This window comes from Thalassolituus maritimus (assembly GCF_900156675.1).
GTDB classification, from domain to species: Bacteria; Pseudomonadota; Gammaproteobacteria; order Pseudomonadales; family Oceanobacteraceae; genus Thalassolituus; species Thalassolituus maritimus.
In genome coordinates, this window is record NZ_FTOH01000008.1 from 113,512 (window position 1) to 171,182 (window position 57,671).

38 protein-coding genes (2 of these 38 only partly in view) are annotated in these 57,671 nt (G+C 50.8%); 20 read left to right on the forward strand and 18 right to left on the reverse strand.

The annotated features are described in order from the left end of the window. From BW941_RS13455 to slmA, 3 genes are all read left to right on the forward strand, one after another. On the forward strand, positions 1 to 1,527 hold the 3' portion of the coding sequence (locus tag BW941_RS13455; protein WP_076516884.1) for a phosphomannomutase/phosphoglucomutase. 972 nt of this gene lie to the left of the window's left edge; 1,527 of the gene's 2,499 nt are visible here — the last part of the coding sequence; its start codon lies beyond the left edge, outside the window; its stop codon occupies positions 1,525 to 1,527. An 83-nt stretch (positions 1,528 to 1,610) separates the two neighbouring features. Beyond that, positions 1,611 to 2,513, forward strand: a complete 903-nt coding sequence (argB, locus tag BW941_RS13460) for an acetylglutamate kinase (RefSeq protein WP_076516887.1) — start codon at positions 1,611 to 1,613, stop codon at positions 2,511 to 2,513. 9 nt (positions 2,514 to 2,522) lie between these two features. Next, a complete protein-coding gene (slmA, locus tag BW941_RS13465; protein WP_068439735.1) occupies positions 2,523 to 3,137 on the forward strand; it encodes a nucleoid occlusion factor SlmA in 615 nt (204 codons plus the stop codon). 23 nt (positions 3,138 to 3,160) lie between these two features. Here slmA and BW941_RS13470 read toward each other — a convergent pair whose 3' ends face one another. Next, on the reverse strand, positions 3,161 to 3,826 hold the full coding sequence (locus BW941_RS13470) for a hypothetical protein (protein WP_076516890.1): 666 nt from the start codon (positions 3,824 to 3,826) through the stop codon (positions 3,161 to 3,163). A gap of 12 nt (positions 3,827 to 3,838) precedes the next feature. Beyond that, the gene (gene pyrE / locus BW941_RS13475) at positions 3,839 to 4,486 is read right to left on the reverse strand and encodes an orotate phosphoribosyltransferase (RefSeq protein WP_068439737.1); all 648 of its coding nucleotides are present in this window, start codon (positions 4,484 to 4,486) and stop codon (positions 3,839 to 3,841) included. Between the two features lie 172 nt (positions 4,487 to 4,658). Between pyrE and BW941_RS13480 the strand changes: the two genes are divergently transcribed. Further along, a complete protein-coding gene (locus BW941_RS13480) occupies positions 4,659 to 5,435 on the forward strand; it encodes an exodeoxyribonuclease III (RefSeq protein WP_076516892.1) in 777 nt (258 codons plus the stop codon). Between the two features lie 77 nt (positions 5,436 to 5,512). Here the strand turns inward: BW941_RS13480 and rph are convergent, their stop codons facing one another. After that, positions 5,513 to 6,229 (reverse strand): ribonuclease PH, encoded by a 717-nt coding sequence (rph, locus tag BW941_RS13485; RefSeq protein ID WP_076516895.1) that lies wholly within the window; start codon positions 6,227 to 6,229, stop codon positions 5,513 to 5,515. A gap of 446 nt (positions 6,230 to 6,675) precedes the next feature. Between rph and BW941_RS13490 the strand changes: the two genes are divergently transcribed. The 3 genes from BW941_RS13490 to BW941_RS13500 all read left to right on the forward strand — a co-directional run bounded on the left by BW941_RS13490 (position 6,676) and on the right by BW941_RS13500 (position 10,827). Further along, entirely contained in the window at positions 6,676 to 7,827 is a 1,152-nt protein-coding gene (locus tag BW941_RS13490) for an OmpA family protein (protein WP_084188968.1), read from the forward strand. A gap of 14 nt (positions 7,828 to 7,841) precedes the next feature. After that, positions 7,842 to 9,773: an Ig-like domain-containing domain gene (locus BW941_RS13495; protein WP_076516897.1), complete on the forward strand. Its 1,932-nt coding sequence runs from the start codon at positions 7,842 to 7,844 to the stop codon at positions 9,771 to 9,773. A gap of 190 nt (positions 9,774 to 9,963) precedes the next feature. Beyond that, entirely contained in the window at positions 9,964 to 10,827 is an 864-nt protein-coding gene (locus BW941_RS13500; protein WP_084188970.1) for a YicC/YloC family endoribonuclease, read from the forward strand. A gap of 24 nt (positions 10,828 to 10,851) precedes the next feature. Here the strand turns inward: BW941_RS13500 and BW941_RS13505 are convergent, their stop codons facing one another. Further along, the gene (locus tag BW941_RS13505; protein ID WP_076516901.1) at positions 10,852 to 11,736 is read right to left on the reverse strand and encodes a LysR family transcriptional regulator; all 885 of its coding nucleotides are present in this window, start codon (positions 11,734 to 11,736) and stop codon (positions 10,852 to 10,854) included. 151 nt (positions 11,737 to 11,887) lie between these two features. On the opposite strand from BW941_RS13505, the gene BW941_RS13510 reads away from it, so the two are divergent. The 6 genes from BW941_RS13510 (at position 11,888) to BW941_RS13535 (ending at position 16,785) form a co-directional block, all read left to right on the forward strand. After that, entirely contained in the window at positions 11,888 to 12,352 is a 465-nt protein-coding gene (locus tag BW941_RS13510; RefSeq protein ID WP_076516903.1) for a DoxX family protein, read from the forward strand. Positions 12,353 to 12,398: 46 nt separating this feature from the next. Continuing rightward, complete coding sequence (locus BW941_RS13515) at positions 12,399 to 13,199, forward strand: DODA-type extradiol aromatic ring-opening family dioxygenase (protein WP_076516905.1); 801 nt, start codon at positions 12,399 to 12,401, stop codon at positions 13,197 to 13,199. A gap of 40 nt (positions 13,200 to 13,239) precedes the next feature. Continuing rightward, positions 13,240 to 13,869, forward strand: coding sequence for a guanylate kinase (gene gmk / locus BW941_RS13520; protein WP_068436678.1), 630 nt, complete (start codon positions 13,240 to 13,242; stop codon positions 13,867 to 13,869). 85 nt (positions 13,870 to 13,954) lie between these two features. Beyond that, positions 13,955 to 14,215: a DNA-directed RNA polymerase subunit omega gene (rpoZ, locus tag BW941_RS13525; RefSeq protein ID WP_068436292.1), complete on the forward strand. Its 261-nt coding sequence runs from the start codon at positions 13,955 to 13,957 to the stop codon at positions 14,213 to 14,215. A 24-nt stretch (positions 14,216 to 14,239) separates the two neighbouring features. Further along, on the forward strand, positions 14,240 to 16,372 hold the full coding sequence (gene spoT, locus BW941_RS13530) for a bifunctional GTP diphosphokinase/guanosine-3',5'-bis pyrophosphate 3'-pyrophosphohydrolase (RefSeq protein WP_068436675.1): 2,133 nt from the start codon (positions 14,240 to 14,242) through the stop codon (positions 16,370 to 16,372). Between the two features lie 29 nt (positions 16,373 to 16,401). Further along, positions 16,402 to 16,785, forward strand: a complete 384-nt coding sequence (locus BW941_RS13535; RefSeq protein ID WP_076516908.1) for a RidA family protein — start codon at positions 16,402 to 16,404, stop codon at positions 16,783 to 16,785. Between the two features lie 135 nt (positions 16,786 to 16,920). On the opposite strand, the gene BW941_RS13540 is transcribed toward BW941_RS13535, so the two are convergent. From BW941_RS13540 to BW941_RS13550, 3 genes are all read right to left on the reverse strand, one after another. Next, positions 16,921 to 32,022, reverse strand: coding sequence for a filamentous hemagglutinin N-terminal domain-containing protein (locus BW941_RS13540; protein WP_076516910.1), 15,102 nt, complete (start codon positions 32,020 to 32,022; stop codon positions 16,921 to 16,923). A 92-nt stretch (positions 32,023 to 32,114) separates the two neighbouring features. Next, the gene (locus BW941_RS13545) at positions 32,115 to 34,175 is read right to left on the reverse strand and encodes a ShlB/FhaC/HecB family hemolysin secretion/activation protein (RefSeq protein WP_076516913.1); all 2,061 of its coding nucleotides are present in this window, start codon (positions 34,173 to 34,175) and stop codon (positions 32,115 to 32,117) included. Positions 34,176 to 34,574: 399 nt separating this feature from the next. Continuing rightward, entirely contained in the window at positions 34,575 to 35,447 is an 873-nt protein-coding gene (locus BW941_RS13550; protein WP_139325850.1) for a Stp1/IreP family PP2C-type Ser/Thr phosphatase, read from the reverse strand. A 233-nt stretch (positions 35,448 to 35,680) separates the two neighbouring features. Between BW941_RS13550 and BW941_RS13555 the strand changes: the two genes are divergently transcribed. From BW941_RS13555 to BW941_RS13585, 7 genes are all read left to right on the forward strand, one after another. After that, the gene (locus BW941_RS13555) at positions 35,681 to 36,385 is read left to right on the forward strand and encodes a transposase (RefSeq protein WP_076516915.1); all 705 of its coding nucleotides are present in this window, start codon (positions 35,681 to 35,683) and stop codon (positions 36,383 to 36,385) included. 345 nt (positions 36,386 to 36,730) lie between these two features. After that, on the forward strand, positions 36,731 to 37,219 hold the full coding sequence (locus tag BW941_RS13560) for an Hcp family type VI secretion system effector (RefSeq protein ID WP_068436237.1): 489 nt from the start codon (positions 36,731 to 36,733) through the stop codon (positions 37,217 to 37,219). 130 nt (positions 37,220 to 37,349) lie between these two features. Then, positions 37,350 to 39,260 (forward strand): type VI secretion system Vgr family protein, encoded by a 1,911-nt coding sequence (locus BW941_RS13565; RefSeq protein ID WP_076516917.1) that lies wholly within the window; start codon positions 37,350 to 37,352, stop codon positions 39,258 to 39,260. Between the two features lie 11 nt (positions 39,261 to 39,271). After that, entirely contained in the window at positions 39,272 to 39,856 is a 585-nt protein-coding gene (locus tag BW941_RS13570) for a DUF6931 family protein (RefSeq protein WP_068436241.1), read from the forward strand. Between the two features lie 2 nt (positions 39,857 to 39,858). Beyond that, positions 39,859 to 40,152, forward strand: coding sequence for a PAAR domain-containing protein (locus tag BW941_RS13575; RefSeq protein WP_076516919.1), 294 nt, complete (start codon positions 39,859 to 39,861; stop codon positions 40,150 to 40,152). Then, positions 40,153 to 40,650, forward strand: a complete 498-nt coding sequence (locus BW941_RS13580) for a DUF6795 domain-containing protein (protein WP_076516921.1) — start codon at positions 40,153 to 40,155, stop codon at positions 40,648 to 40,650. Between the two features lie 31 nt (positions 40,651 to 40,681). Next, positions 40,682 to 41,917 (forward strand): lipase family protein, encoded by a 1,236-nt coding sequence (locus BW941_RS13585; protein ID WP_084188976.1) that lies wholly within the window; start codon positions 40,682 to 40,684, stop codon positions 41,915 to 41,917. A 40-nt stretch (positions 41,918 to 41,957) separates the two neighbouring features. Here BW941_RS13585 and tssH read toward each other — a convergent pair whose 3' ends face one another. From tssH to icmH, 11 genes are all read right to left on the reverse strand, one after another. Beyond that, positions 41,958 to 44,618: a type VI secretion system ATPase TssH gene (gene tssH, locus BW941_RS13590; protein WP_084188978.1), complete on the reverse strand. Its 2,661-nt coding sequence runs from the start codon at positions 44,616 to 44,618 to the stop codon at positions 41,958 to 41,960. A gap of 53 nt (positions 44,619 to 44,671) precedes the next feature. Continuing rightward, positions 44,672 to 45,811 (reverse strand): type VI secretion system baseplate subunit TssG, encoded by a 1,140-nt coding sequence (gene tssG / locus BW941_RS13595; RefSeq protein ID WP_068436251.1) that lies wholly within the window; start codon positions 45,809 to 45,811, stop codon positions 44,672 to 44,674. After that, positions 45,775 to 47,604 carry a type VI secretion system baseplate subunit TssF gene (tssF, locus tag BW941_RS13600; protein ID WP_076516925.1) on the reverse strand — a complete coding sequence of 610 codons (1,830 nt, stop codon included), beginning with the start codon at positions 47,602 to 47,604 and terminating at the stop codon, positions 45,775 to 45,777. The genes tssG and tssF overlap by 37 nt, the downstream gene beginning before the upstream one ends. A gap of 2 nt (positions 47,605 to 47,606) precedes the next feature. Beyond that, positions 47,607 to 48,086, reverse strand: coding sequence for a type VI secretion system baseplate subunit TssE (gene tssE, locus BW941_RS13605; protein ID WP_068439116.1), 480 nt, complete (start codon positions 48,084 to 48,086; stop codon positions 47,607 to 47,609). A gap of 3 nt (positions 48,087 to 48,089) precedes the next feature. Further along, positions 48,090 to 49,601, reverse strand: coding sequence for a type VI secretion system contractile sheath large subunit (tssC, locus tag BW941_RS13610; RefSeq protein WP_245820108.1), 1,512 nt, complete (start codon positions 49,599 to 49,601; stop codon positions 48,090 to 48,092). Positions 49,602 to 49,655: 54 nt separating this feature from the next. Beyond that, positions 49,656 to 51,140, reverse strand: a complete 1,485-nt coding sequence (gene tssC, locus BW941_RS13615; protein WP_068439115.1) for a type VI secretion system contractile sheath large subunit — start codon at positions 51,138 to 51,140, stop codon at positions 49,656 to 49,658. Further along, entirely contained in the window at positions 51,140 to 51,658 is a 519-nt protein-coding gene (gene tssB / locus BW941_RS13620) for a type VI secretion system contractile sheath small subunit (RefSeq protein WP_076516927.1), read from the reverse strand. Before tssB ends, tssC (BW941_RS13615) begins: the two co-directional genes overlap by 1 nt. A gap of 52 nt (positions 51,659 to 51,710) precedes the next feature. Further along, positions 51,711 to 52,976: a type VI secretion system protein TssA gene (tssA, locus tag BW941_RS13625; RefSeq protein ID WP_076516929.1), complete on the reverse strand. Its 1,266-nt coding sequence runs from the start codon at positions 52,974 to 52,976 to the stop codon at positions 51,711 to 51,713. 83 nt (positions 52,977 to 53,059) lie between these two features. After that, positions 53,060 to 53,707: a type VI secretion system-associated protein TagF gene (gene tagF / locus BW941_RS13630; protein WP_076516931.1), complete on the reverse strand. Its 648-nt coding sequence runs from the start codon at positions 53,705 to 53,707 to the stop codon at positions 53,060 to 53,062. A 9-nt stretch (positions 53,708 to 53,716) separates the two neighbouring features. Then, positions 53,717 to 57,223 carry a type VI secretion system membrane subunit TssM gene (gene tssM / locus BW941_RS13635; protein ID WP_076516933.1) on the reverse strand — a complete coding sequence of 1,169 codons (3,507 nt, stop codon included), beginning with the start codon at positions 57,221 to 57,223 and terminating at the stop codon, positions 53,717 to 53,719. A gap of 88 nt (positions 57,224 to 57,311) precedes the next feature. Beyond that, positions 57,312 to 57,671, reverse strand: the 3' portion of a protein-coding gene (icmH, locus tag BW941_RS13640; RefSeq protein WP_076516935.1) for a type IVB secretion system protein IcmH/DotU. It continues 534 nt past the right edge of the window; the window shows 360 of its 894 coding nt (coding positions 535-894); its start codon lies off the right edge, out of view; it ends in the stop codon at positions 57,312 to 57,314.

Sequence of the window (57,671 nt, forward strand, 5' to 3'; positions counted from 1 at the left end):
ACCAGCCTGAAAACCGCCAGCGTTAAAGCCACACCGAAAGCCCGTACCCGTGACGATCTGCCCGAAATTGATGAAGAGCCGGAGCGCCCCGAAGTTCGCGAACCATCCGCGACCTATGACGGTAAACCCCTTGATTTTCCGTCGCAGGAAAACAGCTTCCCCGATCACATTTTCCGCGCTTACGATATTCGCGGCATTGTCGAAAAAGAGCTCGATGACGACATCGTGCGCAATATTGGTAAAGCACTCGGTAGTGAAGTCCGCCAGCGTGGTTTCGAGCGTATAAATCTTGCCTGGGATGGCCGTCTCTCCAGCAAGCATCTGGCTAAAGTCCTTCAGGACGGCCTGTTAAGTGCCGGTTGCAGCGTAAACCGCCTCGGCATGTTGCCTACCGGCGCGCTCTATTTCGCATGCTTTGAATCTGACACGCCTTGCGGCGTGATGGTCACCGGCAGCCATAATCCAGCCGAGTACAACGGCTTTAAGGCTGTGATTGATCAACAACCGCTGTCCGAGCAGGAAATACAGAAACTGGCCCAACGGATTCGCGACGAAGACTACAGTCAGGGCTACGCCGGTGCTCGGGAAGACGCCATAAAAGATAAGTATATTGAACGCATTACCGACGACGTTCAGGTCGCTCGCGAAATGAAGATCGTCATTGATGCCGGCAATGGTGTCAGCGGCCCACTGGCGGCCGAACTCTTCCGTGAACTGGGCGCGGACGTCACCGAGCTTTACTGTGACGTTGATGGGCATTTCCCGAACCATCATCCTGATCCGGGCGAGCCAGAAAATCTCGAAGATCTAAAAAACGCCGTGCTGATCCATGGCGCCGACCTTGGTTTTGCCTTCGATGGCGACGGTGACCGGGTCCTGATGATTGATAACGAAGGTAATATCATCTGGCCAGATCGCATGATGATGTTACTACTCGAAGATATTCTGCCTCGTCGCCCGGGTGCGGATGTTCTCTTTGATGTGAAGTCTTCTCGCCACCTCGCACCATTAATTAATCGCCTCGGTGGCCGCCCGACCATGTGGAAAACCGGCCACTCCTTGATGAAGCGTAAGCTCAAAGAAGTGAATGCGGTCATCGGTGGTGAATTCAGCGGTCACTTTTATATCGCCGAGCGCTGGTACGGATTCGATGACGGGCTCTACACCGGCGCCCGTATGCTGGAAATTCTGTCCACACGCAATGACTCTGTCGCCAATGTCTGCAAGACGCTCCCTGAAGATGTCAGCACTCCAGAGCTAACTATAACAACGACAGAAGCGGATAAATTCTCAATCATCGAAGCACTGAGCTCCGATGCCGAACTGACCGCCGAAGGGCGGGTCTTTACAGTGGACGGCTTACGTATCGAATTCAGTGACGGCTGGGGGTTGGTGCGTGCGTCGAATACAACACCACGACTGACACTCCGCTTTGCCGGCGAGTCTGAACAAACCGTGGCTCGTATTCAGGCACTTCTGAAGCAGGCACTTACCCGTCACGCCCCGGAAATACAGACCCCGTTCTGAACAATCATAGCAACCGGGAAGTGAATAGAGGTATAATCGCGCCTCGAAAATAACCCGGTTTGCCGATTAACAGGAGCCAGCCAATGCCTCTGACGCGAGACAGCGCCATGAATACCGCCAACGTTCTGAGCGAAGCTCTGCCGTATCTGCAGCGCTTTGTTGGCAAAACTATTGTCGTTAAATACGGCGGTAACGCCATGATCGACGAAGAGCTGAAGAACAGCTTCGCCCGCGACATGGTAATGCTGAAGCTGGTCGGTATTAACCCGATTGTTGTGCATGGTGGCGGCCCTCAGATTGGCGATCTGCTCGAAAAGCTCAACATTGAAAGCCGCTTCGTTAATGGCATGCGCGTGACTACCAGCGAAACCATGGACGTGGTTGAGATGGTTCTGGGCGGCCTGGTGAATAAAGATATTGTTAATCTGATTAACCAGAACGGCGGTAATGCCATCGGCCTGACCGGTAAAGACGGTCAGTTGCTGCACGCACGTAAGCTGCACGTTACGCACAAATCGCCAGAGCTGGAGAAACCAGAAATTATCGACATCGGTCATGTTGGTGAGGTTTCGCACATCAATACCTCGCTGCTGAATATGTTGACCAACAGTGATTTTATTCCTGTGATCGCGCCTATCGGTGTGGATGAAGAAGGTCACTCATACAACATCAATGCTGATCTGGTGGCTGGCAAAGTGGCAGAGGCACTGCAGGCCGAAAAACTGATCCTGCTGACCAATATCGCTGGTCTGATGGATAAAGAAGGCAAGATCCTGACGGGTCTGACCACGCAGCAGGTCGACTCTCTGATTGAAGATGGCACGATTTACGGTGGCATGTTGCCAAAAATTCAGTGTGCACTGGATGCCGTACATGGCGGCGTGAACAGCGCTCACATCATCGACGGTCGTGTTGCTCACTCGACATTGCTTGAGCTCTTCACCGATGAAGGTGTAGGTACTCTGATCACCAATCGACGCCGCTAAGGAATACGGATGACAGACGCAACGGAAAAGATGTCTCGCCGCGACCAGATCCTTCAGGCTCTGGCGCATATGCTGGAGTCCAATCCTGGCGGGCGGATCACAACCGCAAGCCTTGCGAAAGAAGTTGGCGTCTCGGAAGCGGCGCTCTATCGCCACTTTCCGTCGAAGGCGAAAATGTTTGAAGGCCTGATCACCTTCATCGAGGATACGCTGTTTTCGCGCATCAATATGATCCTCAAGGACATCGATGGTGCACAACAACGTTGTGAAAAAACATTAGGCCTGCTGCTGACATTCGCCGAAAAGAACCCTGGCATGTGCCGTCTGCTCTCAGGGGATGCGCTTGCGGGTGAAACTGAACGTCTGCGTCAGCGGATTGATCAGGTCTTTGACCGCTTCGAACTTCAGTTCAAGCAGATCCTGCGGGAAGCAGAAGTGAGGGAAGGTCTGGTACCGCAGCAGTCGCCGACAGCATTGGCGAATCTTCTGACGGCTGTAATTGAAGGCCGTATACGTCAGTATGTGCGTACAGAGTTCTCGGTTCGTCCAACAGAGCACTGGCCTGCTCAATGGGCCTCTCTGAGCCAGATACTGTTGCAGGAAAAAGACCTGCAGATGCCTTAAATCAGTAAGGCACTAACTGGCTCTCACGGATTGAGAGCCGGTAAGCGACTGTTGTCGACGTCTTCAGGTAACGTACCCGCAGGGTACACAGACAATACTCTTAACCGCTGACGAATCACTCCATAATCGTGGTTCAGCGTTTCTAATTTTTCTTCCAGCTCCCGAATGGCAACCTCAGCTCCCTGAATGGCGCTTTGGTAGTGGCGAATCTCGTCCACCAGCGACTCAGGCACCGCAGCTCCCCGTCGTTCTGTATTCGCAGCAGCCTGCTGCGCCTGCTCTAGCTTCTCGGTAAGGTCAGTGATGCGGCGGGCCTGCAGGTCTTTTTGAGTAATGACTTCTTCCGACTTTCTATGCAATGCCCGGTCAACATCGGCAACCGTCGAGTAGATACGCATCAGGTCTTTATCTTTTTGCTTGCGCTGCTCGATACGGACATTCCGGGCTTCCTGCTCGGCTTTCAGGCGATCCCGTTCAGCAATCTCTTCTGGTGTCAGCTCACGCGGCACGCGCTTGACCAGCATGCCACGGGAGTTCAGAACATCGTAGCCCAGAGGTGCCAGATCTGCCGGCACCGAGTCTTTAATCACGACCTGCCCATCAACATTGAACCGATAAACATTGCCTGCCGCCAGGGATGCGCATGCTAATGCGCTTAACGTAGCACCAACCAACAGCCGCCTGAACATAGATCTCCCGGATTACTTAACGCCGTATTGATCCCGATATGCAGCAATCGCGTCTGCGTATTGCGCCAGCTCAGGATTTCCAGAGACATAATCTAGCACCTGATTCAGGCCTACGATACTGGCAACAGTGATACCGAAGTCACGTTCTACCTCTTGAATGGCAGATAATTCGCCCTGACCGCGCTCCTGACGGTCAAGAGCAATCAACGCCGCGGCTGGCGTCGCACCGTCAGCTGCGTTGATCATTGTCATCACTTCACGGATGGCCGTGCCAGCGGTGATAACGTCGTCTACAATCAGAACACGGCCTTCAAGCGGAGCACCCACCAGATTTCCACCCTCACCATGCGTCTTTGCCTCTTTGCGGTTAAAGACGTACGGAAGGTCTTTCTGGTATTGATCTGCAAGCGCGATGGATAAAGCAGCAGACAAAGGGATACCCTTGTATGCAGGGCCAAAGACAACGTCGTACTCAATACCGGAGTCTTCTAACGCTGCCGCATAAAAACGACCCAGGCGAGCAAGAGCAGAACCCGTGTTAAACAAACCGGCATTAAAGAAGTAAGGACTGATGCGTCCGGATTTAAGAGTGAACTCACCAAAACGTAGTACACCCTGCTGGATAGCAAATTCGATAAACTCTTTCTGATAGGTTTGCATAAGGAATCCTGAATTGTCGTCGTGGGCCAGCAATGAAAATTAAGAAGAACAGGCGATCCAGCCGGGTTATCTCCTGTTTTCGCAAGACCCGTAGCCATATTGGTGCCACAGAAGAGTGCAGCGGCCTAATTGGATGCGGTATGATACACCCATCGATAACCGGGAACCATGTATGAGGATAATCACACTTCACGTTGACGGACTGGAACAGGCAGTAAAAAACGGCCTGTATCAGTGGCTGAGCAGTGCCGATGTTGACGTCGTTGCCATACAGAACCTCAAGGCAAAAGAGTATCAGCTGTCTGATGACGTGCTCTACCCGGAAGGATTCAACGCGTACTTTTTCGATGCTGCTGAAGACAACTACAGTGGTGTCGCGATCCTGACCCGCGATGTTCCCAAGGCCATCATGACGGGATTAGCCCACGCCGAGTGGGATATGCAGGGCCGTTTTATCCAGGCGGACTTCGACCACGTCAGCGTGGCTTCTGTTCTGTTCCCAACGATTGATGAGCACAACACACTCGAAGACAAGCTGGAGTTCCAGCAGGTATTTCTTGAACACCTGCAGAAGACCCGACGCAAACGCCGCGAGTTTATTTTCTGTGGCAATTTCGAAGCGGCTCATAAAACCGTCGATATTCAGGACTGGAAAAACGCTCAGGATACCCCGGGATTTATGCCCGAAGAGCGTGCGTGGTTTGATCAGATATTCGGACCAGTCGAGTTTACCGATGCCTTCCGTGAAGCGAATTTTGGCGAGAATCAGTTTACCTGGTGGCCAGATGAAGAAAGTCAGCGGCGCGATCAGAGTGGCTGGCGTATCGACTATCAGATCTGCACGCCCGGAGTGCGCCAGTATGTCGTTGAAGCCCGCATCGAGAAAGCACCTCAGTTTGGTAAACATGCTGCTGTGATGATCGAATACGAGTTTGACGAAGAGATATGAGCGCTCTGATTCTCAGGTGCAGAGTGATCGTTTGAGCGATAGTGAAAAGGCCAGCGGATCTGCTGGCCTTTTTCATATCAGGATGACAGAGCCGCCTTCTGTAGCTCGGACAATTCACCGATAGCCTTCTGAGCATGAGCCAGCATGGCATTCAGCTCTTCTGCAGAGAAAGCTTCCCCTTCCGCAGTGCCCTGAATCTCTACGTAACCGCCTTTCTCGGTCATGATGACGTTCAGGTCCGTTTCAGCCGTTGAGTCTTCGGCGTAATCCAGATCTAACACGGCCTCACCGTTATAGATACCAACCGACACAGCAGCGATCATCTGCTTCAGTGGCTCACCTTTTACCTTGCCGTTTTCTTTCAGCCAGTTAATGGCATCGGCAAGAGCCACACAGGCACCCGTGATCGATGCGGTACGGGTGCCACCGTCGGCCTGAATGACATCACAGTCGATGGTGATGGTGTTTTCGCCCAGAGCTTCAAGGTCGACTGCTGCGCGCAGGCTACGGCCAATCAGGCGGGAAATCTCAACAGTACGCCCCTGCTGCTTACCTTTGGCGGCTTCACGGATCATGCGCGAACCGGTAGAGCGTGGCAGCATACCGTATTCAGCGGTGACCCAACCCTGGCCCTGACCACGCAGGAAAGGTGGCACTTTGGTTTCCGCACTGGCAGTACAGATGACTTTGGTGTCGCCAAACTCCACCAGCACGGAGCCCTCGGCATGCTTAGTGTAGTTCCGGGTGATGCGTACTTCTCTTAACTGATCCAGTGCGCGGCCGCTTGGTCTCATAGTTTGTCCTCTGTATTTATAGCTTGTGTATCTGTGGCTTCTGTCACAGCGCGCAGTATACAGAGAATCCATTCAGTTATTCAGTGTTGTGAAATTGAAAAAACGTTTTTCCTACAGAGCCAGCTGACTACAAAACACACCTTAAACATCCGCATGGAGTAACAATAGGTTTTATTTTGTTTCGCTATGTATTTATGTTTCCAAATGTAACTGTAATTAGTGCAATGAATTCAGCAACTACTAATAAATCTCTCAATTTTTAAATAACAATCTCTCACCTTCGATAACACAAACAAACATATCGCCATAGTTCGCAACGATATATTCCACTCAGAACACCTCCTTCAGCAGGAGTGTTACAAACAACGTGAAACGTCGACATCGCCATATCTGAGTTTTCTATGCCATCGACAGCACGCAACTTATGAACAATTTGAGTTCTGACTATGGATATACAAAAAACAGCACTTATTTGCGCCATCACTCTGATGCCCTCAATGGCAATAGCGGATGACCACGAACATGAATGGCCAGAGAGCTACACCAGCTTGGGCCTCGAGTACAACTACACCCTCATCGCTGAGGGTCGTACTGAGGATACCGACGATAACATCACGGATTTCCACGGCTACGGAATCAACCTCGCACACCAGTACAACTCTCTACTGAGCCTGTATGCCCAGGCAGCTATGGCAGAGAGCGAAACCACCGAATCAGATGCTGACATTGATGTGGAATCTTACTCCGTCGGCCTCAGGGTTCACCCGACTGCGTTTCATTATGGTGATTGGCGGGCATTCGCTGGCGGCGGCTATAAATACAGTAATTACGACATCGCATCGAATACCTTAATTGGCAGCAACGAAGTCAGCGAAAACGCCCTCTTCGCTGAAGCTGGCTTGCAGAAACTGATATTCGATCAACGCTTTATTGCTGAAGCAGGCATACGTGCGATTGGTGAACTTCAGGATACTTATCTCGATTTCCAACCGTTTCTGGGTGTATCGGTCCTTTTCGGTCGCAGCTACCCCAAATCAATGGAGCCAGTGGTTCTCGATAGTGACAACGATGGCGTCGTTGACGGTGACGATCAATGCCCCAATACGCCAGCAGGTGCTGTCGTTGACGCGACCGGATGTGAAGAAAAAGACTCTGATATGGACGGCGTCCTCGACAAAGATGATGCCTGTCCTGATACACCACAGGGCGCAAAAGTAGACGCTCAGGGTTGTGCAGAAAAACTGACTGTCGAAGTACGGGAAAATCTCTATATCGCCTTTCCGAGCAATAGCTCTGCCGTGCCACAGGAATCCGTCAAAGAACTTAAGAATATTGCACGCTTGATGAAGGAATACCCTTCAACAGAACTCCAGGTGTTCGGCCATACGGACAGCCGCGGTTCAGCAAGCTACAACATGCAACTTTCAGATGCCCGCGCCAGTGCTGTAAGAAAAGTGCTTTCAGCGGAATACGACATCTCGTTAACCCGAATTAACTCTCAGGGTATGGGCGAAACTGCACCCGTCGCCACTAACGACACGCCCGAAGGGCGCGCTGAGAACCGCCGAGTGGAACTGGTTCTGCGCCAGCCTGAATAAAACCGGAGATACTTATGAAAAAGCCTGATTTTAAAACCTCACTAACCTTGCTGGCTGCAGTCGTTCTGACCGCGTGTGGCGGCAACGGTTCAGATTCGGAAGGCCGACTGGGAAGTAACGAATCCGCCATTACCGATCCGGTGGGTTCAGACCAGACCGACGGAGCCGTAGGCAACGGTGATGACAACGGCGCACCTGGTACTGTAGATCCAGTGTGCTCAGGGGAGAGCCAGTTCGCGGTTACAGAATTCATCCCGGCCAATGCAGCTGAAAATGTTTCTATCGCAACGAGTATCCGGGTGACCTTTAACACGGACCTGGACGAAGACTCTGTTGATGCAACGTCTGCTTTCCTCTCTGGTGGCAGCGCAGGCTCGATTGATGCCAGCCTGTCTGTCAACGGCAACGCATTGCTCATCAATCCTGTCACCGGCCTGGAAGAGGATACTCTTTACACCGTAAATATCGGTGCGGGCATCTCAGCAGCGTGCAGTGAAAATATCGCGCTAGGGACAGATGCATCCTCTGACTTCACTACCGGTGGGCAGGAAGATGAGGATACAACGTCCCCTGAAGTATTAGTTTCCACACCAGATTTAATGGGATTATTACCTGTCGATATTACCCTGGTTATTGATTTCTCAGAGCCTCTCGACAGTAGCACCGTAAACTTCGACAGCATTTATGTTATTCCTGTCGACAGTGAAGGTTCGCCAATTCCAGGTAGCGGAAAAATTGAAGGTGAGTTCTCATTCGATGGGAGCCGCGTCCTCTTTACTCCGAGTGAACCGCTGAATGGTGAAAGCTTTTACCTGTTGGAAATTAATACCAATATTGAAGATCTTAGCGGTAATCCACTCGCAGTAATCAGCACAAATATCTTCCGTACTGAGAGCCTGACTGCGGTTATTGAAGGAATACTCGGGGGTGGATCTGGCGACAATCCATTAGCTGACCTGCAAGCTGCACTCGAAGATCTGGCCGGAAACCTTCTTACTATTGTTGAAAATGGTACAGAAGAGCCCGGTGATGAGGGCGGCAATGAAGGAGGAGACGGCGGTGTGCCAACCGATCCTCAGGCTCTGTTCGAGCTGCCATTAACCCTGGCTGCATTGATTGCTGCAGGCTCAGAAGAACTGCTCGCCCTGACTGGTTTGTCTGAAGAAGATCTTGGCGACCTCGACAACTTTGCGGACCTCCTCGACCCGTCGATATTGGCGCAGCTACAGGATCTGCTTACCCAGTTTGCAGATGACCCTCAGAACTTCGATCTGCTCGAAGCCTTTAATTCGGGTGACTACGACCTCGTTATTCTGGAGATCTTCCCATTATTGGTAGATGGCGAGCTGACGCCAGAACGACTGACCGAATTCAGCTCAGTACTGATCGCTGTTTGTGATCCAAAGGGCAACGCTACAGGTACAGAAGCAGCATGTACTCTGTCAGTAAACATAGGCTTCGGTAGCTTCAGCGAAGGCGTTCAGCAAGCTTTTGCCGACGCACTGACTAACGGCGACCCGGCGGCACTGGCTCAGTCCTTCCTGACGATTGGTGAGCTTGTCTTCAGCGAAGGGGGACTGGTTGATATTCAAGTTCTGGATGACAGTGGCCTGCCTCTGCCAGAAGCACTCGAAGAGCCGCTCGTTGACCTGCTGGATCAAATCGGTCAGCTACCTGTTCTGGGTTCACTGACCAATCAGGAGGATATTACCCGGTTAGTTGATGTTGAAGTTCTCAAGACGTCACTGGCTACGGTTGAAGCAGGTAAATTGCTCTCTCTGACTGTGATTTCAGAAGATTTGCTGAAAGCTGGCGCACTGACCGATCCGAATCTCGATCTCGGATTATTACAGGTGGGCGGTGAACTTATTGATGCACTTTCAGACGCAGGTCTTGAGCCATTATTTGACGGCTTATGCAGCATTCGTCTGTTGTGCACAGACTGAATTGGGCGAAGCCCAGCACCTCGGGGCCAGGGAAGCCCCACTCCACACTCGGGGGCTTCGGCCCCCTTTTTTATGTGCATTCGTTTTGTACGCTTTAGTTTTTTTACTCGAGCAGACCAGGCACCATCCCCTCGTGTATTTGGCAGTGAACTACTAAACTAACGGCCTGACCATCCGTATCGAGGTTTGTATGGCCCTTAGCATGACAGCGTTTTCCAGAAGTAACGTAGACACAGATTCTGGCCGGATCACCTGGGAAATCCGCTCAGTAAACAGTCGCTATCTGGAGCTTCATTTTCGTCTGCCTGATGAATTTCGCGATATGGAACCAGCTCTTCGTGAGTGCATTAAGTCCAGATTAAACCGCGGTAAAGTTGAAGTATTCCTGCGCTTTCAGCCATCCCAGAAACAGCAGAACTTACAGGTTAATCAGGACCTCGTTGCTTCACTGAATGATGCAGCGGATAAAGTTCATGAAGTGATCGGCCCGGGAAATGCGTTAGATGCGCTGAAAATTCTGCAGTGGCCAGGCGTATTAGAAAGCACAACAACTGATATCAAAGCGCTTCAGAAAAACGCGTTAGGTTCATTCGACGAATGTCTCGAGTCGTTAATTATTGCGCGTAAGCGTGAAGGTGATTCCCTCAAAGAACTGATACAACAACGCTGTGACGCAGCACGTAATCTTTCTGAGCAAGCTGATAAAATTATACCTGAAGCCCTTGCCGCTCAACGCACTCACCTGTTGAGCAAACTCAATGAGTTGATCGAAAATCCGGATACCGAACGCCTCGAGCAGGAAATGGTGTTACTCGCACAAAAAGCCGACATTGCAGAAGAAACCGATCGGCTGCGCACCCATATCGATGAAGTTCTCAATATTCTGCAACGTGAAGAGCCCATTGGCCGACGTCTGGACTTTATGATGCAGGAGTTAAATCGTGAGGCGAATACGCTTTCATCTAAGGCAATGCGCACCGAACTGACACGCATTGCAGTTGACCTTAAAGTGTTGATCGAGCAGATGCGTGAACAGGTTCAGAATATTGAGTAATTACTGTCGGGTTTTAACTGCTTTTTACGATTTATCCCAGGAAGGCACACCCGAAAAGTAATCACTCAGGGAATCGATAAATGCCCGCACTTTGCTGGATAACAAAGTGCGGTGTGCATACACAGCGTACAGGGCAATGGGCTCCGGTGCTTCTTGTTTGAGTATTTCCACCAGGCGTCCATCAGCCAGTGCAGCCCCTGAGATAAAAGTCGGCTGCATCACAATGCCCGCGCCCACAATTGCGGCATTGTTCAGAACTTCACCGTTATTACAGCTGAACTGATTACCACGCTGAATCCCGGCCTGGCGCAACTGCTCATCTTCTACATAGCTGTAATGAAGAAAACAATGTTGGGGCAACTCTGCTACCGATGTCGGCTCGCCGTATTTTTTCAGATACTCAGGTGATGCGCAGTATGCCAGACGGATCTCTGTGAGTTTCCGAGCCACCAGGGACGAGTCTTTCAGGTGTCCGATACGCAAGGCAACATCAAAGCCTTCGTCGATGATGTCCACCTTACGGTCGTTTAACTGAAGATCGATAGCCACTTCCGGGTTCTCCCGTTGGAACAACACCAGCGGCTCGGCCAGGTGCAGGCTCGCGAACGACACGGGGGCTGCAATTCTCAGCAGGCCCCGTGCCTGAGCCTGAAGGTCACCAGCCTGACTCTCCATATCGTCAATATCCGACAGAATCTGCTGGGCCTGCTGGACGTAGCGTTCTCCCGCCTCGGTCAGGTGAATACGCCGCGTGGTGCGGTTAAGAAGCCGCACGCCAAGGTGCTCTTCCAATTGCGCAACGTATTTACTGACTAGCTGCGGCGACATCGCCAGACGCTCCGCAGCCCGGGTAAAGCTACCCTCATGCACCACGCTGACCAGCGTGCGCATCGCTTCTATTCGATCCATATGCGATCCAGACCTCTCCGACACAGTTAATGCAGCCCAATTATTATCAACGAATCATTGATAATAAGACAACCAAAACCCCATTAATCAACAAAGAAACAAGCAGTAAAGTACACACATCACTTAAGCAAAACTCCATAGGAGACTTACTATGAACATTCAAAAAATCTTCGAATCCAATGCCGGCTTCGCTCCTTTTATCCTTCGTATCCCGGTTGGCCTTATTCTGGCAGCGCACGGCTCACAAAAACTGTTCGGCTGGTTTGGTGGCTACGGACTGGAAGGCACCGGTCAGTGGATGGCCAGTATTGGTCTTGAGCCCGGCGTACTAATGGCATTCCTTGCCGGTAGCGCAGAATTCTTCGGCGGCCTCGCTCTGGTAGTGGGTGTGCTGACACGCCCTGCGGCACTGCTGACCGCTTTTACTATGCTGATTGCCATCTTCAGCGTGCACATCAGTAACGGACTCTTCATGGCGAATAACGGTTACGAATATGCTCTTACACTCTTCGTCGTCAGTATTGCTCTGGTGGTTCAGGGTGCGGGCAGCCTGTCAGTTGACGAGCTGATTTCTGAAAAGCTACGCCAGCAGAAAACTCAGGCCTCGTTCGCCTGAACAAAATTAAAAACCAGCTTAATCCCGATCTGAGAAAAGAGGTGTTATGAGTACTTTAAATACCATTTTTATTTCCCACGGCGGCGGCCCTCTACCCGTTCTTGGTGACCCCGGCCATGCGGAAATGGTAAGCAATTTAAAGCAGCTGGCTAAAGAATTGCCCCGGCCCAAGGCGATCCTGGTAATCAGTGCGCACTGGGAAGCCAGTCACCCTACGGTGACCTCAGCCAGTCAGCCGGGCATGATGTATGACTATGGTGGTTTTCCGGATGAAGCTTACCAACTTCAATACCCCTCTCCGGGAGAACCTGCTCTGGCAGAAAAGGTAGTTTCTGCCCTGCAAAGTGCTGGTATTCATGCTGAAAGCAGCCCGGACCGCCCATACGACCACGGCCTGTATATTCCGCTGATGCTGATGTATCCGGAGGCCGATATTCCAGCCATACAATTATCACTGGTGAAAGGTCTCGATCCGGATGAACACCTGCGCATCGGTGAAGCATTGCAGGGGCTGGATTACGATGATCTGCTCATCATAGGTTCCGGCTTTTCTTTCCATAATATGCGCGCCTTTTTTATTCCCGAGAGCGACGACATGCACGCGGCTAACGCGGCATTTCAGGGGTGGTTGGAAGAAACCTGCATGAGTACAGCGCTGACAGAAGACGACAGACGGCAACGCCTTCAGCATTGGGCTGAGGCACCGAGTGCCCGCTACTGCCATCCACGCGAAGAGCATTTGCTGCCCCTGCATGTCTGCTACGGCATTGCCGGTCGCCCTGCTGACGAACATATCGCGACTAAGATTCTCGGCAAGGCTTCCGGCATGTACGCATGGACAGCCTGAGGTATACTGTTAGGCCAAACACTTAAACGACTGGATCAGCATGGCTAAATCATTTACCGGAACCCTGTTTATCTTCTCCGCCCCTTCGGGCGCAGGTAAAACCAGCCTGGTAAAGGCCCTGCTCGACAGTACGGGATACATAGGCGTCTCTGTGTCGCATACCACCCGCGCCCCCCGTCCGGGAGAGGTCGATGGCAAGGACTATCACTTCGTCAGTAAAGAAGATTTTCAGCAACTGATCGGAGAGAGTGCCTTCCTCGAGCACGCTCAGGTATTCGACAACTACTACGGTACGTCTCAGCGTTGGGTCGAGTCAGAGCTTGAAGCGGGCCGTGATGTCATTCTGGAGATCGACTGGCAGGGTGCCGAACAGGTGCGCCGTCTGATGCCAGAGGCGATCTCAGTGTTTATTGCCCCACCCTCCATTGAGGCGCTGGAGCAGCGCCTGCAGAATCGTGGCCAGGACAGCGACGAAACCATCCAGCGCCGTATGCGCGATGCCCGCAGCGAGATGAGCCATTACGGCGAATACGACTATCTGATCATCAATGATGATTTCAACAACACCCTTGAGGAACTGCGCGCCATCATCATCGCGCGCCGTCACCGCCTCGAGGCTCAGCAGGCCAGACATGCCCAGACTCTCAAAGATCTGCTGGGTAATGACTGAGACTTTTGTCTGACCTCTTCCTTTATCGCTGGAATCGAATACAATAGAAGGTTCCACTGAATTTAATTCGCTTACAGGAAAAACCATGGCTCGCGTAACCGTTGAAGATTGCCTGACAAACGTTGATAACCGCTTTGAACTCGTCATGCTGGCTGCCAAGCGTGCCCGCCAGATGCAAGTTGATGGCGCGGAACCTATGGTTGCCGAAGAAAACGACAAGCCTACTGTACTGGCTCTGCGTGAAATTGCTGACGACCTCGTGACTCCTGCGACTATGGCAGCACAGGAAGAAGCGGCTCGTGCAAACGCTGAGTTTGAAGCACAGACCCGTCATCAGGAATTCTGATAGACCTTTCTTACAGAGCATATAGTGCCTACGATTGATGCGTTATCTGAGCGACTTACCCAGTATCTGAGCCATAGTCAGATCAAGCAGGTATGTCGTGCCTACTTTTACGCGGAACAGGCACATGAAGGGCAACGCCGCCGCAGCGGCGAGCCCTACATTGTTCATCCTCTGGCAGTCGCCAATATTCTCACTGAAATGCACCTCGACCATCAGAGCCTGATGGCTGCGATGCTGCACGACGTTATTGAAGATACCGGCGTACCCAAAGCGGCGCTCGCTGCTCAGTTCGGGGACGTGGTCACGGACCTTGTGGATGGTGTGTCTAAACTCACGCACATTCACTTCGAAAGCAAAGAAGAACAACAGGCTGAAAACTTCCAGAAGATGGCGATGGCGATGGCCAAAGACATCCGCGTTATTCTGGTTAAGCTCGCCGACCGACTGCACAACCTTCGGACACTGGGATCTCTCAAGCCTGAAAAGCGCCGCCGCATTGCCCGCGAAACACTCGATATCTACTCCCCAATCGCCAACCGACTTGGTCTGAACAGCGTACGGGTTGAGATGGAAGAGCTGTGTTTCGAAGCCATCTACCCCATGCGTTCAGAGATGATCCGCAAAGCGGTGAAAGCCGCTCGCGGTCATCGCGTTGAGGTGGTAGAGAATATTACCGCCAGCATTCGTAACCGTCTGAGCGAGTGCGGTGTGTCTGCACGGGTGTTTGGCCGCGAGAAGCACCTGTACAGCATCTACAGCAAGATGCGCGACCAGCGGAAATCACTCAGCGACATCATGGATGTCTACGGATTCCGTATCGTCACCGATTCAGTCGACGACTGTTATCGCATTCTTGGTGCCATGCACGGTCTTTATAAGCCTGTGCCAGGGCGATTTAAAGATTACATCGCTATTCCGAAGACCAACGGTTATCAGTCTCTGCATACCACACTGATCGGTCAGAACGGCGTGCCCATCGAGATCCAGATCCGCACCGAAGACATGGAGGCCATGGCGAACCATGGTATTGCGGCGCACTGGCTCTATAAGAGTGAAAGCGACCAGACCAGCGGCACGCAGCGTGCACGCCAGTGGGTTCAGAGCCTGCTCGAACTGCAAAAAAATGCGGGTTCGCCAATCGAATTTGTTGAACACGTTAAAGTCGACCTCTTTCCCGAAGAGATTTACGTGTTTACGCCGAAAGGCAAAATTATGGAATTGCCCGCAGGCTCTACCGCAGTCGATTTTGCTTATGCGGTACATACTGATGTCGGCAATCACTGTATTGCCTGTCGTATCGACAAGCAGCTGGCGCCTTTGAGTGCCCGCCTACAGAACGGCCAGACCATTCAGGTGGTCACAGCGCCGAACGCGCAGCCCAATCCGGCATGGCTCAATTTTGTTGTTACCGGTAAAGCCCGCTCGAATATCCGCAACTATCTGAAAACTCAGCGCCGCTCTGAATCTGTTGAGCTTGGTAAGCGCCTGCTCAATAAAGCGCTCAGCGCGCTGGGTAAGACCATGGAAGATATCGACGCAGCGCATGTCGAACTGGTTCTGAAAGAGACTGAAAAAGAGACCCTCGAAGATCTCTTTGAAGATATTGGTGCAGGCAACCGCATGGCACCACTGATGGCTCGCCGCCTACTCGTTGCCAATCGCGATACCGATATTGATCTGAATTCGATTCAGGACAACTCTCGCCTGGCGATTAAAGGCACCGAAGGTCTGGTCGTCAGCTTCGCCAAATGCTGCAGCCCGATTCCGGGAGACCCGATTTTGGGGCATGTCAGCTCCGGTCGAGGCCTGGTTATTCACACCGAAAACTGCCGCAACGTCGAAGAATACCGCGACAACCCGGAGAAGTGTGTATTCCTGAGCTGGGATAAAGAGATCAGCAGCGAATTTACGGTGGACCTCAAAGTCTATATGGAAAACCGCCGGGGTATCATTGTCGATGTTGCCGCGGCAGTAAATCAGGCAGAAGCCAACATTGAGAAAATCAGCGTTGAAGAGCAGGATGCCCGCCTCAGCGTTACCTACCTGTCGCTGAGTGTTCAGGGGCGTAAACACCTCGCACGTACGATACGCCGCCTGAGAACGATTCGGGGTGTGTCAAAAATCGTCCGTATTAAATATCCTAAAGCTAATCAGTAACCCAACTCTAACCTGTACAAAGGATTCCCATGAGTCGCGAAATTATTTCTACCGACAAAGCACCTCAAGCCATCGGTACTTACTCTCAGGCCGTTAAAGTAGGCAGCACGGTCTATTTGTCTGGTCAGATTGCTCTGGTCCCAGAAACCATGGAAATCGTTGAAGGCGGTATTGAAGCTCAGATTCATCAGGTGTTTAAAAACCTGAGGGCCGTTTGCGAAGCGGCCGGCGGCTCACTGCAGCAGATCGCCAAGCTGAATATTTTCCTCACTGACCTGAGCAACTTCGCCACCGTTAACGCCATCATGGCCGAGTACTTTGAGCAGCCTTACCCTGCACGTGCAGCCATTGGCGTTAAAGAATTACCCAAAGCGGTTGGCGTAGAAATGGACGGTGTACTAGAAATCGATTAAACCATTTTCAGTCACGATACACCTCCAATAAAAAAGCCCCGCTCCATAAAGAGCGGGGCTTTTTATTGCCTGCCTTTTACTGCCTGATCAGTCTGCCGCAAACAATCTGCAGCAGACTGATCAGGCGATACAGAGTCACATATTAAGCTGTGATCTTGCATCGACCGGGAAGGTCACTGTGTTGCCCTTCTTCACACCCAGGCCAGAGTCCAGGGCATTCTGAATGGCTTGAGCAACCTCATCGCTGACCGACTTGATAACCCGGATCACAGTACCGTTCTTGATGCTCGATGGGCTTTCAATCTCTGGGTTCTGCTCCATGATTGAGTTCCATGCGTAACCGGTTCCGAGGAAGCGTTCAGAAAGTTTCCACAGCGAGTCACCCGCCTTGAAGACATAGTTCTGAACCACACCCAGTACCTCTCCGGTATCCGAATAAGCAATACGGATTTCCTGATCGGTGTTAATATCAGAGCCCGACGCCTGAGCGTCTTCGTCTTCTTCCTCATCACCGACCTGATAACCTTCCGGTGAACCCGATGCAGTTGGTTCATACGAAGCCAACAGCGACGCCAGCAATTCAGTATCCAGCGTCGAAGGTACATCGCTGCTAGCGTAGTATCCGCTTGAGCCTGCTACCGCGTTAGCATCAGCAATGAACGGAGACAGTGCCTCGAAGACCGCAGGGTTCAGCTGAGAGACATCACCAACGCTATCAACAATAACCAGTGCTGGTGATTGCGAGCTGATCAGAGAGTCAGTCTCTGTACCTTCAGTGTTGTACACCAGAGGCGCACCGTTCGGGAAGAACGGACTTACGAACGTAATTGCCTCAAGGTCGAGTCTGAGCGCGACTTCAAATGTAAGCTGGTTATTGGTTTCACCGATACTTGCCCACTCACCGGCGCCGTCGACACCCGATTCACCCGTACCGATATAAGCATTCAATGCCGACACATCGGTCGTGTTAATCGTTTCAGAGGTCAGGCTACCCGTGCCTGCTACCAGGCTATCCAGTACCAGTGTGCCACCCTCAATATCGATACTGCGAATCACGAGGTCACCATTCTGAATCATAGTGACATCAATAGACTGGCCGTTCAGCGTCTGAATAGAGATCAGGTTAATGTCAGTACGAAGTTCGATATCACCGTAGCTCAGAATCAGAAGTTCATCTGCCGTCACAGAACCTGTGATCGCAATAGGGTCACCCTCTGCCTGAACAGAAACGCCCGAACCGTACGTGGACAGTAACTCTACATTTTCAGAGCCATCAAAATTCAGCGTCATGGTGTTATCACCAAAGGAAACACTCTCACCGTTAAAGTCGGCCTGCATTGAGGTCGCCAGATCAAGCGCACCCACATTATTAAACAGTGATTCAAACTGACTGAAAGTGAATTTGCCCACCTGGTTAATACCGTTGCCAACCGCATTAATCAGCCAGCGTACACCGTCAATTTCATTAACCAGGGTGTCGTCGCCGTCAGACCCCAGCAGAGTCAGCGGGCCATCGAACAGGATGTCATTAGCCGCAACCTGCTCATCACTGCGGATCGTGAAGGTATCATCGCCAGTAGACCCCTGAATCTGATCATCGGTACCCGCAGAAACCTGACTCACTGATGTGAACAGAATCTCTTTAGTGCTTACAGAAGCAGATTCGTCACCCAGCGTGAAAATCTCAGTCTGAGCAGCAACATCATTTAATGTACCGCCAGACAGATCGGCAGATTCAATCGCGTCGAAGCGGATAGACTGTGCCACCAGTGCATTATCGGTAACCGTCAGCTCGGCCGAGGTTGCCGCAGATGTAGTGATGCTGTCCGTGCCTGTACCGCCATCAACATTCGCGACATCACTGAACAGGATGCCATTGCTGAAGAACTGATTCGCACCGACCAGCGCAAACTCATCGTTGGCTGCGGTGCCATTCAATGTTCCTGAAGACAGGCCTGCAGCTTCGAGGTTGCTGAACACGATGTCAGATGCGATCAAGCCAAGCTCAGTGCCATTCAGGGCAACCACAGCATCATTGGCAGCGACCAGAGAGTCATTACCGTCACCAGCATCAATGGTTGCTACCGAAGTAATCGTCATATCATTCACTTCGACCTGACCAGACGTTGCACCGGTGTTGAAGGTCTCTGCTGCATCAGTAGCCGTCAGAGCACCATTAGCAAGATCTACAGAGTCCACATTCGTGAATGCGATACCCTGAGTCTCCAGAGCGTTATCGCTCGCGGTACCTGTGTCGCTCACCAAAGTAGCACCATCAGTATTCACCTGGTCATTTCCACCCGCAGCATCGACAGATGCGAGATCGGTGAAATTAATGCCAGCAGAGGTCAGCGCATTGCTACCCGTCACATCGAAGGTATCTGCACCTGAAGTACCGGTCAGGGCATTACCTTGCAGGTCAGCCGTTTCGACAGATGTGAACTCATAGCTCGCAGTATCCAGCGCATTATCTGCACCGGTTAACGTTGAGTTGGCATCGTTAACTGTCAGTGCGTCGGTGCCGTTACCAGCATTGATTGCTGATGCAGCATTCGTCACGTTAATCGCATTTGCACTCAGCGTTGCTCCAGTGACTTCAAAGCTATCCGCCGCATCACTGCCTGTCAGCGTACCGTTCGCCAGATCGAGGTTCTCTACCGAGGTAAATGCGATCTGTTGAGTCGTCAGAGCGTTATCAACTGCAATGCCTGTTTCACTCGTCAGTGTCGCGCCATTGGTATTGACCTGGTCATCGCCAATACCGGCATCCACAGATGCAACATTAGTGAAGTCGATATCCGCAGAGATCAGAGCATTAGCACCAGTCACATCGAAGGTATCTGCGCCAGCGGTGCCCGTCAGCACATTGCTCTGCAGGTCTGCCGTCTCAATCGAGGTGAACTGATAATTCGCTGTGTTCAATGCATTGTCTGCACCAGTTAACGTTGCGTTCGTATCGTTAACCGTCACAGCATCATCACCAGTACCAGCATCGATTGCTGACGCTGCATTCGTAACAGTAATTGCGTTAGCGGTCAGAGCAGCGCCTGTGACTTCAAAGCTATCCGCTTCAGAGCTGCCGGCGAGTGTGCCGCCATTCAGGTCTGCATTCTCTGTCTCGCGGAAAATGATGCCCAGAGTTTCGAGCGCGTAATCAATCGCATTTCCTACCTCTGCAAACAGAGACGCATCGGCACCCTCGGTATTCACCTGGTCAGCACCATCATCCGCATTGACTGCTGCAACGTTACTGAAGTTAATTCCTGCAGAGGTCAGCGCGTTAGCACCCGTTACATCGAAGGTATCCGCCCCTGAAGTACCGGTCAGAGCATTGTCTGCAAGGTTTACTGTTTCAACCGATGAGAACTCGTAGTTAGCGGTATCGAGTTCATTATCGGTACCCGTCAATGTTGAGCTGGCATCATTTACAGTCAGAGTATCGGCACCGTCGCCTGCGTTAATGGCAGACGCTGCATTGGTCACAGAGATGGCGTTGGCCGTCAGAGCAGCCCCTGCGACTTCAAAGCTATCTGCAGCATCACTGCCTGCCAGTGCACCATTGGCCAGATCAAGGTTCTCTACCGAGGTAAAGGCGATCTGTTGAGTCGTCAGGGCATTATTAACGGCGACAGTCCCCGCAACATTGGTCTCACTGACTAGAGTCGCAGCATTTGTATTAACCTGGTCATCCCCATTGCCGGCGTCGACAGAGGCAACGTTAGTGAAATCGATATCCGCAGAGGTCAGAGCGTTAGGCGCTGAGACATCAAAAATATCATCACCTGCCGTACCCGTAAGAGCATTACCGGCGAGGTCAGCTGTTTCAACCGAAGTGAACTGGTAGTTCGCAGTGTCCAACGCGTTGTCTGCGCCAGTTAACGTTGAGTTGGCATCGTTAACAATGACTGAGTCATCACCGTTGCCAGCATCAATGGCTGACGCAGCATTAGTAACACTAATTTCGTTAGCGGTCAGTGTTGTGCCTGTTACTGCGAAGGTGTCAGCTGCGTCGCTGCCTGTCAGTGCGCCGCTCGCCAGATCCAGATTTTCTACCGAAGTAAATGCAATCTGCTGAGTCGTAAGAGCATTATCAACTGCATTGCCTGTTTCACTCGTCAGCGTTGCGCCATTGGTATTGACCTGGTCATCACCGTCGTTGGCATCCACCGAAGCAACATTAGTGAAATCGATATCCGCAGACGTCAGTGCGTTAGCACCCGTGACGTCGAAGGTATCCGCATTCGCCGTACCGGTCAGTGCATTATCAGCCAGGTCGGCACTATCAATTGAGGTGAACTGATAATTTGCTGTGTTCAGCGCGTTGTCAGAACCAGTGAGTGTTGAGTTGGCATCGTTAACAGTGACTGAGTCATCACCGTTACCTGCATTTATGGCAGACGCAGCATTAGTAACACTAATTTCGTTGGCGGTCAGAGTTGTGCCTGTGACTTCAAAGCTGTCTGCTTCTGAGCTACCCGCAAGCGTGCCGCCATTCAGGTCCAGATTTTCTGTTTCACGGAAGGTGATACCCAGAGTTTCGAGTGCGTAATCAACCGCATTCCCTAACTCTGCAAACAGAGACGCATCGGCACCATCGGTATTCACCTGGTCAGCATCGTCACCTGCATTGACGACTTCAACGTTAGAGAAGTCGATCCCAGCAGAAGTCAGCGCATTAGCACCAGTAACATCAAACGTATCGACACCAGAAGTACCAGTCAGAGCGTTTGTTGTCAGGTCAGCATTTTCAATAGAGGTGAACTGATAATTCGCTGTGTTCAGTGCGTTGTCAGTGCCAGTGAGCGTTGAGTTCGCATCGTTAACAATGACTGAGTCATTACCGTTGCCAGCATTAATTGCTGAGGCTGCGTTAGTAATATTAATTTCGTTAGCGGTCAGGGCTGTGCCTGTAACTTCGAAACTATCTGCTTCAGAGCTACCCACAAGTGTGCCGCCATTCAGGTTTGCATTCTCTGTCTCACGGAAGGTGATGCCCAGAGTCTCGAGTGCGTAATCAACCACATTTCCTAGCTCTGCGAACAGAGACGCGTCGGCACCACCGGTATTTACCTGGTCAGCACCATCGCCTGCGTTGACGACTACAACATTATTGAAGTTAATCCCTGCAGAGGTCAGCGCGTTAACACCCGTTACGTCGAAGCTATCTGCATTCGCCGTACCGCTCAGTGCATTATCCGCCAGGTCTACCGTTTCAACCGATGAGAACTCGTAGTTAGCGGTATCGAGTTCATTGTCAGTACCAGTGAGTGTTGAATTCGCATCGTTAACTGTGACTGAGTCATCACCGTTGCCAGCATTAATGCCAGAGGCTGCATTGGTCACAGAGATGGCGTTGGCCGTCAGAGCAGAACCGGCTACTTCGAAGGTGTCAGCCGCATCACTGCCCGCCAGTGTGCCGTTTGCCAGATCCAGATTTTCTACCGAAACAAATGCGATCTGTTGAGTCGTCAGGGCGTTTTCCACTGCAGTGCCTGTTTCACTCGTCAGCGTTGCGCCATTGGTATTGACCTGGTCATCTCCGTCGCTGGCATTAACGGAAGCAACATTAGTGAAATCGATATCCGCAGAGGTCAGCTCATTAGCGCCAGTCACATCAAACGTATCTGCACCAGAGGTACCTGTCAGAGCGCTATCAGTGAGGTCAGCACTATCAATTGAGGTGAACTGATAATTTGCCGTATTAAGCGCGTTGTCAGTGCCAGTCAACGTTGAGTTCGTATCGTTAACCGTCACAGCATCATCGCCAGTACCAGCGTCGATTGCTGACGCTGCATTAGTAACACTAATTTCGTTAGCGGTCAGAGTTGAGCCTGTGACTTCAAAGCTGTCTGCTTCAGTGCTGCCCGCAAGGGTGCCCCCATTCAGATCTGCATTTTCTGTCTCACGGAAGGTGATACCCAGAGTTTCGAGCGCGTAATCCACTGCACTACCCAACTCTGCGAACAGAGACGCATCGGCACCATCGGTGTTCACCTGGTCAGCACCATCATCCGCGTTGACTGCTGCAACGTTACTGAAGTTAATGCCTGCAGACGTCAGCGCGTTAGCACCCGTTACATCGAAGGTATCCGCATTCGCCGTACCAGTCAGTGCATTATTAGCGAGGTCTACCGTTTCAACCGAAGTGAACTGATAGTTCGCAGTGTCCAGCGCGTTGTCTGCGCCAGTTAACGTTGAGTTAGTATCGCTAACGGTCAGAACATCAACACCATCGCCTGCATTAATGCCAGACGCTGCATTGGTGACAGAGATAGCATTAGCAGTCAAAGCAGAACCGGTTACTGCGAAGGTGTCAGCCGCATCACTGCCTGCCAGCGTACCGTTCGCCAGATCCAGATTTTCTACCGAAGTAAATGCAATCTGCTGAGTCGTCAGGGCGTTATCAACTGCAGTGCCTGTTTCACTCGTCAGCGTTGCGCCGTTGGTATTGACCTGGTCATCACCGTCGTTGGCATCCACCGAAGCAACATTAGTAAAATCGATATCCGCAGACGTCAGTGCGTTAGCACCCGTGACGTCGAAGGTATCGGCATTCGCCGTACCGGTCAGTGCATTATCAGCCAGGTCGGCACTATCAATTGAGGTGAACTGATAATTTGCTGTGTTCAGCGCGTTGTCAGAACCAGTGAGTGTTGAGTTGGCATCGTTAACAATGACTGAGTCATCACCGTTGCCAGCATTAATTGCAGTTGCTGCATTCGTAACATTAATTGCGTTAGCGGTCAGAGCAGCGCCTGTGACTTCAAAGCTATCCGCTTCAGAGCTGCCGGCGAGTGTGCCGCCATTCAGGTCTGCATTCTCTGTCTCGCGGAAAGTGATGCCCAGAGTTTCAAGTGCGTAATCAACCGCATTTCCCAACTCTGCGAACAGAGACGCATCGGCACCATCGGTATTCACCTGGTCAGCACCATCGCCGGCATTGACTGCCGCAACGCTAGTGAAGTCGATGCTTGAAACTGTCAGCTCATTTGTACCCGTTACATCGAAGGTGTCCGTATTCGCCGTACCGGTCAGTGTATTATCAGCGAGGTCTACCGTTTCAACCGACGAGAACGCGTAGTTGGCGGTATCGAGCTCATTGTCCGTACCCGTTAATGTTGAGTTAGTATCGTTAACAGTCAGAACATCCGCACCATCGCCTGCATTAATGCCAGACGCTGCACTGGTGACAGAAATAGCGTTAGCCGTCAGAGCAGCGCCGTTTACTTCAAAGCTATCAGCCGCATCACTACCTGCCAGTGTGCCGTTCGCCAGATCGAGATTCTCTACCGAAGTAAATGCAATCTGTTGGGTCGTCAGGGCGTTATCAACAGCCGCGCCTGTATCACTGACAAGAGTCGCACCGTTGGTATTGACCTGGTCATTACCTTCTTTGGCATCCACTGAAGCAACATGAGTGAAGTCGATACCCGCAGAGGTCAGCGCGTTATCACCCGTTACGTCGAAGGTATCTGCACCAGAAGTACCGGTCAGAGCGTTAGTTGTGAGGTCAGCACTATCAATTGAAGTGAACTGATAATTTGCTGTGTTCAGCGCGTTGTCAGTGCCAGTCAACGTTGAGTTGGTATCGTTAACAGTCACGGCATCATTACCAGTGCCTGCATCGATTGCTGACGCAGCATTTGTCACGACAATACCGTTTGCAGTCAGTGTAGTGCCAGTCACTTCAAAGCTGTCTGCTTCAGTGCTGCCCGTCAGTGTACCACCACCGAGATCGGCTTCTAGAACACCCCGAAATACAATTCCCAATGTCTCAAGAGCATTGTCAACCGCGCTGCCCAGTTCAGCGAACAGAGAGGCGTCAGCACCATTGGTGGTTATTGTTTCACTTTCGCCTGCATCGTTTACGGCCTCTACGTTGGTAAAGTCGATGCCTGCTGACGTCAGTGCGTTTTCACCCGTAACATTTAAATTGACAACGCCAGTGGTACTCGTTAGATCATTGCCCTGCAAGTCAGCGGCCTCAATTGAAGTGAACTGATAGTTCGCTGTATTCAACTCATTGTCAGTGCCGGTTAACGCAGAGTTAGTGTCGTTAACCGTTACTGAGTCGTAACCGTTACCTGCATTAATGGCAGACGCTGCCTTGGTGATAGAAATGGCATTAGCAGTCAGAGCAGCGCCGTTTACTCCAAAGCTATCGGCCGCATCACTGCCTGTCAGCGTACCGCCCGCAAGATCCAGATTTTCTACCGAAGTAAATGCAATCTGCTGAGTCGTCAGGGCGTTATCAACAGCCGCGCCTGTATCGCTGACCAAAGCCGCTGCGTTGGTATTAACCTGGTCATTACCTTCTTTGGCATCCACCGAGGTGACATTAGTAAAGTTGATACCTGCAGACGTCAGTGCTTTTGAACCCGTGATATCGAAGGTATCCGCATTCGCCGTACCGGTCAGTGCATTATCAACGAGGTCTACCGTTTCAACCGACGAGAACGCGTAGTTGGCGGTATCGAGCTCATTGTCCGTACCCGTTAATGTTGAGTTAGTATCGTTAACGGTCAGAACATCAACACCATCGCCTGCATTAATACCAGACGCTGCATTGGTAACAGCAATGGCATTAGCAGTCAGAGCAGAACCGGTTACTGCGAAGGTGTCAGCCGCTTCACTACCTGTCAGCGTACCCCCCGCAAGATCCAGATTTTCTACCGAAGTAAATGCAATCTGCTGAGTCGTCAGGGCGTTATCAACAGCAATGCCTGTTTCACTCGTCAATGTCGCACCGTCGGTATTAACCTGGTCATTACCTTCTTTGGCATCCACCGAAGCAACATTAGTGAAATCGATACCCGCAGAGGTCAGCTCATTAGCGCCAGTCACATCAAACGTATCGGCACCAGAGGTACCTGTCAGAACGCTGTCAGTGAGGTCAGCACTATCAATAGAGGTGAACTGATAATTTGCGGTATCCAGCGCGTTGTCTGCACCAGTTAACGTTGAGTTCGTATCGTTAACAGTCACAGCATCATTACCAGTGCCTGCATCGATTGCTGACGCAGCATTAGTAACACTAATTTCGTTAGCGGTCAGTGTTGTGCCTGTTACTGCGAAACTATCTGCTTCAGAGCTGCCGGCGAGTGTGCCGCCATTCAGATCTGCATTCTCTGTTTCACGGAAAATGATGCCCAGAGTTTCGAGTGCGTAATCAATCGCATTTCCTACCTCTGCAAACAGAGACGCATCGGCACCCTCGGTATTCACCTGGTCAGCACCATCATCCGCATTGACTGCTGCAACGCTACTGAAGTTAATGCCTGCAGACGTCAGTGCGTTAGCACCCGTTACGTCGAACGTATCGACATTAGAAGTGCCTGTTAGTATGCCATCACTAAGATCCGCAGATTCAATATCCGTAAAACTGATATTGCTTGAGGTCAACGCTTCGTTAGTGCCCACTACAAGCACGGCGGCGCTAGTATTCAGTTGATCATCGCCGTCGCCGCCATCAACAGAAGCAACATTAGTGAAATCGATATCCGCAGAAGTCAGAGCATTAGCGCCCGTCACATCAAACGTATCTGCACCAGAGGTACCTGTCAGAACGCTATCAGTGAGGTCAGCACTATCAATTGAGGTGAACTGATAATTTGCCGTATTAAGCGCGTTGTCTGCACCAGTTAACGTTGAGTTCGTATCGTTAACCGTCACAGCATCATCACCAGTACCAGCGTCGATTGCTGACGCTGCATTAGTAACACTAATTTCGTTAGCGGTCAGTGTTGTGCCTGTTACTGCGAAGCTATCTGCTTCAGAGCTGCCGGCGAGTGTGCCGCCATTCAGATCTGCGTTCTCTGTTTCACGGAAAGTGATGCCCAGAGTTTCGAGCGCGTAATCAACCGCATTTCCTAGCTCTGCGAACAGAGACGCATCGGCACCATCGGTGTTCACCTGGTCAGCACCATCATCTGCATTGACGACTTCAACGTTACTGAAGTTAATGCCTGCAGACGTCAGCGCGTTAGCCCCCGTAACATCGAAGGTGTCCGCATTCGCCGTACCAGTCAGTGCATTATCAGCGAGGTCTACCGTTTCAACCGACGAGAACGCGTAGTTGGCGGTATCGAGCTCATTGTCCGTACCCGTTAATGTTGAGTTAGTATCGTTAACAGTCAGAACATCCGCACCATCGCCTGCATTAATGCCAGACGCTGCACTGGTGACAGAAATAGCGTTAGCCGTCAGAGCAGCGCCGTTTACTTCAAAGCTATCAGCCGCATCACTACCTGCCAGTGTGCCATTGGCCAGATCGAGATTCTCTACCGAGCTAAATGCAATCTGTTGGGTCATCAGAGCATTATCAACTGCAATGCCTGTTTCACTCGTCAGTGTCGCACCGTTGGTGTTGACCTGGTCAGCGCCATTGCCAGCATCCACAGATAAAACATTAGTAAAATCGATGTCCGCAGAGGTCAAAGCATTTGCACCAGTCACGTCGAAGGTATCGGCACCAGAGGTACCTGTCAGAACGCTATCAGTGAGGTCAGCACTATCAATAGAGGTGAACTGATAATTTGCTGTATCCAGCGCGTTGTCAGTGCCAGTGAGTGTTGAGTTGGCATCGTTAACAGTGACTGCATCATTACCAGTGCCTGCATCAATGGCTGACGCTGCATTCGTAACAGTAATTGCGTTAGCGGTCAGAGTTGCGCCTGTGACTTCAAAGCTGTCTGCTTCAGTGCTGCCCGCAAGGATGCCGCCATTCAGATCTGCATTTTCGGTCTCACGGAAAGTGATGCCCAGAGTCTCAAGCGCGTAATCAACAGCACTACCCAACTCTGCGAACAGAGATGCGTCCGCACCATCGGTGTTTACCTGATCAGTTCCGCCATCAGCATTGACGACTTCAACGTTACTGAAATCGATTCCAGCAGACGTCAGCGTGTTAGCACCCGTAACATCGAAGGTGTCCGCATTCGCCGTACCAGTCAGTGCATTATCAGCGAGGTCTACCGTTTCAACCGACGAAAACGCGTAGTTGGCGGTATCGAGCTCATTGTCCGTACCCGTTAATGTTGAGTTGGTATCGTTAACAGTCACGGCATCATCACCAGTACCAGCGTCGATTGCTGACGCAGCATTAGTAACACTAATTTCGTTAGCGGTCAGTGTTGTGCCTGTTACTGCGAAACTATCTGCTTCAGCGCTGCCGGCGAGTGTGCCCCCATTAAGGTCTGCGTTTTCTGTTTCACGGAAAGTGATGCCCAGAGTTTCGAGCGCGTAATCAACCGCATTACCCAACTCTGCGAACAGAGACGCATCGGCACCATCGGTGTTCACCTGATCAACACCATCATCCGCGTTGACTGCTGCAACGTTACTGAAGTTAATGCCTGCAGACGTCAGCGCGTTAGCACCCGTTACATCGAAGGTATCCGCATTCGCCGTACCAGTCAGTGCATTATCAGCCAGGTCTACCGTTTCAACCGACGAGAACGCGTAGTTGGCGGTATCGAGCTCATTGTCCGTACCCGTTAATGTTGAATTAGTATCGTTAACGGTCAGAACATCAACACCATCGCCTGCATTAATGCCAGACGCTGCATTGGTGACAGAAATGGCGTTAGCCGTCAGAGCAGCGCCGTTTACTTCAAAGCTATCAGCCGCTTCACTACCTGCCAGTGTGCCATTGGCCAGATCCAGATTTTCTACCGAAGTAAATGCAATCTGCTGAGTCGTCAGGGCGTTATCAACAGCCGCGCCTGTATCACTGACAAGAGTCGCACCGTTGGTATTGACCTGGTCAGAGCCATTACCAGCACTCACAGACGCAACGTTAGTGAAATCGATATCCGCAGAAGTCAGAGCATTAGCGCCCGTCACATCAAACGTATCTGCACCAGAAGTACCGGTCAGAGCGCTATCAGTGAGGTCAGCACTATCAATTGAAGTGAACTGATAATTTGCTGTGTTCAGCGCGTTGTCAGTGCCAGTCAACGTTGAGTTGGTATCGTTAACAGTCACAGCATCATTACCAGTGCCTGCATCAATGGCTGACGCTGCATTCGTAACAGTAATTGCGTTAGCGGTCAGAGTTGCGCCTGTGACTTCAAAGCTGTCTGCTTCAGTGCTGCCCGCAAGGATGCCGCCATTCAGATCTGCATTTTCTGTCTCACGGAAAGTGATGCCCAGAGTCTCAAGCGCGTAATCCACTGCACTACCCAACTCTGCGAACAGAGATGCGTCGGCACCACCGGTATTTATCTGGTCAGCACCATCATCTGCATTGACGACTTCAACGTTAGTGAAGTCGATGCCAGCAGACGTCAGCGCGTTAGCACCCGTTACGTCGAAGGTATCTGCATTCGCCGTGCCCGTCAGAGCGTTACTCGCGAGGTCAGCGGTTTCAACTGAGGTGAACTCATAGTTAGCAGTGTCGAGTTCATTGTCTGTGCCAGTTAAAGTTGAGTTGGCATCATTTACAGTCAGAACATCAGCGCCATCGCCTGCATTAATGGCAGACGCTGCGTTAGTTACGTTAATCGCGTTAGCAGTAAGAGCAGAACCGGTTGCTTCGAAGGTGTCCGCAGCATCACTGCCTGCCAATGTGCCGTTCGCCAGATCGAGGGTCTCTACCGAGGTAAATGCGATCTGTTGAGTCGTCAGGGCGTTATCAACAGCCGCGCCTGTATCACTGACAAGAGTCGCACCGTTGGTATTGACCTGGTCAGAGCCATTACCAGCACTCACAGACGCAACGTTAGTGAAATCGATATCCGCAGAAGTCAGAGCATTAGCGCCCGTCACATCAAACGTATCGGCATCAGCAGTACCTGTCAGATCGTTAGTTGTGAGGTCAGCACTTTCTATAGAGGTGAACTGATAATTTGCTGTGTTCAGCGCGTTGTCTGTACCAGTGAGTGTTGAGTTCGCATCGTTAACAATGATTGCGTCATCACCGCTGCCTGCATTAATTGCTGAGGCTGCGTTAGTAATATTAATTTCGTTAGCGGTCAGAGCCGTGCCTGTGACTTCGAAACTATCCGCTTCTGAACTGCCCGCGAGTGTGCCACCATTCAGGTCCGCATTTTCTGTCTCGCGGAAAGTGATGCCCAGAGTTTCGAGTGCGTAATCAACCGCATTTCCCAACTCTGCGAACAGAGACACATCGGCACCATCGGTATTCACCTGGTCAACACCATCGCCAGCATTGACTGCTGCAATGCTAGTGAAGTCGATGTTTGAAACAGTCAGCTCATTTGTACCCGTTACATCGAAGGTGTCCGCATTCGCTGTACCAGTCAGTGTCTGGCCTGAGATATTCGCATCCGTGACACCAGTGAAGGTGTATGTTTGATCAATGCTATCGGTCAGCTCGTTCGCGGTACCTGTTAATGACCAGCCATTCGCAGCACCAGTGAAGACATCTGCACCGCCATTAGCATTTACCTGGTTGTTCTGTACGCCTGATACAACTATGCCATTGGCAGTCAGGCTGGCGCCTGTCATATCGAAGGTATCTACACCTGCGGAACCTGTCAGCGCCTGACCTGACAGGTTCGCGTCCGTGACTCCTGTGAAGGTGTAGGTTTCATCAATACTGTCGGTCAGCTCATTCGAGTTTTCGGTTAATGACCAGCCATTCGCTGCACCAGTGAAGACATCTGCACCGCCGTTAGCATCTACCTGGTTATTCTGCACGGCTGATACAGCTATGCCATTGGCAGTCAGGCTGGCGCCTGTCATATCGAAGGTATCTGCACCTGCGGAACCTGTCAGCGCCTGACCTGACAGGTTCGCAGCCGTGACTCCTGTGAAGGTGTAGGTTTCATCAATGCTGTCGGTCAGCTCGTTCGCGGTACCTGTTAATGACCAGCCATTCGCAGCACCAGTGAAGACATCTGCACCGCCGTTAGCATTTACCTGGTTGTTCTGTACGCCTGATACAGCTATGCCATTGGCAGTCAGGCTGGCGCCTGTCATATCGAAGGTATCTGCGCCCTCGGACCCCTCAAGAGCACCATCCGCGAGATTGAGGTTGTTAACACTAGTAACAGAAAAGTCTGTAGTACCGAGCGTTATCTCATTGTCAGTTCCAGTCAGCTGAGCATTATTTAACGTAGCGTTACCAGTCTCGATAGTAACTTTGCTCGCGACAGCCGTAGCCTTACCGTCAGTACCAAAGTCGATTGATGCACTATTACCAATCGTTAGTTCTGTAGCAGCGCTATTATTATGAATATTAAGAGTGTCAGTACCATTGCTCAGATCTACTTCACCACCTAATCTGATGGTGTCACCATCAATATTAATCGACGCGGCTTTCGCAGTACCTTCGAGGTTAATCGCGCTATTATATAAATCGGACGCATCTCGTGCAGTCAAAAACACCTGTTGAGCACTCAATTCTCCTATACTACTAATAGCATTTGTACCTACGGCGTCTGTTACATCAGCTGTAATCTCAAAACCAACCAGTCCATCTTGATTAAAGCTTATATAACCAGCACCGCCTGCTCCGAGACCAAGGAGATTTCCGACAGTGATATTGGCGGCGTTATCAACTTCCGCACCAACAGCAATAAAATTATTATTCCTAGTGTGCGCTACACCCTCAGCATCGCTGGTAAAGTCAACGCCACTTTTAATGGTAATTTTTCCATTAGCATCAGTCTTTACAAGCAAAAGATTGTTGTAGTTTTCAGCCTCATCATTACCTTGAAAGAAATCCTGGTTACCAGCATCAACGCCACCAGATAACCCCATCCCTGATACCACTAAACTATTAACATCAATTATCGCTGTACCCGCAATTGTCATACCATTCGGATTGACAAGGATAATATTACCGTTTGCTTTCAACAGCCCAGCAATCTCACTTGCCGATCCAGTAATCTGGTTAACCAAAATATTGCTAGGGTCACCTTGAAGAAACTCAATACCATACCCTTCAGCAATATCAAAGCTAGTCCAGTTAGCTAGAACACGGGCGCCCGTCACTGTGTAAACATCCGATTTACCTGTAGCGATTCCATCAATAGAAGCACCATTTTCAATCGTAACTGAGGTCTGAGATCCTGCCAGCTCTGGCAGATTTGCCGCCCACGCAACCGGCGCTACTACTTGCCCTGCAATTAAAGTGACATACACCCCACCTTTCAGGCCATCACGAACCCCGGCAAGGGTCGTACTCAGGGCTGATATAGCAACGCTCAGGGCATTTTTTCTGAAACTGTTTGATACGGTCTCAATGCGTTTTTTCGTGTAGTGGGTCATTGTCACTGCTCTCATTGCAAGGAGGGCTGAGCCCTCCGGTAGCTTATCCATGTGTACCGGCTGTCTGGTCGCCGGCGCTGCGCTTTTGTGCGTCAGAAATAAAAGTTGATGTCAGCGAATACTTCGATGGCATCAGGATTGTTATTCAGTGGTTCGGTACTGGCGTCACCATCCTGTGGGTCCAGGCTCGACTTGCCGTATACTGGGGTAGCAACAGACACTTTACTGCTGAAGGTCGAACCCCAGGTTGCTTTAAATACAAGGCCAGCGGCACTCATTTGTGCCCATTCGTCTTCTGCCAATGTACCGCTGTCCGTTATGAAGCCGCCGTTCTGAATGCCGTAAGCTAGATCAAATAAAATACCGGCCTGGAATACATCATTGAGCGTATTTCTACCGAAGAGATTCCACTCAGGGAGGTCGAAGTACCACTCGTTGCTTATAAATGCGGATTTATCAGCAGAGAAGTCGCCGACCTGAAAACCGCGAACGCCCGTTGAGCCGCCCATACTGAATTGCTCAAACGAAGGGAGCGACTGGTCGGTATGCTGAAGGCGAACGCTGGTCAGTAAGCGGCTGTATTTCTCGGTAAATGGCAGAGGAATGAAGAAGAGCGAGCTGGTATCAATCGCCGTGCGCACATAATTTTCATCAGCGCCCTCAACAACGTCGGTCTGGAAGCTACCGTACTGAACGCGGAGATTCGCGGTGTTGAGCATACGAATACCCGATTGACTCAAACCATCTATGTAGAAGTTCCACTCACCCGCGACGACATGATCTTCCGTCGACAGAAAATCGATATAGCTCTCTACCGTTGAGGTTTTATCGGTAACTGCCAGTCCAGTCGACATATTAAAGTCACGGGTACGGCGAATCTGATAGTCATAACGAAGTGCGTAGGTAGTATTTACACCGCTGATTTCCAGGGCGTTGATAATGCCGCCATCTTCGTCAACAAGATCGAATGTGTTGCGGTCGGCACTGATCGACACCCGGTTGCGCAGGTTAAATACAGGCAGAGAGTAACTGATCTGACCGAGATTACTGTGTGCTTCGCGCGTACCAATTTCGTCTGCAAGGCCGTCACCCGAATCATTCTGGCCGATATCTTCAGAACGTAGCAGGCCTATGCTCAGATTGTCGCCAATGCCTGCTGGGTTATGCCATTGCATATTGCCGTATGCGCGCGCTTTACCTGTAAACCGAGCACCGTGATTATCCAAACGCACGAGATAGGAGAAATCATCTTCCTCACGAACCACCAGGCGAAGCCGTGTTTCACCTGGATTATTACCCGCACTGAATGCTCCGGTCAGTGTCATGCCGGGCAGGTCATTGAGAATATAAAGCGCTTCTTCAACCTGCTGGCTGGTTACGATGCCACCAACGATATGCTCCAACGGAGACTCAAGCAGCTCCTCGCTGTAACGCTCATTACCCAGAGCTTCAAGCTGACCAAGGCGCCCTTCCATCACAGTAAAAGTCACTACGCCGTTCTCAACTTCTTGTGCTGGCAAAAGCACACGCGCCAGAAACAGCCCGCGCTTGCGGTAATAAATCGTCAGCAGGTTCGCAATTTCTTCCAGATCGGCAAAACTAAGGCCGCGGCTCCGCTTCTGGTCACGGATTAACTCAATCAGCGCCTGCATATCTTCATGAGTCAGGTCATCAACGTCTGAATCACTGCCAATGTCGCGCAGATATGCCGTGATCTCACGAAGTTCATCCGGCGTATAACCAGCATCACCACGCTGGTCTTCCTTCATATAAACGATGCGCAAACGCTCAGCTTCAGCCAGCACACCTTCGCGCGTGATACCAAACTCAGGAAACTCTTCCAGGCGTTCAAAAGCGAATTTGTTTACAAGAATACGGGGGCCCGCATCACGGTCATTAATATCTGGGATATCGCCATCCGTGCTTGGCATCAGATCCTTCTGACGAGAGCGCTGACGGAAGTCTTCATCTGCGTCCGGCTGATCATCAGGCGCATTAATACCAAACACATCACGTAAAGAAGATGCCTGTTGGGCTGAAATACCAGGGACCTGAGGATCCGCTGCCTGAACAACGCCAGCGGCAAAAAGTGACAGTAACGACAACGTAACACCCCGGCGCACGGACGCACCCAGGCTGGAATGAATCAACATATCCCTGTTCCTTAAACGTGCAGGCACGGCCGCACGCATCTGTGTTTTAACAAGAAGCAGTAGAGCCGGGAGGCGGCCCACGTAACGATCTCTATGAGGAAAATTCTGAGACATCCTTGCCCTACTGAAATTGCAATCCGTTTAGCGCCTGCTCGGGGCAGAGCTGCATAAATCGGGCCTTATCAACGCCATATTGACGCCAGACCCGGTAAAAATCGGCGGCATTATAGCAACATGATCAGAGCTTGAATACCGGCCTGTTAAAACACATAAAAGACGAATTCGATCTCTGAACAGGAGTTTACCCAAAGAGAATCACACAGCAAAGAGGCTCGCCGGACAGAAAGTCAGGCAGGGCTGAAATGGGAATTTATATTACTGAGTAACCACTCAACAGAGTTATTCCCCGAAACGAGGCTGATTTCTGCGAACGGTCGTATCTTCACCCTGCCCACTCGGTACTGAGATAACAGGCGCTACAGACTGATTCGGACCCACGGTAACCTCGAGCATCCCGACACTGATATTATCGCGGCCACCACTGTGATTCGCATCATCAATTAAGCGATAGCAACACTCGAGTGCTGGACGGTGCGTTGCCAGAACATGTTGCAGCTCGGCGTTATCGAAATACTCAGTCAGGCCATCAGAACAGAGCATCAGCAATGCACTTTCAGTTAAACGGTAGGTTTTGAGGTCGGGCTCTACATCCTCCTGGACGCCTAGTGCACGGGTGATGTGGTTACGCACATCGCTGGTTCTGGCCTCTTCCTCGGTGAGCGTACCCGCATCAATCATTTCCTGAACCACGCTATGGTCACGGGTCAGCTGCGTCAGCCCCTTAAGGCTCCAGTGATACGCACGGGAATCGCCAACATGGGCCACCGTGAGTTGATCCTGCCACACCACAGAAAGAACCACCGTCGTTCCCATGTGAGAAAAATCCGGGTTCTCCGCTTTCGCTTCAATGATAGACAAGTTGGCCTTGTGAATGCCGCTACGAACCGCAGACTGAATCATCAGTTTCTGTTGCTCAGGGGTACAAGCAAGGAACGTCGGGGTAATCAGCTGACTGAAACAAAGACTGATCGTCTGAATGGCAATCCGGCTGGCAAGCGCGCCACCGCTGTAACCACCCATACCGTCGGCCACAACAACGTACGCGAATGGCTGATCAGGATGAGCAAACCACGTAATTGCATCCTCATTTTCCTCCCTGATCTGGCCGATATCCGTGCGACCATTTACTGCAAGAGAGACGCTTCTGCTCATTCCATTTTCCATATCTCAAGTGAACAGAGCACTCGCCCTCCGGGCAGGCTGCGGATACAGCGGCTCTGTGTGGACTCGAGCGATTAAAACAAAAAAAGCTGAGCGGTGACAGAATTTTTCCTGATTCGCCTCTGGTTGATTTTGCAACACCTGTTCAGCATAATTGGCCTCACTTCAGCGTGGCAGCGTCTGAAACTTCAGGGAATCACCGTCAGCAGGGACACATACTCGACATGGCAAGACTGCCGCGTATCAACATCGCCAACATCCCCCAGCACATCATTCAGGTCGGCCACAACAACCTGAATTGCTTCTTCGATGACGAAGATTACGAATTTTATCTGGCGTCATTGCAGAAGGCGGCTGAGCAATACGATGTCGATCTTCATGCCTATGTATTAATGCCCAATGCGATTCAGATGGTTGCCACACCGAACATCGCAAATGGAATTTCATCCATGATGCAGTCACTTGGCCGTCGCTACGTTCAATACGTCAATCACCGTTACCAGCGCTCGGGCACCTTATGGGGTGGCCGCTATAAGTCCAGCGTCATTGATTCCGAGGCCTACCTGCTTACCTGCTATCGCTACGTTGAACTGAAACCCATGCATGAAGGGATTGTCGAGAGTCCTGAGCTTTACGAGTGGTCAAGTTTCAACCACCACACTGGGCGAAAGAAGAGCAAAATTCTTGAGGACCACCGGCTGTACCTTGCGCTCGGCGATACCTACGAAGAGCGTGCCAATGAGTACAGTAAGCTATTCCGCTATGAATTCGACCGCGGACTGCTTACCTATATTGCTGAAACCATCAAACTCGGCCAGGTACTCGGCGGAGATCAGTTCACCGAGAACATTGAAAAAATTGCCAACCACCGGGTACGCCCACTTAAGCGTGGCCGCCCGAAGAAGAAGTCAAAACCCACCACCGCTTAATCGGCGAATACGCCCAGTGGCGTAATATTACGCATCATTGTAATTTTCTCGATCATCGCAAAAAATTTCTTTTAATAAATCGTGTCAGAGTCAAACCGCTCACTGATCACTGGCTTCTCCCATGTAGTTAAAGGCCCTGTCTGTCTGCAGCCAGCCTCGTGAAAGTAACTGCTATAAATTCGTGCCAGAGTCGAATAAATAATAAAAAATCAGGGGTTTTCGTCTCGGGTCTAATCTGTTTAACTTGGCCTCACTTGCCATATGGCCGTGGTTTAAGCGCTGAAAATCAGCCCGCACAGCCAAGGCTTGAAGGAAATCTTTAACTAAATACAGAGGAATTGTTAAATGGCTATCTACATGAATTTCAACGGCAACAACCCACAAGGTAACGTAACTGCTGCTGGTTACGAGAACTGGATTGAAGTTGATAGCATGAGCTTCGGCGTTGGCCGCTCAATCACCATGCAAGCGGGTGCAATGTCTAACCGTGAAGCATCTCGTCCAAGCATCAGCGAAGTGACTGTAACTAAGCCACTGGACGCTGCTTCAGGTGGCCTGTTCAAGTCATCTGTTACTGGTGACGCTGGTGTTAAGGTAGAAATCCACGTTGTTCAGACTGGTGCAGAGAAAGTAGAAAAGTACGCTGTCTACACTCTGGAAGAAGTAATCATCTCTTCTTACAGCATCAGCGCTGCAGCTGGCGGTGCTCCAGCTGAGTCTATCTCTCTGAGCTTCGCAAAAATCGAAGCTGACCTGACTCACGCTGATAAGACCAACAAGAATACTAAGAACATGAAGGTTGGTTACGACCTGACTACTGCAAAACCACTGTAATAGGGTATCCTAACCCCATTACATCTCAGGGCAGCCTGCAACAGGCTGCTCTGTTCTAAAGGATTCTAACGCAAGTGGAAGCGTAGCCCCCTCATTACGCTACCCATCACAAACGCAGTGGTGATATAGCATGACGGCACTCAGTCAGAACAACCGCCTTATTCAGATAACGACTCCGTTAGGTAAAGACGCAATGATTGTGTCAGAGCTGACCGGTGACGAATATATTTCAGACCTTTTCCACTTCCACCTCGACTTATATTCTGACAACCACGAGATCGCTCAGAAAGACCTTCTCGGTAAAGACGTTACTATCAGCCTGCAATCAGAAAAGACGAAAGAATCACGCTATATTCACGGCTACATCAACCACCTGGCAATGCTTGATGTTAACGACGAAGGATTACGTCGATATCGTGCTGAGGTAGTGCCAGGGCTATGGTTCACAACACTCGGTGCGAAAAACAGGATCTTCCAAAAGAAAACTGCCGATAAGATCATCGAAGAAGTTCTGAAAGAATACAGCAAGCTTGTCTCATTCAAGCTGAATACCAAAGGCAAGTTTGCCGAACGTGAATACTGCGTTCAGTTTGAAGAAACGGACTTTGCCTTTGTATCACGCCTGCTCGCAGAAGAAGGCATCAGCTACTACTTCACACACAAAGACGGTGAACATGAACTTATCTTTGTCGATGATGCACAGGACTTCGTCGACTCAGGCGCGGCCAAAGCAGAATATGATGGCGGCGGTGTTCAGCCAGACATTCCATCCGTGCACAGCTGGCAGCGGACCTTTAATTACCATACAAATGCATTCGAATTCCGTGATTACTCCGAGAACACGACGAGTAAAGATCACAAGCAGACAGTTAAAACCAAATCAGACCTGAATAAAATTTCAGGTCTGACTACCCAGGGATATGGTGCTTTCCACTTGGAGCCCGAGGGAGATAGCGAGCACACTCTCATCGATGCTAAGAGTAAGTCCTTCGCTGAGAACAGCATGGAAGCCGTTGAGGCAGGGTTCGACGTTGCACAGGGTACGAGCAATATCATAGCCCTATCGGCGGGTGCACGTTTTGAACTTGAACACCCTATTTCCAGCGAAACAGGTAAGTACCTGGTGACTCACCTCAGCATCATTGCCCGCGATGGTAATGGCGAATCAACCCAGAACTCGAACCGTTTCAGCTGCGTTCCATCAGATACTTTGGTCAGGCCTCAGCACGACGCCTACCGACGCCAAGTTCATGCGCCTCAGGTCGCAACCGTATGTGAAGTAAAAGCCACAGGCAGTGACAGCTCCAAAGACACTTTCACCCAGGTAAAAGTTACCTTCCCATGGAACAGTGCCCAGAACTCTTGCTGGGTACGAGTCGTACAGCAATTCGCTGGTAAAGGCTGGGGTGCGAACTTCGTTCCGCGCGTCGACCAGGAAGTAGTCATCAGCTACATCAATGGCGACCCTGATCGCCCGCTGGTAACAGGGGCTGTTTATAACGGAACCAACGCAGGTCCGAACTACACATCGACGCAAAGCGGCTGGAAAACCATGGTCAAAGACAGTGAATTTAACGAACTGCGCTTTGACGATAAAAAAGGCAGCGAAGAAATTTATATGGAAGCCGGTAAAGATCACAACTGGATCATTCACAATGACCAGACCGGCACCGTCGAAAACGATCAGACCGTCACCGTTAAGAACGACCAGAAGCTGACCGTAGAACAGAATCGCACAGCAACCGTCAGTAAAGGCAACGATTCACTGACCGTATCGAAAGGCAATCAGACGACCAAAGTCGACTCAGGCAACCATAGCCTGAAAGTCAGCAAAGGTACGTCAACAATCGATGCTATGGGCGCGATTAAGATTACCTCCAAGACCTCAATCGAACTGAAAGTCGGCGCTAACAGCATAAAAATCGACCAGAGCGGCGTTCAGATTAAAGGCACCATGCTTAAAGCCAAAGCCAGCGCTATTGGCGAAGTATCAGCCGGCGGCATACTCACGGTGAAGGGTGCCCTGACCAAAATTAACTAAGTGGTAACAGCATGACTCAGCTGATAAAAATACAGGCGCTGACTGCCGACGAACTGCTCAAAGAATTTGAATTAACTGAGCCGGAGGCCGCTGATGTCGTGATTCCTGATACAGCGCCGCAGATCAGTATCGAGCGCTTGATGGAAGCAGGTTACTACCAGGATGCCATCAAACTACTGGCCCACGGCCTACCTAAGCGAGAGGCAGTCTGGTGGGCCTGCCTCGCTGCGAGAAAAGCCCAAAAGCCAGACACCGACGAACACAACATTAATGCCCTGTTGGCGACCGAAACCTGGGCTCGAAAACCCACAGAAGACCATCGCCAGCGCTGCAAAGAACTCGGTGAAAAAACACAGTACAAAACTGCAGCCAGCTGGGCGGCCACTGCAGCAAGTTGGTGTACCGGAAGCATGACCCCACCGGGCGAACCTGAGGTACCACCACCAGCCTACCTATACGCCCATGCAGTGGCCGGCAGCATCACACTCGCTTCAGCCACGATCGACCCGGAAAAAATTGAAGACAACTATAAGCTGTTTCTCGCTCAGGGCATCGATCTTGCCCGTGGCGGAAACGGCATGATCGAAGGAGCCTGATCATGGGAAAGCCAGCCTCACGCATCACTGACATGCACGTCTGCCCGATGTCATCTGGTCCGGTACCGCACGTTGGCGGCCCTATTGTCTCTCCCGGTGCACCTACAGTGCTCATCGGTAATATGCCTGCCGCGACTCTGGGCAGTATGTGTGTCTGCGTTGGGCCTCCCGACTCTATTGTCATGGGCAGTACAACCGTCCTGATGAGCAATAAGCCTGCAGCACGGATGGGCGACTCAACAGCTCACGGCGGTAAGATTGTATTGGGCTGCCCGACCGTTTTGGTGGGCGGGTGAATGGTGAAGCTTTCTCTTTTTATCGTATTAATAATTGCATTCGTAGGGGCTAACGCGATGTCAAAGAACAATAAAACGTGCTTATTCTCAGCAATATCCGGCACGATCACGCTCAATGGCAAGCCAGTTGCAAATGCAAGAATAAAGAGAGTTTCAGACGAACGGATTGACGAGTCAAAGACGGATGAAAATGGCTACTTCAGCATGCCTTCTGTTTTCGACACATCCATTTCCAATGCAATCAGGAAGTTCGTTCCCAGTCAGTTTGTTTCCCCACAGACGCTTTATGTTTATGTAGATGGGATGGAATACCAACTATTAGAGGGAATCAAACGTAAAGAGAGTGAATTTTCAGAATCACGGGGTAAACCTTGGATAATAAGCTGCGAATTAAGCGATGATCCAATCCGGTTCAGAATTGAAGGAAATGCCTTTTCTTCTAGGTGTAAGTGGGATGCTGAACACGACAGGAAGAAAATAATTTTACCACCAGAGTAATATCCATACATTTGCAAGGGATTATATAATTATGGAATTTCCACCACTGATGGCCGCAGAGATAGCGAACGATATCTACTATCTTGTTACAGCCGATAATACCGGATTCGGATATGAAACCTTTTACGATTTACACGAAGGTTACCTAGAGCTTCCAGAGCCACCTAGACTTGGTAAAAATACTGATTGTTCCACCCTGCCAATTCTAAAGGGAACTACGGGTTCCTTATTTTTCCTTAAATCTCAAACAGGTATGGGGCTAACAGCATTCGGGAAGGAATCGGGCTATAAGGGCCACGCTTTCATAGTATTCCGAGGTACAAACAAAAAATTCGCCGCAGATATTCTAACTGATGCAAGCGTAGGGATTACACAAAGATCCTCATATGGCCACCCGGTTCATAATGGATTTTCTGAATCATTCAATTCAATGAAGAGCCAAATAGACCCATTTTTGATTGAATGCGGTAAACGAAATATCGAACAGCTTCATATCATAGGCCATAGCCTTGGTGGCGCCCTCGCCACTCTATGTACTGAATACTCAAAATCCAAATATCCTACTCTACCAGTAAAATGCTATACATTTGGCTCTCCCCGAGTTGGCCTGAGGAACTTTTCCGATGAATTCACAAGGAAAATTGGTCCACAGAATATATACCGAGCTTATCACCGCACTGACCTGATTCCATGCATCCCATGCTGGCCTTTTATGCATGTTCCGGTAACTACAGGTGCAGACTATGACTATTTCCTGCCTAGTTCAGGTAATTTTGCAGCCTTAGCAGCACACGATATGGAGTTGTATAAAGACTCCGTCGAAGGTAAAAAGTGGCCAGCATTGAGAGGGCTGAAATATGAACACTTGCAGCCTACCGAAATTGAGCCTTGGCTTAATAATAAGTCGCCAGTTAGCTTTACCCCGACAAATCTTGAGTATTTAGATAAGGCTATTAACTATGTACTACTAAAAGTAGCAAAAGGTATAGGAAGCGCGGTTGGAGCGGGATTGACTGGATCGTTTACACTTCTGGATCAATTGGCTTACGTTTTAAGAAAGGGGATAGACCTAACCAAACATCTGTCCACGCTTGTACTTTCGCTGCTCAGAAAAATCGCTGAGTTGCTTGGAATGAGAAGGACCATTGAAGCAGCAGATGCTACCTTGGCCTTTATTAGAAATCTATTTGAAAGACTACACCGAAAAGTCAGTGAGCAAGCCCAGAAAATTCTCGATGCTGTTTTGGTTAATGGAAAATCGATATAAAAACCGGGGCTTTCGCCCCGTTTTTTTTTCCTACCGATAATCAGCTTACCTGATAAGTAAAGTCACCGTCTTCGGTGGCACCAATGTGCACCTTAGTAACTTCTTCGCCTTCGGCCATCTTCGCTAAGCACTCTGATGCCAGCGCTGGCAGCACGGTACGGTTGAGGATGGTTTCGATGTTACGAGCACCGGTATCCGACTCCTGACAACGTGCGACGATATTGATAAGTACATCGTCGTCGTAGCTGAATTCCGCACCGTATTTCTCGGTGAGGCGTTTCTCGATACGACGCATGTTGATCGCGGCGATCTGCATCAGGTTCTCATCATCCAGTGGGTAGTATGCGATGGTATTCGCACGACCCATGAATGCCGGCTTGAAGTGCTGAAGTAAATGCGGACGGATATTATCAAGCAATACTTCAGGCTCTGGCTTCTCTTCAACCTGATTGAAGATAGCGCGAATCGCATCTTCACCCGCGTTCGACGTCATGATGATGATGGTATTCTTAAAGTCGATATCCCGGCCTTCACCGTCTTTGATCGTACCTTTATCGAACAGGTTGTAGAAAATGTCCTGAACGCCTGGGTGTGCCTTCTCCATCTCATCCAGCAGGATGACGGAGTACGGCTTACGGCGTGCAGCTTCGGTCAGTACACCGCCTTCGCCATAACCCACATACCCCGGAGGTGAACCAAGAAGCATAGAAACTTTATGCTCTTCTTTAAATTCAGACATGTTGATGGTGGTGATATTCTGCTCACCGCCAAATAACTCATCCGCCAGTGCAAGAGCCGTTTCTGTTTTACCCACACCCGACGTACCACAGAACAGGAAAACGCCCATTGGCTTACGCGGATCAGTTAAACCAGCACGCGAGGTCCGGATGACCTGTGCGATTGCTTCCAGCGCATGTGGCTGACCAATAACACGCTGGCCCAAGCGATCAGCAAGTGTCTGTACCGCAGTAATCTGATCACTGACCATTTTACCGACCGGAATACCTGTCCAGTTGGCGATCACCTCAGCGATAGCCTGCTCATCAACATTCGCTTGCATCAGAGGTGCATCCCCCTGAATGCCACTCAGTTCAGCGGTAAGCGCCTTCAGTTGAGTTTTAAGCGCATCGGCATCGCTGTCTGACAGTTTGTTGTCAGCATCTGCCATAAAGTTCTGGTCGATCTGGTCACGACACTCGCGGATCTGAGTAATCAATGCGGTTTCCTGTTCGTACTGAGTATTCAGATCAGCTAACAAGGTCTCTGCATTCTGTTTTTCTGCGTACAGATCAGCCAGACGTTCGGTATGCTCTCCCGTCGCCGCCGCTTCCCGCTCCAGTTTACCTATGGTTGTTTCCGCTCGTTGAATACGACGCTGAGCATCTTCAATCGCACCCGGTGTCGCCGACTGGCTGAGTGCTACACGTGCACACGCGGTATCCAGCAGGCTGACCGATTTATCCGGAAGCTGACGACCCGGAATATAGCGATGAGATAAAGTCACAGAAGCGATAATGGCTTCGTCCAGAATACGGACCTTATGGTGATCCTGCAGAGACTGAGCGATGCCTCGCATCATATCGATCGCTTTCTCTTCCGATGGTTCTTCAACTTTTACAACCTGGAAGCGACGGGTCAACGCTGGGTCACGCTCAAAATATTTTTTGTATTCAGCCCAGGTCGTCGCAGCAATAGTGCGCAGCTCGCCACGTGCCAGTGCAGGTTTCAGAAGGTTTGCTGCATCGCCCTGTCCTTCTTTTCCGCCCGCGCCAATCATGGTGTGCGCTTCATCGATGAACAGAATAATCGGAGTGACGGAAGCACGGACTTCTTCAATAACAGATTTAAGACGGTTCTCAAATTCGCCTTTCACGCTCGCACCTGCTTGCAGCAAGCCAAGGTCGAGAGTACGTACAGCAACACCTTTCAGCGGTTCAGGCACGTCACCCGCGGCAATACGCAAAGCGAAGCCTTCAACCACTGCGGTCTTACCGACACCGGCTTCACCCGTCATGATCGGGTTGTTCTGACGACGGCGGGTCAGGATGTCGATGCACTGACGAATCTCTTCATCACGGCCAAGTACCGGGTCAATCTGACCACTCTGAGCACGCTCCGTTAAGTTCACTGTGTACTTATCAAGCGCTGGCGTTTTAGACGCAGACACAGGGCCTGGCTGGCCGCCTTCTGAGCCTGGTTCATTACCACGAACCAGTGAATCGGTCTCGCCAGTGGTGCCGAAAATAGCGCGGGCAGTTTCACGGATAGATTCTGGCGCAATCTCTTTTAACTCAGGGCAGCTTTCAAGGAGCTGACGACGCGTGCTGTCTTCTAACAGCAAGGCCGCAAGCAGGTGACCTGAGCTGACGACGGGTTGTGCGTAGTCGACTGAAGCCAGCATCCAGGCGTTCTTAGCGGCTTCGACAATACTTGGGGCGAGAGCAGCCGGACGACTGCTGCCTGAACGGAAACGCGAGATCGTACCGGCCAGTTGTTTGGCGACACTCCCAGGATTAACGTCATGTTTTTCCAGCAAGGTAACAAAATCGGTGTCAGAGATATCGAGGAGTTTCAGCAACCAATGTTCGAGTTCAACATTGTACTGGCTGTGAGCAAGACACAGACCTGCTGCTCCTTCGAGCGAGTCCCTCATATAGGGCGACATTTTGTCGACCAGCGACTTCAGATTGATGTTAATCATGGGTTTATTCCTCGTTCATCTCTGAAATTATTGAATCCATGTGATCCGTGCGATTAGTAAGCCATCGGTAATGCATCATCCGGAACAGGCACGTGTTGGGATAGCCTGACTGATAACGCGTTTTCTTTTATCTTTTCTGGGTTCATATAAGTATTCCAACCAAGTAAAGGTTCAGACTTAGTTGGGTCGAATAAATCGTCAAGCGGAAAATATCTGGCGTCCAGCTTCACTTCAATATCAAAGTCCTGCTCTTCGCCAACGCTCATACGAATAAATGATTTTAATTCTTCAAGACCGCGAGACCCTGGCGCCAGGCTATGAAACTCTTCTTCATTGTGCGGCACGGTAATAACGGTAAATTTACTTTGTGCCTGATAACAACGGGTGCCCATGACCGTGCTGACACCCAGCGCATTATTCACGCCATGAGGGTGATCCTCGTCCGGGAGCCGGCAGCGTGCGTCTTCAGGTAAGTCGTACCATGAGCCATTAAACTGCTCGATATAGGTTTCAAGACCAAACATGCCTGCAATACTGCTCCTTAAAGACTCAGCTGAACAGATTCCACGGGCAAAGTGAGCGGCATACTGAGCAATTGGTTCATCCGGCATGGTGGAGCGATAACGTAACTCGGGAATACCCAGCCCCGCCAACGACAATAAAGCATCAGTAAACAGGTCTTTCTTTTCAGTCCCCTCTCTGACTGTCCTCTCGAACGAAGGGCCCATCTGGTACTTGTGCCATGCCTCATAAAACAACGAAATAGTGCGATGATTAAACAGGTCGAGGTAATCTTTCAAAGCCGGATTTTTCTGTCTCAGCTCAGAAATTACCGTCTCACTCAGATAGTAAGGCATCACCCCCTGACTACCCGTCAGCCCCATCATGGCGACTTCGACCTGCCATTGCAGTGCAGGGTTTTCCTCAGAGTCGTGACTGTGAATGCGTTTCTGAGATACCTTGGTGACGTCAGAACCATTGAAGGCCAGCGAATTTCGAGACGTAAAGTGAACCGCCTCCTGATCCGGACGCGCTAATCCACCGACAGACGCATCGGCAACATCGTCATCCTCGGTATTCTGCTGTGATGCAGACTCAAGCAAACGCACCGCCTGAAAAAAATCGAAGCGTTGTGGCTCGCTCTGCAATTGCTCAATCAGATTAAGGCTTTTTCGCCGGCGCGCGGTGGCCATCGCTTAAACTCCCCATCTTTTCCATTAAGCGTTACGGTTAACTTGGTAAACGAATTAATCGACCCGTACAGACCGAAGAAACGCTCCATAACACTGGCGAACATAAGCGGGCTCGTTCCCGCAAGCATTACTGGGTCCAGTTCGAGATCAATCTGTGTTCCGCGACACAAAGACACCATGCCATCCACCTGAACGGGCGACGTAACGGGCTTAGTATGAATCGCAGCAATCGCGTCGATCATATTGCGTGTACTGGCGGAGTCTCTGAAATCGTACAAGCGCAGAATCTCTTTAAGCGCTTCTACGGAGCCTCCCCCCTGACTCAGGGACAGGTGGTTAAGATTGAGGTGAGAAATCAAACGCCAGTAACCGCGTTCCCGCAGAGGCGGGCGGATGGTCGCAGACGGAACAACCACACACTGGATACGCTCGGTCGGATATTCATCATCAACCACTTCAAAATATGGTCGCCCTTGCCCCGTGGTCAGCTTTCTCGGCACATTACGATTTGTGCACAAAAGCTTCATCTCGAGGTTCTGATTTTTCACCTGATGCGGATTAAAATTCATATCCACAAGACTGATATCGACCTCAGATGCCAGTTCATTGCGATGGTCGCCTTCAAGCACCTCGCGGCGATGCGTTAGCCAGAACGCAGGTTTAGCATCGGTGTTACGGCTGTGGTTCATGCCATAAAACGGACGGTATGGAGTGTAATAGCCATCGCTGTCGGTCGCTCCGACATCCGTAATGCTATACACCTCCAGGCCATCGCGACGACGAGAGTCGGGAACAACCGGGTAACGCGACTCGGTGTGCGTTAAAGCCACAGGATCGGCCGTCGTCTCGAATATATTCACAATCGGCGTACAGCCAAGTGCAAACATACTGGCATTCACCTGATGCTCCAGTTCGGAGTCACTCTCACGCAGATAAAAATAAACGTTAAGCGTATTGGTGTACGACTCGTTCATCGCCACATCAAGCTGAGTGAGATCGATAAACTGGAATTTCTCCTGAAACGCAAAGAACTCAGTTAATAGTCGATAACCTGCAAACGAATTCGGCGGGTACGGCAACATTCCTTCGTCGGTACCAAAACCTACCTGTTCCAGACAATCGGAGTTCAGGAAGACCGGAGCAACATCTGACTCCCCATTGGCGACAACGACTTTAAAGCACTTGGTTAATAGCAAATCATAGAGTGGATGAACGTGCTGCAGCTGACCTTTAAGAAACAAACGAATCTTTGAAAAATCCATTTCATTCATAACCAGGTCTTCGCTCAGCGTTCTGAAAGAGACCTTAAGCACGGCAGCAGCCCCCTGCACCTCCAGGCTGCCTGGCGCAACAAAAGGCCGTGGCATTAACTGAGCTGTTTCTACTTTCAAGGGCAGCAGCTCAACCGGGTAAGAAGTCGTGAATCGACACTCTTCACCATCAGAGTCGGTATCCAGCAAGGTACCCGCCGGTATCTGTACGGGCGCATCCAGATCATCAAGCGGTGCAAACTGAGTAATTGCCATGGACGGTACTGGGCGCAGGTAGTGCGGATACAGAGTCTCCAGCATGGCATCCGTCAGTTCAGGAAAGTCATCACTCAACTTCTGCTGAATACGCGCATTCAGAAAGGCAAAGCCGGAAAGCAGACGCGACACCAACGGATCATCCACAGAGTCACTGCCTAGCTTAAGGCTTTCAGCGACGGAGGGATGCTGGCGTGCAAAATCACTGGCCGATTGCTTAATAAACGCCAGTTCTTTTTCGTAATGATATAAGAGCCTGTCGCTCATAATCAGAAAATCTCCGAGACATTTACCGTCTGATTGACGGGGTTTAACGCCGATTCAAATATAATCATTTCTTGTAGCGGGTTGACGTTGAGCGTTGCCTCAACCCGGAAACGGATTGTGGGGTCTTCATTATCAATCGCCACGTCCGTCTTCACTTTGACGGAGCGAATCCGTGGCTCAAAACGCTTCACAGCTTTTTCAATCCGGCGACAGAATTCATTGCGACTATCGAACGATGTCATATTGATTGTCGATAAATCAGGCAAGCCGTAGTTGAGAACGCAGTCGTCCAGATGGCTATATCCCGCAGGCGGTGACACACAGCAGTAACGGGTATTAAACAGATTCTCTAGGTCGCGACGTATGCTCTCGCGAAGGCTGCGCACAATCTGATGACTCTGGCGAAAATCTGTGCCCTTGTTCTGTTCCAGGAAACGATCAAGCAAAGGGGCAACGAGTGGTTTATCTTTCAGTTCAGACATACATCACACCTTGCCAATATCAATCTGACTTAATGACGTCGTCAGCCTGAGCTCTGACACCAGATGGTCAACCGAGTAATGCGTTTTTAAATGCACCAGGCTTGAGTAATAACCTGGCTGCGCGGGATCTTCATCCACCACAACTCTGGCCTCACGCAATGGATAACGTGCCATCATTTCCCATGAAAGGTCGTCCCGGCCGGTCGTATATTGATCCAGCCAGTTCTGTAAAAAACGCTCACAGGATTCGGCAGTCGTATAGGAGCCCACCTTATCCCGAACAATAACCTTGATGTACTGCGCCACCCGGGAGCCACACAATATCTGCTGCAACATAGAGCTTATACGTGCGTTTGCTGTGGCTGATTTTTTCGCATACACCTTAGGAATCTGCAACGATGGGCAGTTATTAAACACGGCATACGGCGTCTGAAAACAGTGGCACAGAGCGATCATGCCATAGTCGCTCAGTTCACGTTCTAACTGATCAGTCACAGTGACAGACGTCGACATTTTCACCATCGCGCGGGATGAGTCGGTGCGATAGGCCGGCGTCGGAAACTGAGTAACCAAACCACCACCGTAATGATCCCGTGGAACGCCGCGTATATGACTGAACCAACCGACTTCAGAAAATTCCCGGATCAGTACTGTCCCGAGTGCGAAACAGGCGTTACCCCACAAGTATTTACGGTTATCTTCCCCTGCGACGCTTTCATTAAATCGCAGCCCACGGCGGGAACGGCGGTTATCCCGATAAGGCTCACGCATCAGCACCTGAGGCAGAGTCAGCGCCAGGAAACGACTGTCATCGTGTTCACGCATCGAGCGCCAGCGCACGTAATCATGCGAGCGGAAAATTTCGTCAACATTGATATGCAGACCAAGGTTATCGAAATCGTCCAGACCAAAAAGCTGAGGGGCCGCACTGCAGACAAACGGACAAAACGCTGCGGCGGCAGCCCGGCTGATGCCCTGCAAGGTAAATACATCATCAATGCGATGGTCTTCGTAAGGCCTGTGCGCAACGTAATAGTCACCCAGCAGAACACTGAAAGGTTCACCACCTGGCGTACCAAACTCTTCGTTGTAGATCAGATGAAACAGGCCGCTTTGATCAAAGTCTGGCGCACGTTCCATATCACGAGCGAGATCCTTCCAGCTGACGTCAAGCAACCTGATTTTTGTATTTTCGGGATTAACAACGGCGTCGATCAAAAACCAGAGGCCGCGCCAGGAAGCTTCGAGCGCCTGAAAGCGCTTATTGTGCAGAACGGCATCAATCTGCTCAGAGATCAGCTCATCAATATAAGCGACTTGTTGAGCCAGCCAACGGCAAGGCTCCAGACGTGACGTATCGGCGGGTGACGATAATTCGACCCAATGGCGAAACGCCTCCACATCATCGTTTTCAGAAAGGAATGAATAAATATCCGCGAGGGGTATTTCGTCCGATGAAAGGGTTGGCGAAGGATTCTCTGACATGACAGCCATGCCTGCGGAATCGTTCAGCACGGAAAACCTCTGAAGAAGAAATTATAAAGGGGGCCTGAGGCCCCCGATATCTGCTTACTTAGGCTGCGGAATATTCGCAACCATACGCAGAGAAGTTGTCAGCTCTTCCATTTGCAGCCAAGGCTTCAGGTAAGCAACGGCGCTGTATGCACCTGGAGAACCTGGAATTTCCTTAACTTCAACGCGAGCTTCAGCCAGTGGGTACTTGGCTTTCATTTCAGCAGACGCATCTGGGTTGCCGTTGGTGTACTGGGCAATCCACTGGTTCAACCAACGCTCGCAGTTTTCTGCCTGCATGAAAGAACCTACCTTGTCACGCGCCATTACTTTCAGGTAATGAGCAATACGTGAAGTTGCCATCAGGTATGGCAGGCGAGCAGAGATAGACGCGTTTGCAGTGGCATCCGGGTCATCAAATACTTTCTGCTTCTGAGTAGACTGAGCGCCAAAGAACACAGAGTAATCTGTATTTTTGTAGTGACACAGTGGCAGGAAGCCCTGGTTAGACAGTTCAGCTTCACGACGGTCAGTGATACCCACTTCGGTAGGACACTTCTGGTCAGTATCGCCATCATCACTCTTGAAGATGTGCGTCGGAAGACCATCCACACGACCACCTTCGGCACCACGGATAGCAGTACACCAGGAGTTTTCAGAGAACGCACGAGTCAGGGTGGTACCCATCACATAAGACGCGTTCATCCAGCAGTAATCGTCGTGCTCAGTCGCTTTCGACATACCAGACTCATCCAGATCGAACTCTTCAAAATTGAAGGCTTCGACTGGCTTAGACGCAGCGCCGTATGGTGTACGTGCAAGAACACGAGGCATAACAAGAGTGACAAAGCGTGAATCTTCGCTGTCACGGAAGCTGCGCCATTTAATGTATTCCTGAGATTCGAAAATACCGCCCAGATCACGTGGCTTAGACAGTTCAGTGAAATCATCGAATCCGAACATGCCTGAACCAGCCGCTGAAATAAACGGACAGAAACCAGCAGCAGCAACGTTAGACATATTGCTCAGCAGGTCGATATCTTCAGGGTGATTAGTGAACTCAAAGTCACCGATCATGCAGCCATATGGCTCACCACCAGCAGTACCGAATTCTTCTTCGTAGATTTTTTTGAAGATCTGGCTCTGATCGAACTCAACCGCTTTATCAAGGTCACGGAAAAGCTCACGCTTGCTCAGGTTAAGCATGCGGATTTTCAGAGTAGCGCCGGTTTCGCTGTTCATAACGAGGTGGTTCAGACCGCGCCATGAGCCTTCCAGCTTCTGGAATTTTTCATCATGCAATACAGCGCTGAGCTGTTTTGACATCGCCTGATCAATCGCAGTAATTGCCTGCTTAATTGTATTGGTCAGGTTACGATCCCAGGTAACGGTACCTTTCAGAACCTGCTCGGTCAGGTTTGCCAGCAGGTCTTCAGTTTCTTCACGGCCAGTTTGCTTGGTGTAGGTAATCGCCTGTTCCAGCAGACTGACCGACTGTTCTTCCGCTTCTGCGCCTACCGCAGCTTCGACTTCAGTACTCATTACTCAGCTCCTTCTTTGCTTTCGCCAACACCCAGCTGCTGAGAGATCTCAGTGATGTTGTCAGTGTTTTTCAGAATTTGTTCAAGAACCGTTTCCAGCTCTTCAGAGCGGTCGGCTTTGCTCAGCAGGTCGCGCAGTTTGTTACGCGCGTCCAGCAACTGCTTAAGAGGCTCAACCTGTTCTACGATCGCTTCTGGAGTGAAATCGTCCATCTTACGGAAGTCCAGATCCACAGCCATGGTGTTGCCTTCGCCTGCCAGAGTGTTTTCGACCTGCAGGTTCAGCTTGGGATTAACTTTACCCATCACTTCGTTGAAGTTGTCGCGATCAATCTGAACGAACTTACGCTCTTTCAGCGCCTTTCGGTTTTCAGCGTTATCACCTGAGTAGTCACCCATGACACCTGCAACAAACGGCAGTTCTTTTTTAACTTCAGCGCCATTCGTTTCAACATCATATGTGATGTGTACGCGAGGCTTACGCACGCGCTTCAGCTTATTGTGGATACTTTCGGACATGAGTAACTCCTTTTCCTTTGAGTAACGGTATTTACCGTAATTCTGTTAATTCTTACCAGTTGGTCTCAGACTTTGGCTCAGGCTCGGCTTGTGGTGCAGGCGCGGCAGCCGGAGCTGCGGCTGCTTCACTCGCTACAGGAGCCGCGGGCGGAGCAACGTAAGTTGATTCGTCTGAACCATCCATTTTCACGCCTGTAAATTGCGAGAACAGGCCGCGTGCATTGCTGTCTGGAATCAGCTCCATCATCAACTCAGCGACCGTCATCCGGCCCCAGCTGATCAGGCGCTCGAGACCCGGCGCTAATGGTGTATGTGGTTCGTACTGACGGAAGTACTTAGCGACCTCTTCAAGGCGCTTAAGTGCTTCTTCGCGATTGGTAATCGGCCCTGTGGTTCCATTCACTAAACGCACAACCTGCCCTCCCTGTATGGCACTGGCGTCTGCTGCGGCATCCTCAGCGGCTGCCGCACTTTCTTCGGCTTCTACCGCAGCGCTTGCAGCATCGGCTTCATCGAGCTTCGGCTTATAGATAAAACGGGTGGTACGTACGATTTCGGCAAGCAGCTCAGTGATTTTTGAACTTGGTGGTGCTTCAGCGCCGCACTTCTCACGCAAGGTCGAACTGATGTTTTTATAGAGTTCGGCACACTCTTCAAGTGTGGTTACAAAATTCTGGCAGGTAAGCAGGTCAGTGGCGGCTATCGTATCGGTAATTTCAGCCAGACTATAACCCAGTGACGCAATTCGCTCTGATTTCTTGTCGTCATCGTCAATCTTATCAGCGTCACGAGCCTGCAAATACTGATAGTAGCTAAATGCGCCTTTATCACCATAAACCGTGATTTCGATATTACGCAGCGGCGCCAGAAGAGTACCATCACCGCCATCACCATTCAGGCCTGTCAGTGGCGCGACACGCGTTTCGATACCGTCTTCATCGGGCAACGGATAAACATCATCCCAGAAGTTATCAATAATCTGATTGATCACTGAGAAGCCGTCTCGCAGACCAGAAATGCCATGACTACGGACTAAACTCTCAAGGTACCAGGACGCAACTTCCAGATCTTTTGATGACTCTGTCAGGATCTTACTGGCGGTACGCTGCACAATATCCCATGGGCCTGCCACGTCCACTTCATCGTCGCCACCGAACATGGCAGAGCGCTCAGCGGCACGAGCAGCATTACGGGCGTCTTTAATGGTGTAGTAATCGGACGTTGGGGAACGGTCTTCACGGATATCAATGCCCTGCGGAGTATCATCATTTACAGGGGCTACGAGGCTTTCGATATCGACAACATGACCAAATGGCATGGCAGAGTCCTTTCAATTTTGGTGTTTCTGGTCCAGTAGGAAAATGATACTACACCAGCCGTAGGGTGTTAACACCCATTAAATTATGACCACTGACCCGTCAGCATGTGGGTATATTCTTCCGGAGAGGGAAGACCAGATGCGACAAAAGACACCGACGGCGTATTTTCATTCGCACTCATTCCCCAAAGGCTGACACTGCCGGGCACAAGCTGCGTCATGCTATGCAGAGAACCAAATTCAGGGTTGGCACCTCCCACAGAAACCTGGCTGCCCGAAGCGCTTATAAAGCAATGTCTCGTGCACGAAGGTATGGCGACATGATTCAGCTTTCCACAAAGATCATCGACTGTCAGTTGTTCATGAAGCCCGGATATGGCTACCTGTTGCAGCTCTGCAAACCAACCGTCGCCATCGGCCATTAATGCATACAGGTTTTCACCCTGAGCGAGCGGCACAGCAATCGACAAAGGGAAATAACGGCCAACGCTATCTACACTCGGCACCAGAATGCCAGCCCAGCGTTGCTGATCAACAACGCCGGAATCAAGACCAAAGCGCCAGACAGAACTGGTTAAGTAAAAGTCTAACCAGTCATCAGCAAGAATATTGCGTGAGCCTGCTACGACGCACTGTAGCCATTCATCCCAGACATCGATAAATGTCTGGGGTAGATTACGAACCAGAAAATCGCCGTGCGCGGGTAACTTACCGTAGATGCCGTAGTTCATAAAAATTCCTTACAGCGACTGTGGGCAACGGAAGTTACGAAGCAATGACAGGTCGAATGGATTTACATTCGTGCTGGCTGCCAGTCGATACTGCGCCTGATACCCAGACTCAGTAAACGTAATTACCTTTTCAGATTTATTTACGGTGGAATGCAGCTGAGCATCATCAAGCATTCTCAGCAGCGACCAGTCACCATCGTACTGATCGTTGGACACCCGCTCTCCAAGGTCCTCGAACACAATACGAGAACGCCCACTTTCACCGGCGATCCAGTTCAGCGATTTTTCAATTCGAGGGCCATGAGAATAACTGATCCGGTTCTCACCAATTTCCATCGTAAACAGACGGACATTGGAGTGGAGTTTCTCAGGCGTCGCACGGAAGTTAATCGCAGCAGCTTCACCTTCTGAGAACCAGGCGCGGCGAATATCGTCAGCACGTTGGAACTGGCGCAACGCTTCGCTGCTTAAGCCTATAGAGAAACCGCCATAACCTTTCTGCTTCCAGCGGTAGGTATCGACAAACGGAGACACATATTCATCGACGAATGCCTGCTGGATGCCCCCCGGCTTGAAGAACTCATTAAATGCGACCACTGAGGCCTCTGACTGACGCCCAGCAACCAGTGGGTAGCGGTCGCCCAGCGTATTACGGAAAGTCTCATAGACCTGATAACGCCATACAGTATTAAGATGGACACCGGCTTTACCCATGACAGCGCCCCAGGTCTGATCGGCCAGTTTATTCAGCCAGTCGGCAGGTTGTTCAGGTGCGGTTGCCGCCAGGTTTTTAAGTTGCTGAATGGCGTCAGCACCGCCACCAGAGAAACGTTTTTTCGCCGCTTCAAAAGCCGCCGCATTTGAATCTGGAGCACCATCAATCTGACCGAGATATTCAGCCAGTGCTCCGATCGCTTCAAGATAACCCGCAAACTTAGAAGGCGTGCCTTTCTCGGCCGCCAGCATGCGCTGGATATCTCGGAAACGAAGATCAACCAGCGTCGGGTCGTACACCATACCCGCCGCTTTTTCGACGAGACCGCCAGCAGCACCGGAGGCCGTAGGCATTTCAATTTCTGGCGTAAGAGTCGTGTTTTTTACAACCAGCTCGGTCACCTGAGAGAGTGGCGATGAAAGCTGGTCTGCCAACTTAAGCAGGTGGGTGACAGACTGACTACCTCCCGGTAAATTCGCGAGGCTGAATTTCTGGTAGAAGGCCTGCCAGCGGCGGGCATACTCAGTCAGATATAACTTCTCGACATCGGCACTTAATTTCTTGAGATCCGCTTTACTGTAATCTTCGCCACTGATATTACCGCCATAGATCCACTGATCTGCAGCGATCTGTTTCATCATTTCGGAGTCAGGTCCATACTCCGCCTGATCGTATCCTGCCTTAGTGAAAAGGAACGGCATCATAAATACCGGATCATTTTCACTTAAACCAAACACCTGCTGCGGGTTGCCGCCAATCTCGCGATAAAGATCAACTTCACGGGCGTTGTTGCCCATTTTCTGAAGTTGCGCAAACAGTCTTTGAGCAACCGGAATACGCTGCAAGTACTGGCGGGTGCGAGTAACGACGTACTCATCCGGCTGGAGCTGCTCATCAAAGCCCAGTTCAATCAGGTGATCGAGGTGAGTCAGCAGCTGTGACTGCTTAGTCGCTTCACCGGGCAGGAGATCCTGCCAGCGAGTCTCTGCGTAAGCCCGAATCTGTTCATAATCGCGGTGCTCCTGATCAAACAGCATCAGATAGACACGGAACACAGGTAAAAGCGCGCTATCGTCTGCGCCCAGCGCATTGAGATGGCGTTCAAGCATGTTAGCAACAGCCGGATAGAACACCTGATTAAGCTGAGTGTTATACGCCTGATCTGCCGCTGCATCGACGCGGCCATCATACAGGCCAAGGTAACTGATGAACGGGTGCTCTTCCTGATCGTAAACAAGGCTCGCCTGATAGAGCGGAGTCAGAAGTTCAAGTGCTTCTTCCGTTGTCGCCTGCTCTGGGCGAATGGTTTCACGTAATTGCAGATAATCACGATGCAGGCTATCAACCTCAGCCATGTATGCCCGGTTCTGCACCAGAGCACCGGTCCATAGAGCCGCACAGCCAATCAATAAACCGGTCAGGCCCGCAACCGCACCGCGGCGCATCCAGCGCAACAGGTTTTCAATCTTACGGTTTACACCAACAAGCTCTGATTCAGGGAAAATAACATCGCGGAATAGGCGGGTAATAAAGAAACTCTTACCGCTGTTATGCTGTTGCTTGCCCATACTGCGTTCGAGACCAAAGTTAGCGCTCACTTGCGCCATCATGCGGTCAATCGGGCTACCTTCCTGTGTCGCACTGGTGAAGTAAACACCACGCAACATAGGCACTGTGCTGTAGTTATTCGGTGCAAACGTCTGCTGAATAAAACCATCAACTACGCTCGCCAGGCTTTCCAGCGCTGGCGGAAAACCCTGAATCATGGCGCGCTTATCGGTATTACGCTCGTGCTGGACACGCCACAACAGACGCTCGTTCAAGCGCTCCACCAGCTGATTAAACTCCTGACGGAAGCGGCTGATATCAGCACCCGTATTTTCACTCTCTTCCTGCGGGAAGCTCACACCCCAGACCTGCTCGCGCTCGGCCTGTGACAGGTTACCGAAAAATTCAGCAAAGCCGGCAACAAGGTCGCCTTTAGTAAAAGTCAGATAAACGGGGAAACGAATACCGAGTTCATCCTGCAATTCACTGATGCGGGCACGGATAATTTTTGCCTGCTGCTCACGCTGTTCTTTCGTCTGTACCATCAGATCCTGAAGACTGATAGCAATCAGAGCACCGTTAATAGGACGGCGACGACGATATTTTTTCAGCAGGGCGAGAAAAGCCTGCCAGGCGTTATTGTCCACCACCCGATGACTGTCCTGGGTGGTATACCGGCCTGCGGTATCAATCAGAACAGCGTCATTAGTAAACCACCAGTCACAGTTACGAGTGCCACCGATGCCACCCAGGGCTTGCTTACCGTGGGTGTCCGCCAGTGGAAATTCCAGCCCGGAGTTCACCAGAGCGGTGGTTTTACCCGAGCCCGGCGGACCGATAATAATGTACCAGGGGAGCTGATAAAGACTGAGTTTGCCCCGACGCGAACTGAAACGTGCCTTTTTGAGCGTGGCCAGAGCATCACGGAAGCGGGTTGCCATCTGTGCCAGCTCTTCCTGACTGCGCTCCTGATCGGGGTCAACAACGTCGTTGTCTTTCTGCTGAGATGACTCAATCTCGCCCAGTAATTCTTTATTCTGTCGACGTTCAACCAGCCATTGGCTGACATTCCAGGTCAGCCAGAACAACCAGAAAAATCCAATGATAATCGCCCGGGTCATCGGACTCAGCGTCATATTATCTGCGCCGAATTTGATGAATTCAGCACCAAACCAGATCAGCAACGACAGAGCCGTGAGCCCGATAATTCCGACGACCCACTTATTTTGCAGAAACGCCAACAGCTTTTTCATGTGTTCTCCATGTACACAACGGGAGGCGCATCCTTACCCGATGGTCATTTTTATTCATTCAGCAACTATCTCATCAGAGACAGCAAGACTAATAAAACCGCTTACCTTGTGGTGGCGAGACCACCTCGGAGTTGTTTGCAGGCGTACCGTCGATGCCGGTTATCTCCGTGTAGATACTTTCAGCGACGGGAGTCGTCTCCTGATACATCCAATAACGGAAACCGGAATAGGTCAGCACGAGTAGCGCCATCACAACACTGGCGATGACCCACAAAGGAATATAATTTTTCAGGTACTCGCTGGGCTTCACGGAACCTTCCCAGTGGGGCGACAACTCTGATTCCCACCCAGGGCGATGACTTTCAATGGTGTGATACAGGTTTTCGCGTATCTGTTCGAGCTGCTCGTTCCCCCGGGGCATAACGCGATATTTCCCCTGAAAACCCAG

What these genes read in the sequence shown, in the direction of transcription:
- argB (WP_076516887.1), top strand. Translation starts at nt 1,611, where the DNA reads ATGCCTCTGACGCGAGACAGCGCCATGAATACCGCCAACGTTCTGAGC.
- slmA (WP_068439735.1), top strand. Translation starts at nt 2,523, where the DNA reads ATGACAGACGCAACGGAAAAGATGTCTCGCCGCGACCAGATCCTTCAG.
- BW941_RS13470 (WP_076516890.1), bottom strand. Translation starts at nt 3,826, where the DNA reads ATGTTCAGGCGGCTGTTGGTTGGTGCTACGTTAAGCGCATTAGCATGC.
- pyrE (WP_068439737.1), bottom strand. Translation starts at nt 4,486, where the DNA reads ATGCAAACCTATCAGAAAGAGTTTATCGAATTTGCTATCCAGCAGGGT.
- BW941_RS13480 (WP_076516892.1), top strand. Translation starts at nt 4,659, where the DNA reads ATGAGGATAATCACACTTCACGTTGACGGACTGGAACAGGCAGTAAAA.
- rph (WP_076516895.1), bottom strand. Translation starts at nt 6,229, where the DNA reads ATGAGACCAAGCGGCCGCGCACTGGATCAGTTAAGAGAAGTACGCATC.
- BW941_RS13490 (WP_084188968.1), top strand. Translation starts at nt 6,676, where the DNA reads ATGGATATACAAAAAACAGCACTTATTTGCGCCATCACTCTGATGCCC.
- BW941_RS13495 (WP_076516897.1), top strand. Translation starts at nt 7,842, where the DNA reads ATGAAAAAGCCTGATTTTAAAACCTCACTAACCTTGCTGGCTGCAGTC.
- BW941_RS13500 (WP_084188970.1), top strand. Translation starts at nt 9,964, where the DNA reads ATGGCCCTTAGCATGACAGCGTTTTCCAGAAGTAACGTAGACACAGAT.
- BW941_RS13505 (WP_076516901.1), bottom strand. Translation starts at nt 11,736, where the DNA reads ATGGATCGAATAGAAGCGATGCGCACGCTGGTCAGCGTGGTGCATGAG.
- BW941_RS13510 (WP_076516903.1), top strand. Translation starts at nt 11,888, where the DNA reads ATGAACATTCAAAAAATCTTCGAATCCAATGCCGGCTTCGCTCCTTTT.
- BW941_RS13515 (WP_076516905.1), top strand. Translation starts at nt 12,399, where the DNA reads ATGAGTACTTTAAATACCATTTTTATTTCCCACGGCGGCGGCCCTCTA.
- gmk (WP_068436678.1), top strand. Translation starts at nt 13,240, where the DNA reads ATGGCTAAATCATTTACCGGAACCCTGTTTATCTTCTCCGCCCCTTCG.
- rpoZ (WP_068436292.1), top strand. Translation starts at nt 13,955, where the DNA reads ATGGCTCGCGTAACCGTTGAAGATTGCCTGACAAACGTTGATAACCGC.
- BW941_RS13535 (WP_076516908.1), top strand. Translation starts at nt 16,402, where the DNA reads ATGAGTCGCGAAATTATTTCTACCGACAAAGCACCTCAAGCCATCGGT.
- BW941_RS13540 (WP_076516910.1), bottom strand. Translation starts at nt 32,022, where the DNA reads ATGACCCACTACACGAAAAAACGCATTGAGACCGTATCAAACAGTTTC.
- BW941_RS13545 (WP_076516913.1), bottom strand. Translation starts at nt 34,175, where the DNA reads ATGTTGATTCATTCCAGCCTGGGTGCGTCCGTGCGCCGGGGTGTTACG.
- BW941_RS13550 (WP_139325850.1), bottom strand. Translation starts at nt 35,447, where the DNA reads ATGAGCAGAAGCGTCTCTCTTGCAGTAAATGGTCGCACGGATATCGGC.
- BW941_RS13555 (WP_076516915.1), top strand. Translation starts at nt 35,681, where the DNA reads ATGGCAAGACTGCCGCGTATCAACATCGCCAACATCCCCCAGCACATC.
- BW941_RS13560 (WP_068436237.1), top strand. Translation starts at nt 36,731, where the DNA reads ATGGCTATCTACATGAATTTCAACGGCAACAACCCACAAGGTAACGTA.
- BW941_RS13565 (WP_076516917.1), top strand. Translation starts at nt 37,350, where the DNA reads ATGACGGCACTCAGTCAGAACAACCGCCTTATTCAGATAACGACTCCG.
- BW941_RS13570 (WP_068436241.1), top strand. Translation starts at nt 39,272, where the DNA reads ATGACTCAGCTGATAAAAATACAGGCGCTGACTGCCGACGAACTGCTC.
- BW941_RS13575 (WP_076516919.1), top strand. Translation starts at nt 39,859, where the DNA reads ATGGGAAAGCCAGCCTCACGCATCACTGACATGCACGTCTGCCCGATG.
- BW941_RS13580 (WP_076516921.1), top strand. Translation starts at nt 40,153, where the DNA reads ATGGTGAAGCTTTCTCTTTTTATCGTATTAATAATTGCATTCGTAGGG.
- BW941_RS13585 (WP_084188976.1), top strand. Translation starts at nt 40,682, where the DNA reads ATGGAATTTCCACCACTGATGGCCGCAGAGATAGCGAACGATATCTAC.
- tssH (WP_084188978.1), bottom strand. Translation starts at nt 44,618, where the DNA reads ATGATTAACATCAATCTGAAGTCGCTGGTCGACAAAATGTCGCCCTAT.
- tssG (WP_068436251.1), bottom strand. Translation starts at nt 45,811, where the DNA reads ATGGCCACCGCGCGCCGGCGAAAAAGCCTTAATCTGATTGAGCAATTG.
- tssF (WP_076516925.1), bottom strand. Translation starts at nt 47,604, where the DNA reads ATGAGCGACAGGCTCTTATATCATTACGAAAAAGAACTGGCGTTTATT.
- tssE (WP_068439116.1), bottom strand. Translation starts at nt 48,086, where the DNA reads ATGTCTGAACTGAAAGATAAACCACTCGTTGCCCCTTTGCTTGATCGT.
- tssC (WP_068439115.1), bottom strand. Translation starts at nt 51,140, where the DNA reads ATGAGTACTGAAGTCGAAGCTGCGGTAGGCGCAGAAGCGGAAGAACAG.
- tssB (WP_076516927.1), bottom strand. Translation starts at nt 51,658, where the DNA reads ATGTCCGAAAGTATCCACAATAAGCTGAAGCGCGTGCGTAAGCCTCGC.
- tssA (WP_076516929.1), bottom strand. Translation starts at nt 52,976, where the DNA reads ATGCCATTTGGTCATGTTGTCGATATCGAAAGCCTCGTAGCCCCTGTA.
- tagF (WP_076516931.1), bottom strand. Translation starts at nt 53,707, where the DNA reads ATGAACTACGGCATCTACGGTAAGTTACCCGCGCACGGCGATTTTCTG.
- tssM (WP_076516933.1), bottom strand. Translation starts at nt 57,223, where the DNA reads ATGAAAAAGCTGTTGGCGTTTCTGCAAAATAAGTGGGTCGTCGGAATT.